A 57,671-nucleotide genomic window follows, 5' to 3' on the forward strand; every position below is an offset into this window, starting at 1 on the left:
TCGCCTGGCCTCCCCGGATCAAGGTCCGGTTGCTCACCTTGAACGTGATGAAGCCGGTAATAAACCGGCCGATCGTGATGCCCGCGTAGTAAATGGACACCCACTGGGCGGCGAGGGAAGCGGACAATCCTTTTTCGTTGACCAAATAGCTGCTCCCCCACAACCCTACCGTCGCTTCAACGCCGCAATAGAACAAGAAGGACACCAGCGCCAGCTTGACACCGCCGATGCGGAGAGGCCTCGCGGCCTTTCCGTCCCCGTCCGCCTCCAGCGGCGCGCTTTCCGCCTCCTCCGGCTGTTCAGCCGAGGGCCCTCCGCCGCTCCGGGCCACGCGGTCCCACAGGGGCAGCGTTAAAAGCAGGATGACGACCAACGCAAACTGAATGAGGGATACCGTCAAATAACCGTCTCTCCAGGTCGAGGTTCCGCCGGAGATGTACCCCGCCATAATGATCGGCCCCAGCGTGGCGCCAACGCCCCAAAAGCAGTGGAGCCAGCTCATATGGTGCGCCTTGTAGTGGGCCGCCACATAATTGTTGAGCCCGGCGTCCACGGAACCCGCGCCGAGACCCAACGGAATCGTGCAGAGAATCACCCAGAACAGCGAAGGGGAGAGCGAGAATCCAAGCAAGGCCCCGGCCGTCATGATGCAGCTGACCAGCGTCACCTGTCCGGTGCCGAACCGTTTCAGCACCGCCCCGCTCGCTAAACTGGACACGATCGTCCCCGCCGCGACAATCATGAACAGCATTCCCGCCGTATCCAACGGGGCGCCGAAGTCCGGCCGCATGACCGGCCAGGCGGCCCCCAGCAAAGAGTCCGGCAGCCCCAGGCTGATAAATGCCAAATAAATAATAATCAAGAAAAACGTAGCCATAGTTATTCTCCTATACTCCTATCCTAAGGATTCATCGATGCCCACCGTCGAAATCATCAAGCTCAGCCCCAAATGCTGCAGTCCGTTCAAATAGTCCCGCTTCCATTCGCTCATTACCAGGCTGGGGAGATGTTCTGCGGGAATATAGCCGGCGCTGCGGGCCGCGATTTTTGTAAGCAGGGCCTCGTCGACCTCGTTATCGCAAAACACAACGGCATGCGGATTCACGATTGCCGCACAGGTGGCGATCAGCCGTCCCACCGCATCCACGCCGGATTCCCCCAGTCTGGAGCGGTCCGGCCCTTTGGCCTGGCGCAGAGCCTGTTCGAAGTTCAGATCCTCGTATTGAGGGATGAAGGAAACTTCACCGGAAAAAAACGTGCTCCCCCGCACCACTTCTCCATTGATAAGAATTCCCGCGCCGGGGCCGTTTTGGCCGAAGTAAATATAAACGAGCGACACCGGACTCTCCCGGCCGTCCCCGCTAAGTTTGCTGTGATAGCCCAGAGCCGCGGCGTTCATGTCGTTCTCCACCACCGCGGGCAGCGCGAAGCGGGACTCCAGATACGCCTTCAGTTCGAACTGCTGGAGCCGGTCATAGTCCGGCATGTAAATAATCCGGCCGTTGTTGACCGAGCCCGGCACGCCGACCGACAGCGAGCGGATTCGCGGGTAAGCGTTCAAAATATCGTCCACCCGCTCCGCAAAGGCGGACATATCTTCCGTCAATGCGCTCGGGAGCCGCCCCTGATCCTTCACTTCGCCTTGGCAGTTATAGACGGTGTAGAACGTATCCTCTTTTTCCAAAATCACCGCCAGCCCCAGCATATACTCGGGATTATAGGCAAACCGTTTGGCCCGCCGCCCGCCGCTGGATTCGTCGATACCGACAAAAAGAAGCTCCCCCTCCTTTTCCATGGCATCCAAAAATTTGCCGATCGTCGGAAAACTGATGCCCAGCTTCCCGCTCAGCTCCTTCTTCGTTGCGCTCCCCATCGTCAAAAGAGAACCGCGGATCGCGCCGAGAATCACCTTTTTCATCTCTTTGGGGGTGGCGGGCATATCCTTCACAACATCCAACCTCCCGTTTTACGACTGTATAAGTTGAGACTTATTAAACTAGTTTAATAAGTCTGGTTCGATCGTATCATAATCCCGTGATCCGGAAAAGACCCTTTCCAAAAAAAGAAACCCGCGTCCTGGTGACGGGGTTTCCCTGTGCAAATAACATAACTCATTCTAAGTTTGTTCAGTATAATATCCATGGTTTATGATATATGGAAGGATAAGTAACCGCCTCTCTTTGAAGCTGGGCGGGTGGATAAGGGCTTTCTGAGGCGTTATTTCGTCCAATTCGTCCCTTCGGTGAGAAATAGCGGTCCTTTGGGGCCTTATTTTAAGGAAAAGCGGGCCGAAAACCGATTTTTGGACCCGCTCCAGAGAAATAAGGCCCTTTTTAGCCGCTATTTTCCCCGAAAAAGCGAATTTGGGCGAAATAGCAGCCCAAAACGCCGCTATTTATAACGGGCGGCAAGTGAGATGGCGGGATCGGCAACACCATGTCAGGTTTAATGCAACGCCAGTGCCTGCAGAGCCGACTTGAGGCGAAATAACGGCCCTAAAGGCCGTTATTCGGCGGGCGGCTAGAGAGACTGCTGGCTCCAAAGGGGGCTCTATTGCACTGTGTAGCCTAGCCATAGCACTTCTCAGCAACAAAAGAAAGTAACTTTGAAATGTTATACTCCCCATACAGTAGGCAGGTGAATTAAAACCCTGTTACTGTATGGGGAGTTTTTCGTAGTAAGAGAAATATCGTATTTAACCCACGAAGATCAAGGGGCCTGGCGCACTTTCCGACCCTCCCAACTCCAAAAAGATGCAAATCTGCAGGTATTTCAGGCCGGTTCCCGCGGGAATTCGAAAAAAGATGCAAATCTGCAGGTACTTCCGGCGATTTTTGAGAAACGAGCCGATTTCGTCGAAAATTCCTGCAGAATCGCAGGAATTTTGAAATTTTTGTTCCAAACAGAGAAAAAACATGCACTTATGCAGGAATTCTAAGTTATCCCGGTTTTCTGATGGGGGACTAGGTGCTGCTGAGTGGTTAGCTTTCCGCCAAAAAGTCCTTCTTTCCTCTATGACCGGTCACTCCGCCGCAGACTCCTCCTTCACCTGCTCCTTCGACTGTTCCACGGTCTGTTCCACGGTCTGTTTCCTTGGTGTGTTCCTTTGCTTACTCCTTCACCTGTTCCTTGGTCTGTCCCTTGGCCTCCTCCTTCACCCGCTCCTTCGTCTGTTCCTTCGTCAGGAACCAGCCGGCCAGGCCGATCGCGATCAATACGATGTAGAAGATCAGCTTCCACAGGGTCGAATGAGCGAATTCGTGGGAGATGATTCCCACGTCCTCATGCCCCAGCGTCAAGACCGCCAGCTTCACGCCGACCCAGCCCACGATGGCGAACGCGGCGATTTCGAGGCCCGGCCGGGAGTGCAGCAGCTTCACGAACAGATTGGCGGCAAACCGCATGATGACGAGCCCGATAAAGCCCCCTAAGAACACGACGATGAATTTGCCCCCGTCCATGCCGCCGATCGAGGGAAGCTGTGTGTTGGGAAGCGTCATGGCCAGCGCCACGGCCGCCAAAATGGAATCGATCGCAAACGCGATATCCGCCAGCTCCACTTTAAGAACGGTGGCCCAGAAGCCGGATTGCTTTTTCTCCCCCTCGACCTTGTCGTCTTTCCTGTTTTTAAACGCCAATTTCCTTACGATATGGTTGATGCTGATAAACAACAAGTACAGCGCGCCGATGGCCTGAATCTGCCACACGTCCACCAGAAACGAGATGACGAACAAAGAAGCCAAACGAAACACGAACGCGCCCAGCAGCCCGTAAAACAGAGCCTTTTTCCGCTCCGCTTCGGGAAGATGCTTGACCATAATCGCCAGCACCAGCGCGTTATCCGCCGCAAGCAATCCCTCCAGCACGACCAGAAGCAGCAGTACCCAGCCGTATTCCAACAACATCGACAAATCCATATATCAGTTCCCTCTCTCCCTATTAAGTATCTAATGAAATAGCTGATTCGTATCTTTCCTTAAATGCTTAAATGCTTAAATGCTTAAATACTCTAACTCCAAACCCTTGATTTGGAATCCCCTCCTCCCGTTCGCACCGTAAAAAAATCATAACCACCCGTCCAACGGGTGGTTTGCTCTTGGGGTATAACCCCCTGTTGCCAAACTGCGCCTAAAGACGCTAGCCTGACAATAAAATTGTTCAGGCTCAGTGTTTTTGTCACTTTCACTTACCAGTTAAACTGGTTTACTTCTTTTTGCTACTGTTTCTGCTGAATGGATCTTCATACTCTTTTACGCTCAGTTTATCAATTGCTTGGTCATGTGCTTCCTGCTCACGTATATATTTAGCGACGGTGGCCTCATTTAAGCCCACAGTGCTGACGTAGTACCCCTCCGCCCAAAATTTCCGATTTCCATACTTATACTTCAAGCTGGCATGCTTCTCAAATATCATTAGCGAACTCTTTCCCTTTAGATATCCCATAAACGATGATACAGAGATTTTTGGAGGTATCGCCACTAACATGTGTACATGATCTGGCATCATGTGACCTTCTATGATCTCCACTCCCTTGTATTTACATAACCGCTTGAATATTTCGATTAAGTCTTTCCTCACTTGATTATAGATCTCTTTCCGTCTATACTTCGGGGTGAACACGATGTGGTATTTGCACATCCATTTCGTGTGGGCTAGACTATAGCTCTTGTTTGCCATCTAAGACCATTCCTTTCATTATTGAGCCTGAACATCTCAATTTTATGGGAATGGTCTTGTTGGTCAAACCCTAGATCCCTCCACCCGCATAGCGGGTGGTTTTTTGTTTCGCGCGTTTCACGCACTCAACTGGCTAAAGCCGTAACAAAAACCTTTGCCTAGAACGGCAAAGGTCCATAAAAACAAGAAAAGACCTTCACCAATAACAGGCAAAGGTCTTGCTAACAACGTTATCCTTCCTCGTTGCCAACATAGCCGGGAGATGAAGACCTCCGAAATGACGGCAATGTTGTAAAAGCTACTCCCCTTTAGGAGAACTATTCGATTTAATTTTAATATAAGTGATTTACTGGGGATTTGTCAAAGGGCTTGCGGATCATATTCGCTTAATTTCCCCTCATAGATCAATTGAAGGGAATCGCTCTGCCGGAAATCATCCGGTGTTACCAGGGCGGGCAGCTTATTCCAGAGCTTGATCCCCGACCGTTCCAAAATTTCCGCGACAAACTGCGAGCAAAAATAAGAATTGCTGAATTCGACGGGCTCTTGAAGCGCAATGCCGATGACTCCGAGAATATTGTATAAATACTTTTGCCGCTTCCGGATGAAAAGTTGCAGCACCCGCTTCATTTTCTCGACTTCCCGGTCCGATACTTTAAGCTCATAGATGACACAGGTCGTGTTCGGATATTTGCTGAAGGTGCCCGTTCTGATATCTTCTTTGACGAACCCGCCGTTCAGCGGATTGTTCGGGTTCTTTCTCCCGAAACTGTAAAGCTCCGACAGTTCCCGGTTAAAGGAAATCGACGCATGATTATAGGGTGCCCGGGTGTAGCCTTTGATCATCTTGGTGAACAGCGTCCCCGTATTCGTGAGCAAAATGTAAACCGACCGATTCCGTTCCTCTGCCATTTACGAAATTTCCCCTTATCAAGTTTGAACTATTCCTTCATAATAACATAGGATCCCTCATAAGGAATCCCGAGCCCCCACAGGGCAAGGAGGAATGGATTTGATGAACAGCTCGCTGATTACGCTAATAGTGATTTTTACGGTATTAACCGCCATACATGTCATTTACTACGTGCAGTCCAAGCGCCGCCCGGGGCAGGCGGATTATGAGGCCATCGGCCTCCGCCTCCGGGACTGGTGGGGCATATTCCTGGTGCTGTGCCTGGCCACCCAGTTCAATGCGGTCGTTTCGCTGCTGTCGCTGATGGTGCTGGCCTTTTTTGCGCTAAAAGAATACTTCTCCATGATCCGGTCCAGAAAAGCCGACCGCCGGATTTTTCTGTGGGCGTATCTGTCGATTCCGGTGCAATTCTACTGGATCTTCATCGGTTGGTACGGAATGTTTATCGTGTTTATACCGGTATACGTCTTCCTCTTCCTTCCGCTCCCGCGCCTGATCAACAAGGGGACCGTCGGTTTCGTGCGCAGCGTCAGCCGCGTGCAATGGGGCCTCATGCTGATGGTGTTCGGCCTCAGCCACCTGGCCTACTTCCGGTACGCCACACCCGAGTATGGAGCGGGTTTGGTACTGTTCCTTGTCGTTTTGACCCAACTCAACGATATTATTCATTACCTGGCCTCCATGTATTTCGGCAAAAGAAAGGTCGTCCCGACCGCGAACCCCAATCTGACCTGGGAGGGCTTCGCCTGCGCGTTTGTCGTCACCACTGCGGTTTCCTTTTTGATCCACCCTTACCTGACGCCGTTGACTTTGAAGACCAGTCTCTTTTTCGGGATGCTGATTAGTCTGAGCGGCTTCTTCGGCAGCCTGACCATCTCCGTGCTCAAACGGGATCTGCTGATCGGCGACGACGATAAATCCCATGCTCTTAGAAAAAGCTACCTCAGCCTGGTAGACAGCCTCACCTACACCTCGCCGGTATTTCTGCATGTGATGCGGTACTTTTTCGAGTTTATGTAAATTGGGGTGTAATTGGGATAACTTGATGTTGAGCGGCCAAAACGGAGTAGAATCGTCGTCCCCTCTTTATGCTAGATAATATAACATTAATTTGCAGTAACATCGACTGAACAAACCCGTTTCGATATAATTCAAAATTTATATGTCATAATTATTGACATTTAATCCGTTTGAACTTATATTGACCTTATCAGACTTCCAGGTCTACCCGCCACAGTGACTGTGCTTGGGTAGACCCCCTTCATCCTTACAATTAAATATGCAAAGTCAGTCACAATGGCGTGGCTGCACATGGCAATGGGGCCGATAAACGATATTCGCATCTTTCTGAAGATGCGGGTTTCGGGTGTCGGTCCCTTTTTGCCTTTGAATACCTGGTCCGAGGAGGAGATGTGAATTAACTTGACAATTTGAGTAAAAACATACCAAGTCACATGTATCGTATCGGTTTCCAAGCTCGATAAAGGAGGATATTCGCCATGGATGCAAAAAGCTTTCGCAAGGCCGGGCATTTCCCGAGTTTACTTTCTTCATTTTTGTACTTTGATGTCAGCTTCATGATTTGGGTGCTGTGCGGCGCGCTGGCGCTTTTCATCACCAAAGATTTTGGCCTATCGGATACGCAAAAGGCGGCGATGGTCGCCATCCCCATCCTGGGCGGCTCGATCTTCCGCATTCCAATGGGCATCCTGGCGGACCGCATCGGCAGCAAAAAGGCCGGCCTGATCGGCATGTCCCTGACCCTGATTCCCCTGGTCTGGGGCTGGCTCGGCGGCGGCAGCCTGCTGGAGATGCAGATGATCGGCTTTCTGCTCGGCTTCGCCGGAGCCAGCTTCGCCGTATCGCTGTCCTTGGCCAGCCGCTGGTATCCGCCGCAATACCAGGGGCTCGCGATGGGCATCGCGGGCGCCGGTAACAGCGGCACGGCGCTCGCGACCTTTTTCGGGCCGCAGATCGCCGAGGCTTACGGCTGGCACAGCGTATTCGGCTTCGCGTTGATCCCGCTGGTGGCCGTGATGATCGCCTACACCCTTATGGCGAAAGACGCGCCGGGCCGCCCGGCCCCCAAGCCGCTCAAGAGTTATCTCGGCGTCTTTAAATATCCCGACACCTGGTGGTTCTCGATCTTCTACGCGATTACCTTCGGCGGGTTCGTCGGCTTCGCCAATTACGCGAGCATTTTCTTTTACGACGTTTATGGCGACAACGTCCATTCCGGCGGCCTGACCAAAATCCAGGTCGGCTACCTCGTTACCATCACCGTGATCGCCGGCAGCTTCTTCCGGCCCTTGGGCGGATGGATCGCCGACAAAATCGGCGGCATGCGGCTTCTGCTCGTACTCTACAGCGTCATTGCCGCCAGCGCCTTTGCCATCGCCACCATGCCGGATTCTTTTGTGGTCATGCTGATCTACACCAGCATTATGATGGCCTGCCTCGGCATGGGGAACGGCTCGGTATTTCAGATTATTCCGCAGCGGTTCTCCGGCGAAATCGGGGTGATCACCGGCATCGTCGGCGCCGCCGGGGGACTGGGCGGCTATCTGCTCCCGACGTACGTCCTCGGTCCGCTGAAGCAGTCGACGGGCTCCCAGGTAGCCGGGTTTTTGGTCGTCGGCTCGATCGTGCTGCTCACGACGCTCGTTTTTTACGCGGTAACCCGGTCCTGGAAAAAGACCTGGGCCAAGACGGAGTCCGGCGTCCAGTTCTAGGCTTGCCAGGCGGGCACAGAAGTCATTCCAAGTCAAGGCCGGCGTCCTGCAATTTCCTTTCCGCCGCCCGCTGAACATAGTCGCCTTTTGGGCCGTTATTTCGGCCCGATTTGGCCCAACGGGGATAATAGCGGTCAAAAAAGGCCCTATTTCCCTGTTGCGGGCACCGAAATTAGGGTTTGGGCCGTTTTTTCCAAAAATAAAGCCTCAAACAGCCGCTATTTCGCCTCACCAAGCCAAATTCGACAAAATAGCGGCGTAAAAGGCCCTTATCCCCCGTCCGAAAAGCTTATCTGCCGGGGCACAAGTCGCTTATCTCAATCCAACCCACGATCCACGGGAGGTGAAATCGGATGAACGTGAAGCAAGTCAAAAGCGTGTGCCCCTACTGCGGGGTCGGATGCGGCATGGTGCTGGAAGTATCCGGCGGCCGTGTCGTCAAAGTCACCGGCGACCGGGAGCATCCCGCCAACTTCGGCCGACTCTGCACCAAAGGCGCCACCTCCGCGGGGGCGCTGACGGAATCCGGCCGGATGGAGCGGGCCTACCTGCGCCCTTCCCGGGACGCCGCCCCCGTAAAGACGGGGATGGATGCGGCCATCCGCGAGACCGCCCGGCGGCTCCGCGGCCTGCTGGAACGGCACGGCCCCGATGCCCTCTCCTTCTACGTGTCGGGGCAAATGTCGCTGGAGGCACAGTATTTGATCAACAAACTGGCCAAAGGCTTCGTCCGGACCCGGCACATCGAATCGAACTCCCGCCTTTGCATGGCGAGCGCGGGGAGCGGCTACAAGCTCTCGCTGGGGGCGGACGGACCGCCGGGATCTTACCAAGATATCGATCAGGCGGATCTGTTCTTCGTCATCGGGGCCAATATGGCCGACTGCCACCCGATCCTGTTCCTGCGCCTGATAGACCGGGTCAAAGCGGGCGCCCGTTTGATCGTCGTCGATCCCCGGCGGACGGCGACCGCGGACAAGGCGCAGCTTTATTTGCCGATTCGCCCCGGGACCGACCTGGCTCTGCTGAACGGGTTGCTGCATCTGCTCGTCAGAAACGGTCACACGGACCCGGACTTTATATCCAGGTATACGACCGGTTTTGAGCAGATCCCGGAATTCCTGGAGGATTATTCGCCCGCCAGGGTGGCGGAAATCACGGGCATTCCCGAAGCGGATATCCGCACCGCGGCGGACTGGATCGGCGAATCGCGCGAGTGGATGACCTGCTGGACCATGGGCCTCAACCAAAGCACGCACGGCACCTGGCATACGAACGCGATCTGCAATCTGCATCTCGCTACCGGCGCCATCTGCCGACCGGGAGGCGGCCCCTTCTCCCTCACCGGCCAGCCCAATGCCATGGGCGGCCGGGAGATGGGCTATATGGGGCCGGGATTGCCCGGCCAACGTTCCTTGCTGGACGAGGCGGACCGCCGGTTTATGGAGGATCTGTGGAAGATCCCTCCCGGAACGCTTCGCACCGAAGCCGGCGGCGGCACGGTGTCCATGTTCGAAAGCATGGCATCGGGCGAGATCAAAGCCTGCTGGATCATTTGCACCAATCCGGTCGCCTCCGTCCCCAACCGCAAAATCGTAATCGCCGGCCTTGAAGCGGCCGAACTGGTCATTGCGCAGGACGCTTTTTGGGAGACCGAAACCAACCGGTACGCGGACATCCTGCTGCCCGGGGCGCTGTGGGCCGAAGGCGAAGGGGTGATGGTCAACTCCGAGCGGAATCTGACCTTGATGCAAAAGGCGGTCGACCCGCCCGGAGAAGCTCTCCCGGACTGGCAAATCATCGCCAGGGTCGCTTGCGAGATGGGTTACGCCGACGCCTTCACCTACGCCTCCTCGGAGGAGGTATACCGGGAAATCCAGCGGGCGTGGAACCCGAAAACGGGCTACGACCTGCGGGGGGCCACCTACGATCGGCTGCGGGAAGCGCCCGTGCAGTGGCCAAGCGCGCCGGGCGAGGACAGCCGCCGGAGCCCGATCCGCTACCTGAACGGGCGGACGGAATTGGGGGCGGCTGGGTCGGCGGGGACAGCCAAGTCGGCTGACGGCCCCGGCCCGCATCAGCGCCAGTCCCCCGGCGAACCGCGGATCCTTTTTCCCACCGCGGATGGAAAGGCCGTGTTTTGGGCGCGGCCCTATCTGCCCCCAGCGGAACTTCCCGATGAGGAATACCCGTATGTGCTGAATTCGGGCCGGGTGCAGCATCAATGGCACACGTTGACCAAGACGGGGAAAATCCCCAAGCTGGTGAAGCTGAACCCCGGGCCGTTCCTTGAGGTTCACCCCGCCGACGCGGCGCGGCTGGACATCCGGGATGGGGACCGGGTGAACCTGAGATCCCGGCGGGGACACGCGGTCCTGCCTGCCGTCGTGACCGACCGGGTGCGTGAGGGAACCTGCTTCGCCCCGTTTCACTGGAACGACCTGTTCGGCCCCGATCTTGCCGTTAACGAGCTCACCATCGATGCGGTGGATCCCCTCTCCCTGCAGCCCGAGCTGAAATACTGCGCCGTCGCGCTGGAGAAGGCTGCCGAATCATGCCAGGCAGTTAAGGCGGCGCCTGCAAATCATCAACCCTATCGGAAGGAGGCCGAGCCGATGACACAGCAATTGCAACCGGAGCAGTTGAATACGCTCACCCAGGTGCTGGGCCTGTCCCAGCCAATGACCTCGCTGACGCTCGACCCGTACGAGCAGGCTTATTTGGCCGGCTTTCTGACCAGCCTGCGGAGCGAGGAGCCCCGGGCGGGGACCGCCGTACCCGTGCTCCCGCCAACCGCGCCGCTTCCGCCGGCCAAGCGTTACTGGGTCGACGGGCTGCTGGCGGGCATGTTCTCCCGCGCGTCTCTGCCTGCACCCGCGCCGGAGGCGGGTGTGCAGGCGGGGACGGCGACGACAGGGGCGACGACGACAGGGGCGGAGACGACGGCGGCAATGGCGACGGTCCAACTCCCGCCCGTCACCATACTCTGGGCGTCCCAGACCGGGAACGCGGAGAGCGCCGCCCTGCGCTGCGCCCAGCGGCTAAAAAAGGCCGGCCATCCCGTCAGGCTCGCCGGCATGGACGAGTATCCGGCGGCCGAATTAACCGGCGAACGGTTTGTCCTGTTCATTGCCAGCACGTTTGGGGATGGGGAGCCGCCGGACAATGGGGAGGGCTTTTTTCGCGCCTTGAAGAGCGAGAGCGCCCCCACCCTGCCTGATCTGCAGTACGCCGTGCTCGCGTTCGGGGATTCCAGCTTTGCGCGGTTCTGCGGCTTTGGGCAGTTCCTGGACGACCGCCTGGCGCAATTGGGGGGCCGACGGCTGCTCGGCTGTACGCGCTGCGACACCGATTACCATGAACAGGTCGAGGCCTGGGCCGATGCGGTCGCGGAACGGTTAAGCCATGAAGGCGGGACTCTTGGCCATGCCGCAGCCTCGGACGCTCATGTCTCAGCAGAGGTATCCGCCCCTGCTGAGGCTCCTGTCGGGGCTCCTGGCGAAGCTTCTGCCGCCGCGCCTACCATCGCCCCTCCCGCTTCCCCTGCCGTCGCCTCCCCCGCCCGATCCGGCCTCGGCCCCGCGGCGGCCACGGCCGTCGCTCCCCGACCGGAGGGGCGGGAGGCGGGCAAATCCGGGCGGGATCGGCCGGTGCCTGCGCGGCTTCTTTTTAACCGGCTCCTGAACCGGCCCGGCTCCGAAAAAGAAACCCGCCACTACGCCTTCGATCTCCGCGGTACCGGGCTGGCGTACGAGGCCGGCGACGCGCTGGGCGTTTGGCCCGCCAATGACCCCGAGCTGGTCGAACGGCTCCTCGGTACATTGAAGCTCGATCCTTTGGCCCCGGTGCACGTCAAGGGTCAAGGCACGCTCCCGCTAGCCGAGGCATTGCGGCGCCACTATGAGATTGCCCGGATCCACAAGGAAATGATCCGGTTTATTCAGGAGCGCACACGGGCTGAAGTCTTGCGGGATCTGCTGCAAGAGAGCCGCCGGGAGGAATTCCAGGCCTGGCAGTGGGGCCGCCGGTTAATCGATGTGCTGGAGGAGTTCCCCGTCTCTCTTACCCCGGCGGAGCTAGCCGGACTGCTCAAGCCTTTGCAGCCCCGGCTTTATTCCATCGCCTCCAGCCCGAAGCCGCATCCGGAAGAGGTGCATATTACGGTCTCCACACTGCGGTATGAGCATCGGGGGCAGGTTCGCAAAGGGGTCTGCTCCACCTTTTTGGCCGACCTCGTTAAGCCCGGCATGGATATCCCGGTTTTTATCCACAAAAACCGCCACTTTCATCTCCCGGAGGACCCCCGTACCCCGATGATCATGGTCGGCTCGGGTACCGGTATCGCGCCTTTCCGCGGCTTCCTGCAGGAAAGGCGGGCGGCCGGAGCACCGGGCCGGAACTGGCTGATCTTCGGAGAACAGCGGGAGGCGTGCGATTTCTACTTCCGGGAGGAGCTTGAAGCTTTTAAGCAAGACGGGTTGCTGCAGCGCCTCGATACGGCGTTTTCCCGCGATCAGGCCGACAAAATCTATGTCCAGCACCGCCTGCTTGAGCAAGGCGCCGAGCTCTGGGGCTGGCTGCAGGAAGGCGCCCGCTTCTATGTCTGCGGAGACGCCGGCAGCATGGCCAAGGAGGTCGATGCCGCCCTCCGGACCGTGATCCGGGTCCATGGCGGACTGGATGACGCCGCCGCGGACGCCTATATAACGGATATGAGACGAAACAAACGCTATGCCAAAGATGTGTACTGAATCTTTCCCGGACCGTTCCCGCGAACGGTCCTTTTTTCCGGCTTATCCTCATCCGGGAGAAATTGACTCCCCTGGAGCGAAATGAGAATAGGAGATACACGAGAATACGTCGGAAAGGCGGATATCCATGATTCAATCGAGGATCCTGAGCGAAGGGATAGTTCTTCAGCGGGGCGCCAAAGTTAACATCTGGGGAAAAATGGACCATCCGCAAACGGTGCCCGGTTCCTGGGCGGAGCTCGGCCACGAATCGATGCGGGGCCGATGGCGTTTATGTCCCGGCGCAGGCGGAGATATCCGCCAGCACCGTTGTAGTGAGGCACGAGGCGATTCCGGTGCCGGTTCATGCCCGGTACGCCTGGTGCAATAATCCGGCGGACGCCAATTTGGTGAACCGGGAAGGGCTCCCGGCCTCCCACTTCACCACGGAGGAATAAGCCAATTCCGACGAAGGCAGAACCACCCGACTTCACAAATAAAGCCGGGGCTCCTCCAATTTCGGGAAGGGGGCTCAAAAGAAAGGCTCCTTTTTCGACGGGCTCGATTCGGGCGGCCCGCAATTCCTTGGCCGTCCGCTGCATTAGCGGCATTTTGGGCCGTTATTCCGGCCCGATTTGCGTTTTAGTGAAAATTAGCGGCTAAAAAAGGCCTTATTTCACTGGTTCGGGTCCAAAAATCAGGTTTCGGCCCACTTCTCCCTAAAATAAGGCCCCAAATGACCGCTATTTCTCACCGAAGGGACGAATTCGACAAAATAGCGCCGTAAAAGGCCCTTATTCACCCGCCCGCTGCTTATTAAAGAGAGGACGGGCACGAGGCCACGAAAGCCGATTGATCCAAATGCAGCCGACAAAAACCACTTCCGAAAGAAGAAGTGGTTTTCCCGGTCCGGCTCATTCATAATTTGGATTCATACGCCGTCCAAATCGACCGTCTTATTCAGCTCCGTCTCGGACTCGGTTCCCGTCAGTTTGGAAAACAGGCGCTTTACCATTTTGATTTTGCTGCCGGTTTCCCAATATTCGGCGGTTTCGGCCCGGATCTTGATCAAAACAAGGTTCGGATCGTCGCTGGTCGTATCCAGCAATTCGCTGTAAGCGGCGTTCCAGAACTCCTTGATCTTCCCTCGATCGTCGACCAATTCGGCCCGTCCCCGGATCGACACGTAAGATTGCCCCACGTAAGCCACATTTACCATGGAATCTTGAAGCAATTCACGATATTTGTTCGTGTCCTTCATGGTCAAAAACCACAGATCCCCGTCAAACTCGACCTCCTGGGTCTTCATCGGGCGGGAGACCAGGCCTTCCTCCGTCCTGGTGGTTAGCATTGCCGTATCGATCCCTTTGATCAGGTCTCTAACCGTTTCAATCGCTTCTTGTTGTGCTGAGGCTGCTTGCGGATTCGACATGTCTTTTCACTCCATCTAATTATTTGGGATGACCGTCTTCTCTGCTTATATTAAACAAAAGTTGGCAATAGTACTCTTCGCCAATTGGGTGAGCCCAACCCGGTAATCGTCGCATTCGTCCACTCGATTCTGGACGCCGAGGCATACAATGACTGTATGTATGTAAGGAGGTCAGCGACATGCCCATTACCGATAAATACATTTTGCAACCCAGCCCCCCGTTCACATTGAATGGCAATGAAGATGAGAGCGTAAACCTGGCGCTTCAGGCCGCTCCCAATGCAACCGTAGGTGTGGTTCAAGGTTCGGTACGACTCGCCAACGGCACTCCCGTCCCCTCGGCTACCGTCCAGTTGTTTACCTCGCAAAGCGTTCCGGTCCAGCATGTGAGCACCAATCCGCAGGGGTTGTTTGTCATTCCGAATGTTCCCGTCGGCGCTTATTTAATTACCGCCGCAGAGACGGGGTTTCTTACGCCTCCGCGGATTCCGCTTAGCGTCACCCAAGGTCAGCCCACCCAGGTCACCATCACGCTGCAGGTTGATCCGGCAGCCACAACCGGAGCCGTGTTTGGTATTGTCAGAAATGCCACGAACAATCAGCCCGTGAATAATGCCGCCATCAACCTGTTCAGGGTCGATGGAGCCACAAATACCCTGATCGGAACGGTCGTTTCCAATTCAACCGGGCAATATTTATTCGCCAACCTGCCAAGCGCCACCTATTTCGTTCAAGCTACCGTCCTGGGATATCTGTCCAATCAGAGTGCCCCGGTTACCATTACAGGCAATCAATTCGCCCCCTTGGACATCAACCTGACCGTCGATCCGAATGCCAACACGGGAACCTTGTCCGGCATCATCACCGATCAAGCGACCGGTTCCCCCGTATCCGGCGCGCTGGTGGCCCTGTACGCGCTGAACGGCGGTGTGGAGACCATTGTCCAAATCACGCAAACGAACGCGGCAGGACTATATCTTTTTGGCGATTTACAGCCAGGGACTTACCGGGTCAAGGCCACGGCTCAGATTGAAGTATGACGAGGAGACATGAAGCGCTCACGGACAGCTCCGTTATTGTGTTAAGGCCCTCGGAGGGTCTTTGGGTTCCCCTCGAACTCCATCGGCGGAAGAAGGGGAACGAAGCCGACGTTCCACATCGAAGCCCCTCCCGATCCGAACCTAAGCGCAGCACTGCCCCCAAACATTTCCGTGCCCTCTGCCGCGCCCCTTTGCAAGTAGGCTTCTGCCTCATCATCAAAAACAAAGGGCGAATTTACAAGCAGCGAATCCGGCTAAGAATCTTCAGCCAAAAAAACTGCCGGAACCTGGTAACTTGGAGCAATACAAGAAGGCTCCGCTCCCTTGGCGGCGATCCTCGGCTTTCTCCTATCGACGCCCTGCTCTCCGTTACCGTAAGCCGGGGAAAGAGGAAGAGCCGGGGGAAGCGTTACTATGTTCGCTTTTAAGGATGTACGCCGAGTTCCCACGGAAATCTGAAAGCCTGCTCCCATTATGGCGGAAGCAGGCTTTCGGTTGTTGCATTATTTCGATTCACCAAGGAAACCCTTCTTGAAAATATCCAGCAGATAATCCAGCGTTATCGGATCGCTGTACGTCGAGGCGTTCATATCGATTTCGATGACTTGCTTGTTTTTCACGGCCGGAATGTTCTTCCACATCTCCGTCTTCATAAACGAATTGTCGTCCGCGGCTCTGCGGCTCAAAACGACAAAATCGCCGGCATATTCCGGAATCACCTCTTGAGACAGCGTGTAGTAGCCGGGCCCCAAGGCATCCTTTTTCACTTTTTCCGGCATGCTCAAGCCCATAGCCTGGTACAAAATTTCGGTCCCGCGCGCCCAATTGTTCCCGAACACATAGAAGTTCTTCGCGTCCGTTTCAAATACCGTCACCGTAACATTTTCCCCATGCTTGGCTTTGATTTCCCGTCCGGCTTCTTCGGCCCGCTTCTTGAAGTCGTCGACCCAGGCCTGCGCTTCCTTCTCCTTGTTCAAGAGCTTCCCGATCTCCACCTGCTGTGCCAAATAGTCCAGCTTGCCCCAAGTATAAGCTACCGTCGGCGCGATCTTCTCCAACTGGTCCAGATTCTTCATATGCGTACCGGTGATGATCAAGTCCGGATTCAGGGCCATGATCTGTTCCAGGTCATCGTCCGACACCACGTCGACCCCCGCCAGTTTCTCCGTAAATAGCGGGTTCTTCATCGTCCATTCATCGACGCCGACCAAGGTTCCCCCAAGCGAAAGAACGTTCGGCGCATTCGTCAACGCCACGATTCGGGTCGGGTTCGCGGGAACTTCCACAGGTCCTTTTTCCGAGGCGTAAGTGACCGTTCCGGTTCCGGACGGCTCCGCCGCCTCAGCCTTTGGCGCCGAAGTGCTTCCGTTCTCCGGGGACGCGCCCTGTCCCGAATTGGCCGAGTTGCCGCCGCAAGCGCTGAGGGCCAGCAGCAGGATGAGTGAGATTAAGGGTAGTAGCTTGTTTTTCATATTCGTCTCCTTCGGTGTCGATTGATTTTCTAATGTCTGTGACCGCCTAAATGATAATGATTATCGATCTCATATGTACCTAATATATTTTCTATGCCGCCTAGTTGTCAATCCTATTTTTTTGGAAATACCCGCCTTACCGCGAAAAAAGCGAAGCCTTGGCATTCGCTAAGGCTTCGCTTCCGTTTCATACTTGCTTATACTCTTGGGAATCCGCTCAAATACTGCTTCGGCACCTGGGTTTCTTTGCCGAGCCGCACCGCCGCTTCCAGTGTCCAATAAGGGTTGCGCAGCATGCCTCTTCCGACAGCCACCAGATCCGCATCGCCTTGGCCAATGACGGCATTGGCCAAGGCTGGCTCATCCAGCCGGCCCACCGCGATCACCGGGATGTCCAGCGTATGCTTGATTTCTCTGGCCAAAGGAACCTGATAGGCCGCGTGGGTCCCCGGTCTGCCCCAAGCCGCAATCGGCCCCTCTCCCCCGGCGCTGATATGGAACATATCAACACCGGCTTCACGATAGACTTTGGAGAACTCAAGGCTTTCTTTAATGCCGTATCCGCCCTCCACATACTCCTGAGCCGAAATCCGCATAATCAGCGGCATGTCCGCAGGCATCTCGCTCTTGGCGGCTTCAATGACCTCGCGGCCGAATCGGGTCAAGTCCTTGCCATATTCATCCGTTCTTTGATTCGTGAGCGGGGAATGAAATTGATGAATCAGGTAACCGTGTGCGCCGTGCAGCTCGATCGTATCGAAGCCAGCCTGAACGGCCCGGCGTACGGCCAGGCGGAATTTTTCCACCATGTCCTTCACTTCTTCGGTAGTCAAGGCTCTTGGCGTCTTGGACTTCTCGTCAAAAGGAATCGCCGAAGGCGCCACAGGAACCTGAGCATCTTCCGCCTTCCGCCCCGCGTGGGCGATTTGAATGCCCACCTTCGCGCCGTGCTGATGGCAAGCTTCCACGATGCGCGCCAAGGCCGGGATCTGATCGTCCGACCACAAACCCAAATCATAGTCGGAAATGCGGCCGTCCGGCTCCACGTCCGTCATCTCAATGATCACTAATCCGGTTCCGCCGACGGCTCTGTTGACATAATGCGTGTAATGCCAGTCGTTCGCGACACCGTCTTTTTTCTCGACGGAATATTGACACATCGGCGGCATGACGACGCGGTTTTTTAACTCCAGGGATTTAAGCTTGTAGGGACTGAACAGATGGTCCATCGTAAGTACCACTCCTTTTTGATCTATATCCAGAATATCCATGAAACGAACGAATGATGCAAATCAATAAATTGCATGCGCATGCATATAAATTACCACGTTGAAAAGTATTCCGTCAAGCTCGCACCTAGGCAAATCCTTCCGCACAGCCCGGAGTTGGCGCTAGTGCCTCATCAGACACCGCAGGAGGAGAAAACGAGAATTCGCTGTTTTAGAGCGGAGTACCCGATAAGATAGCTAGTGCCCCTTCAGACAACCTTGATCTTATTTTGCTCTCGTAAAATAATGGCCTTACGTTTGTTCTTGTTTCGCCAGCGTAAATACGCCTGAATCGCTAATCCGAGATCTTGGTGTTTGGCAAAATCACTTCCTTCGAGGACAAACTTCCGAAGCGGTCCAAAGTGGCACTCGATTCGGTTCAGCCAGGAAGCATAAGTCGGGGTGAACACGAGTTCTACGTTGTTCTCGGAGGCCCACTTTTTCACTTTTTTATGCTGATGCGGGGAAAAGTTATCCAGGATAAGGTAGAGGCGCTCGCTATGGTGAAACCGTCGGCGCAGCACCTGAAAGAAACGAAGAAGGTCCTGGTGCCTCTTCGTCTTGGAGACATGTCCGTAAAGCTTGTCGGTCTTCAGGTCCAACGCGGCCAGCAGATGCTTCACGCCGTGAGGGCGATTATAGGTTGCCCGAAGCCGGGTTGGTCTCCGCTGCGGAAACCAGCCTTTGCCCTTGTAAGGCTGAAGAGACAACGGGCCAAATTCATCCACGCAAATTACACGCCCGTCTTTTGGAGGATTCTTGTAGAGCTCTTCGATTCGTTTTTTTTAGATTCAAATTCCGGATCGTTTGAGGCCTTCCAGGTTTTCGTGTTCTGGTAGGTAATTTTGGCCTCATTTAAGATCACTCGAAGAGTTTCCAATGATATTGAAGAAACGATGTGTCGGTCTTCCACGGCCTGCTTCAGTTTGGACAGAGACCAGTTTGTGAAAGGGTATCCCGCACTTTGGGGAGGGATCTGGGCCAGTTCCGTGATCTTTGCCCGTTGTTCGGCCGTAAACGTCTGTGGACGCCCTCCACAGTACCGCGGCTTTAAAGAGTCCATGCCTTCCACGTTGAAGCGGTGGATGGTATGACGGATATTTTCACCCGAGATATGGTACAGCCGGCTGATTTCCGGCACTTTCATTTTTTGTGCCGAAGCCAGGATAAGCAGGGCACGGCGCACCTGCACCGGATCGGCACCTTTACGGGCAATCCGTACAAGTCGATTCCCTTCTTCTTTCGATAAGTCGCGAACAAATACAGTCATGTCCCTCACCTCAAATCAATGGGTTATATGTTATTACCCATTTTCCCAAGTATGATCTCAGAAGGGGCACTAGTTAAGCACGCAGTCCCACGTCCACAGACATCCAATCGGATTTAGCCCACGGCCACGGCATTCCAGGCGCCTAACGCATTTTCCACCCCTTCCAACTCCAAAAAGATGCAAATCTGCAGGTATTTCAAGCGATTTTTGGGCTAGGAGCCGGTTTCGTTAAAAATTCCTGCAGATTTGCAGGAATCCTATGTTATCAAGATTGCCTTTGAAGGGGGGCTAGTTTTCCGGGAGAAAGCAAAGGATCATCCTTTGAAATTCCTCACCCGCGAAAGCTTCCGCCAGGGCAGCCTTAAAAGTGGGCATGGCCTTCTCCAGCTTCTCGGCGCCGATCGGCGTTAAACAGGTGTACACCGCTCTGCGATCGTCTTCACAGATGTTTCTTCTCAGCGCTCCGCAGCCCTTGGCTTCAAACCGGCTGACCAGCCTGGAGATGGCGCTCTGACTCAAACCAACGAGCTCTTCCAGTTGCTGCAGCTTTAATTTTTGCTCCTTGGCTTCGGACAAGAACATCAGCAAGTAAAATTCCTTAAGGGACAGCTGATGCTTCTCCTGCAAGGCCAACTCCAAGCGGTATGCGATACCCGCCTGCATCTGCGTTAACCTCAGCCAATTATCGATCAAACGATCCCGGTTGACGGGGTCTTTTTCCATAGTGCGTTCACCTGTCTTCATGTTAGCTTTCTTCTCCAAGGTTAGATGTTCTTATTGTATCATCTTTTGCAAGGCGGTGACCAAGACGGATTATTAATTCTTCCCGGTCTAATTCTGCTCGTTCCGGTTGAATTTATGTAATTTCTCCAAGCTGGCCTCATAAAAACAAAAGCCCTCAGAGTTAGAGGACTTTTGGAGAATACCAGCTATTCATTTGAGATTTTACATCCAACAAGACTGATGCCTGAACACTCCCGAATTTTTTAACAACAATGGACTGTGACAAGGTATATATTTTATCCGCACGAATAGCCGAGGTGGCCTTAAGCTCGCCTTCTGCCATTTCGTCATTTGTGATGACTATCTGATATTCACGCTTTGTTACATTAGAAGTAACTGCAGCAACAATGACATCTTGATAGCGCCGATTGTAGTCATCATTGGACAAAACCAAGACAGGTCTTCTTTTGTTTGAGGTCAGATCACTGAAAGGGATTGGAATTAGCACAATATCGCCTTGGCTAAGCATCATTCCATACCTCGTCGTCAATTTTATTATGCCAAAAATCAAGACTGCTTTCAGCAGCTTTACTAAGCTCCTTTAGTATCCCGTTTTCCCGTTTCATCTTCAAGTATCCTATGAAGTCGGCAACTTCCTCTAATTCCTGCTGGGGAATGTCCGCAATTAGTTGATATATCGTTTCTTTCGATACACTCATCCGAGTCTCACTCCCGTCCTCATAAGTTTTAGCCCTATCGAACAGCAGTCTCAGGCTCATTATATCATATACGATAACTGAATCTAAATGGACCCGTCATCCCGGGCACTCTTTGGCATTTAAAAAAGGTTAAAAACCTTCCAAATTGAACGCTCTTGTTTCCGTCCTGCAGTGCGCCGATTCCTCCGCCCACCGGTTGCCCACATCCCACCCGTATCATTTTCAATGCGTAAACCGTCACTTTTATCGCGCCGAGCGTAAAAAGTTATTAGCACAACTGACCACCCTTTGTCCTCGCAAAAAGATACGTTCAGCAGGAAGTCTGCCGGACATAGATAGTCGGAGGCAGCCCCGAGCCCGAGCGCTCTTTCGTTCAAAACAACGTCCCCACTGTCGTTCAGTTTAAGCCGTTCCGTCTAACCCCAACCTCGGACCATCCTCTTTGGATCGAAAAACAAGAAAAGGATCGGCATGATCCGATCCTTCCTTGTTTTCCTTTTGTCCCCGTTTACGTGCCGCAATAGGTCCGATATGGCCTACCGGAAGGGTCCGGCAGGCTGCAGTACTCCTCCTGCTCGGACTCGTAGTCGTAAGGCTTCGCGAGAACAGCCAGAAGCCGCTGCATCACGCTCGTATCTCCGTGTTCCACGGCCGCCTCCAGCGCTTCCTCCACCCGGTGATTGCGGGGAATTACCGCCGGATTGCTGCGGCGCATGAGTTCTTGGGAGGCCTCGATGCTCTCCTCCTGCCGGCCTCGTCTCGCTTGCCAGTCCTCCCGCCAAGCCGCAAATTCATCGGCGTTCTCAAGGTCGGCCTCCACCGGCCGGTCCAGGCTCAGCGCGCGGAAGGTGTTGGTATAATCGGCACGTGCCTTGTACATCAGACTCAGCAGCCGCTTTATTAAAGGCACATCCTCCGGCTTTTCGTTAAACAGCCCCAGCTTGGCTCTCATGCCGCCGACCCAATGGTGATGGAACCGCTCGGCAAACGCACCCAATGCGGTTTCCGCCAGTTTGAGCGCCTGCTCTTCGTCCTCGTGCAGCAGCGGCAACAGGGCCTCGGCAAGCCGCGTTAGGTTCCAGGCACCGATTTCCGGCTGATTCCCGTAGGCGTAGCGGCCGTGCCTATCAATGGAACTGAACACGGTGGCGGGGTCATAAATGTCCATGAACGCGCAGGGCCCGTAGTCGATCGTCTCGCCGCTAAGCGCCATATTGTCCGTGTTCATGACGCCGTGGATAAAGCCGACGAGCTGCCACTTGGCAATGAGAGACGCCTGCCGCTCGATTACCTCCCGGAGCAGGGAGAGATAGCGGTTATCGCCCGGATCCGCTTCCGAAAAATGCCGGTCCCAAGTATAATCGGCCAGCGCCCGAAGCTCTTCCGTCTCGCCCCAGTGGGCCGTGTATTGAAAGGTACCCACCCGAAGATGGCTTGCGGCCACGCGGGTCAAGACCGCCCCGGGCAGTCCGGTTTCGCGGTGCACGGTTTGGCCCGTTGTCACGACCGCCAGGCTGCGGGTCGTCGGGATGCCCAGCGCGTGCATGGCTTCGCTGATGATGTACTCGCGCAGCATCGGTCCGAGCGCCGCCCGCCCGTCTCCTTGCCGGGAATAGGGAGTTCTTCCCGGCCCCTTCAACTGGATATCGAACCGCTTGCCCTGCGGCGTGATCTGTTCGCCCAGCAGAATCGCCCGCCCGTCCCCCAGCTTGGTGAAATACCCGAACTGGTGCCCCGCATAGGCTTGAGCCAGCGGTTCCGAACCCTCGGGCAACCGGTTGCCCGCCATGGCCGCGACCTCCCGCTCGCTTTGCAGAGCTTCGCTGTCCAGGCCCAGGGAGGATGCCAGCGATTCATTCAGAATGACCAGCTTCGGCGAGGGAACCGGCGTGGGGTCCACCTTGGAATAAAAAACCTCGGGCAGCCGAGCGTAACTATTTTCGAAATTCCAACCGGTTTCTTGATTCGATTTATGTTCGTTCATCGTGTCTCCTTTGCGTGGTTATCGCATTACATGACTGCGAAGCGTTTTTACTATTGTTCGCTTGTGACCGTTATTTATCCGATGCCGGGCATCGGGTTCTTATGGTCTTATACCCTTTGACGAATCACGATGAACCGTTCTGATCATCTCTAAAAGCTTCGATCAATCTTTTGTTATTCTCGTCGATCCGAAGCGGAATCCCTTGGCAGTTAATCACAATGCCGCTCATGGTTTCCGACAGCGCCAGCAGATCCTCATAGCCCGCGACATTGCTGCTCCAAACCTCTTTATCGTACACTTTTTCGAACTCGGCCCAATCCGTAAAGGCCGGCAGCCAGGTCGTATCGCCTTCGCCCCCAAGTACCCCAAACTGAAGGGTCGCGCCGGCGCCAATTGTCTTTTGGCCGTATTCATCCAGCGGTGACGGGTTTGGCTCGATCAACTGCATGGGCAGTAAATACCTGGCTTGAATCAGCTGCTCCAGCATTTCGGCCTCCAGGGCCTGAAGGTGCGATCTTTTTCTATCGTGGTCAGGGTCCGGGGTGGACATCGCTTGAAAAAATCGGATCATCGCCCGCTGCAGCCCGGGATTACTCACGGGGATATTGATCTCCGGCACCCCGCTCCAATCCGGCGGCGGCAGCAAAGCGTCGCGTTCCAACTCGACATGGTACTGTCCGTTGTCCATTAGAATTTTGGGAAGACCGAGCGTGTGCAATTCCGCTAACTTGGGCAAAATATCCCCATGGTTCAGTTTCCGCATATCCAGCATCAGCAGTTGCTGCATAAAATAATCCTGCGCATTCGCCGCATACGCTTCCTGGGAGAACATCCAAACCCGGTCATCGGCGTCGAGATAGGGGGTGTTGGTGTTTTTTTCGTAAGCTATGTATAACGTTTCGGCTCCCTTGATCTTCTTCAGCAGCGCGTTGTGAAACTCCTTAATCCGCTCATCCAGATAAACGTTGGGAAAAACCTCCTCCACCTTAAAATACTTGGCGGAATGAATCAAAAAAATCAGCTCCTGAATCTCCAGGGCTTCATATTCCTCCTCGGCTACCTGCGGACTGAAAATAAATTTGCGGCCGATTTCGTCTTTGCGCTGCTCGTTCAAACTACCCCGCTCCTCTCGTAGGCTTTGCCTTACTATAGCGATGCCTGAAAATTGACCACCATTCAAAAAATGGATATTATTGAAATATTAGAGATTCCGAGAAGGTTGGTGGTTATTTTGACTCCTACAACCACGATTCCTACAATATTGAATGAGTATATGAACCGGGAAGGACTAAACTTAAGTCAATTTGCGAAACAAACCGGTGTTAACGTCGGATCCCTTAGTTACATTTTAAACGGAAACCGAACCTTGAGTATAGAGCAGCTAGACCTTATTACGGAAGCTATGGGGTTAGCCAAAGGGTATTTTTATGACCAGTATTTTAAAGAAGTCTTGGTAGAGTCCGTTCCAAACTGGCGTAAAATCAAACCCTTTCTCTACGGGTGCGCGGAGCCATCCGGTTCGAATTATTATTTGTAGATCAGTTCGATGATTATGATCGGTCGGATTCGCTAAATGAGCTGGTCAATATCTATCGTTCGTTGCATCGATGGGATAGGTGAGGGAGAAAAGCCGGGAAGCTGAGGGAAAGTGTACTTTCAGGCTACATAGCCCTTTGAAAAAAATTGTGTGGAGGGGGCTGCCAACTCCCTCCTGCTTTATTAAGGATCTCTATCAAGCGCTACAAACGGCAAAATGGGGATATTATGCTTGCCTCATTATTTTTACCTATTAATGCTTAGAAGCGTTACTGAACGGTTTGTCTGCATCTAGTGCCGTATATTCATCTCCTGTGATCCTCTTATACTCTTCTGGCGTGATCTCCCCAAATGGATTTAGTTCAGTCTTAACCGCACCTTTTAGCGCCTCTGTCGTAATCCAATTATTTTCAAAAGCGAGTGTCCAAAATTTCAAGCTTGTTCAACTCCCCTCAATTTAATAACGTCGAGTTTCACCGCAGCCAATTCCGCGCCCAAAGCGCTGATTGTTTGTTGCTGCTGGATATTTTGCAGCTTCATTGACGTTAACTCTGCCCCCAGCAAATCAATCGAGCTCGGGTTCTGTGGATTTGATCTGGTCAACTCCTCGATCTTCTCCGGCGTCAATCCTTCGCCCCATAACTGCGGCTGTTCTGGCGCCACATATACCGGAGGCTCTCCGCGTTCGTCCTCCGGCTGCGCGGACCATTCGTTATAGGCTACCTTATATGCTTCCTCCGCTGCGGACAATTCGTCCTGGTACGCCTCCCACGCTTCCAAGTTGAAACGGGGATTGTACAGGCCCGGAGTTACCGGGATCCCAACCGTGTATCCGGCGAGGATAGGTTCCGGCGCTTCCTCCGTTTCTTCCGCGTCAGGATCCACTACCGACGTGATATAAAAAGGGACAACGCCCGAAAAGGCATCGTCCGCGATTAGGTCCTCGATAAAGAGGCCATCAGTGTTTACTTTGGGTACGGCTTTCAAATTGATCACTCCTTTTCTACTTCGCTAGAAACGAAACTCCGTCGAAAGACACGGCGGACAATCCTCCAGAAAGGATTGTAACTTCCCCAGTTTCCGTAACTATAATTTCCCCAGGCACTACTTGGGTACTGAACGAATATCCTATAAAACGTGGCCTTCGATCCGGTCGGTACCCTTCCGGCAATCTAAATACGGGAACACCTAAAGCTGTGAGGACAGCTTCACCCCGTAGATACACCCTACCGTCTTTTTTCATATATTGTGGGGTGTACGGCCCATAAGGGGTCGCGCCATTAAGCAGCGTCGGCGTAATCCATGCTGACGATGGTGTGTCCTCGTCCGCCTTCTTCTGCTCGACCACGCTGACTCGATGTAACGCTTCGGCCACGCCTGCGGTCAGGTCGCTGATCTGCGCTTTTTCATTCGCGCCCAGCGTGCCGGTAATCGGCTGGATCGGCGATTTGTCGAGTTTGATGTATGTGACGGAGTAGGCTGCGGTTGGGTCAAAATTAGCCGCTGATGTGTACAACCCTTCCAACCCATAAGGGGCGTCCCATGTAAATACGCTCCATCGATCATCCATTAGGTTATTTTTATAAAGGGATAGAATTTTCCCTGTTTTATGTTTCAATATGGAGGAGGGTAGTTCCGTATTATTAACGTTATAGTCGGGGCCATTCGACACAGGATTCGCCCGCTCTCGCAGCACAATCCCCGTACCGACTTCGACCTTGTTTTCGCCTTCGGTCAGTGTTAGGGACCCTTCGGAAACGACAGACTCGACGGTATCCTTTACGAGACGGTAAAGGAGTTGGTAAGGAACATAGTTAACGTCACTTACCTGTGTGGGTAATGTCGTTGTAGCTCCAAGCATAAAAAACTTGGTTCCATCCCAAGAGAGAATGTTGACCCATACCTTATTTCCTGAATTGTTATAAGGTTCAATTCCTGTACTACTTCCCTGTATAGTCATCTTCCATCCCATAAAATACGCCTTAATCTCGTCCGCTGTAGGCGTGTAGCTCGATCCCCAGCCGCTGTCCGTATTGGCGATGCACAATGTTGCCCCAGATGAAGAAACAGCGAATGAGTCCGGGTTGCCGTAAGTCTCTACGTTAGTAACAAGCCGCTTTCCGTCATACTTAGTTAAAAATCCGTAGTTCATTGCCGCTATGTCTAGGGCGTTCACGAAACTAACTCGTTTGGAAAGACCATCTACGGCACCGTCCAGAAACGCCCAATTCAACGACCCGTCAAGGTTCATTTTCTTCCACTTCGCCAGCTTGAAATATTGCCCGTCTCGTTCGAATAGCACATCCGGGTCGCTGCCGTCCGTTGGGTTCGCGTGTAACTCCGTTTGGAACGCGAGCATGGACTTGCGTTGCGGCAGGAATGGTTTAGGCACGGTGCCGAGGGTCAGCATCGGATTTTTGAAGGTGTACGTACCCACACTCAGAGAGCCGTTGCTCAGCAATACGTTAATAAATTTATCGTTGGTCGTTGTAGTGATACTAAGCTGTTGCACCTGCTGGTAGCTACCGTTTAAATTTAAAGGATTGCCGTCGGCGTCTGAGGTTTGAAGCGCCATAACACCGTTATGAGCAGCCGATATAGTATAAGTCCTATTAGGCAGGCAAGGAAGCCTATAACCAAAAGCAAAATTCTCTGAAGATGCCGCGATCATTCCTTGGTACGGGCTAATTACCTTATTACCTGTACCGTAATCGGTCCACTCATAAAACGGCGGCAGCAGATTATCCGACGTACCGATCACATATGGATTCTCTACACCGACGATTCCGGACGGAACGAACGGATATTTTGCCGCGACCTGCTCAGCTGTCATTTTGTTTAAACTGTCATACTCACTCGCCGAAATTTCGTATATTCTTAGCGCATCGACGTTCCCTGTCGAACCCTGTGATCCTACAAAAACAGCCCCAAAATACACGGTTCCAGACTCGGAAAAGGCGTTTTGTGGAACCTTGAAGAACAGGGTTTTAAACTTGTCTCCTGTCGAGGATAAAATCACTTCTGATGCCCGCTCAGTCTCAGGCCTCTCCGACTCGACCATACGGAGTCTGGCTTGTACTCCGCTAGGTACTTTCACCTCACCGACAGCAACATAAAATTTACTAGGTTGATAACGAATTATTTGATTGAGATCTACGTAAGGGTCCCCCGTCAGCAAAGTCCCTTTAATACTCGCGGATCCCTCGACCTTATTTGTTGTGTCTATTGTAAACCGCCCAGTGTCGGACCATCCTTGAAGCGAGTCGCAACTCCCGGAGTCTCCCAATACATTAATCAACGTCCGCCCCTTCATCTCCCCCAGCCGGAACCGCGCGTCCTTGGCCGCGTGGACCATCTGAACGCCCGGCTGGAGCGTAACCGGATCGGTATCGGCGGTGTCCAGGCGATCCTTCCATTCGGTGTGCAGTAGATTGATTTCCCGCCCGATCTGGTTCATATCCTCGGCTTTGACTACATCACTATTCTTCCAATCCATTTTAGCCATCGTCTAGTTCCCCTCCTTTACCTCAATGGTTTGGAGCATCAAATGGTCGGCCGCAATCGGTATGTTGACGGCATTGCTGCTCAAAACGGTATCGGCTGCGTCCTTGAGTTCAATCAAAGTGACCAGGGGGATTTCGGCAACCGGAATAATGTAATTCAATACCAGTACTTTATCCGTCACCGATTTAACCTCAAAGTCCGTAATCGTGTAGGTCCCGTTGAGGACCACTTTGGCCACTCGGCCATTGACATACTCGGCAACGTCATGCAGGATGCCTTCGGCTATCATTTTACTGGCACCTCCGTCCCATAATGGAGAAACGGCTTTTCTCCCAGCTTCCAGGAGCCGTCCAATGTATAATTCCATTTCATTTCTCGCGTACTGATGTGCTCTTCGAGTTCGATTGCACCCGTTAGGGCTGTGTTTTGCTGGTACACCAGGTTAGCGGGCTTGACCGTTTCGATCGTCCGGTGTACCTCTTTAAAGACATTGGCATTGTCGATGCCGGCCGTCACAGTCAGCACGCGGTCGGCATAATTTACCGACACGATCGTCATCCCCTGACCAACCAGCATGTCGAGCTGCCGCTGCAAATACCTGATCGTAAATGGAGGCTTGGTCTGGTAACGGTTCAGCAGGCGGCGGCGCCTGAATTCCATCGTCTCCGCCGCCGGGTCCGCCTGGATCCCGAGCATCTGCTCCCGTCGTTTGACGGCCTGCAGGCCGGACGTCTCAATAAATTGGTCATCGAAGAGCTGATCGATGGCCCCTTGCATCAGGTGGAGCTCAACGGTCTCGGTGTCGGCCAACTCGGTAAAATCCTCGATCCCCAAGTAAAAAGCCGGCAGATGGATCAAAATCCGATCCTCAGGCATGGATCTTCACCGTCCCCGGCAGCGGCACTTCGTCGGAACCCAACGAAAGGTTGGTCGGGAATCCGTCAATCGTCGTTCCTGTAACATCCTCGATCCCCGACACAGTCAAGATGCGGGCATCGATCTGCGCCGTCCGAATGATTAATTGGTTCTGACCGGCCCAGTCCTTTCGGAGTTCCAAAAGATAGGTTGCCACCACAGACTCCACATCGGCCTGCACCTGCCCAGGCGTCACCCCGGGGGCAAGCGTCAACGTCGTCTCGATGTTAACCGTATGGCCACTCACACCTGTAATGGTGACTTTATGGTCGATCGGCGCCTGACCATACCCTTGGCCGGTGTTGCCCGCCGGATCTATGATCGTTTGTACCTCACCGACCAGGGTTGGCGAGGGCGGCGTCCAGTCCGCGGCGATGATCGTACACTTGACCGTTCCCCCTCCCTGCCACACCGGATACACCTTGGTGGCACCCACGCCGGGGATGGCATTGATCCGCTGCTTGTAGTCGGCGACGTTACCGCCAAAAGCGGGCTCGTTGACGGCAACGTAAAAACGCCGCCGCAGCTCTTCGTCCGGTTCTTCATCCTCGCCCGGAACAAGCACCTCGCTCAGCTCGGCACGGGAAAGATTCGCCACGTAATCGATCGGCAGCAGTGCGCCAAACTGTCCGTTGCCGACGGTCCCCGGCGTTTCGCAAACCATTTTATACACACCGGTGCCGATTCTTTCCTTAACGACAAAGGTTAACTCTCCGATCGCATACCGACCGCCCAGCGGCACATCCACCGGCGCGTTGCTCTCGCCGTAGAACAACCCCTTGCGTTCGGCCGGCGTCGCCCCCGCCCGATTGACGCCGAATTCGGCGGTCCTCCGGGTCAAATACTCGCCGGAGGCGGTGTCCACGAAGGACAGATTATAGTTAACGTCCAGCTCAATATACATTTGCGCCAGCTCGGCCGCCGCCGGTGCGCAGGCGTCATAAATGATGCTGCCCTCCCTTTTGTCGATCGTATCCGGCACCCGGGAGAGCATTCGCTGTAATATGAAATCAAATGTCATATGCTCATACATTTCGGTTCACCTCCTGCTCAAAACTCCCGTAAACCGTCACCACCGTAAACCGGATGGTAATTTGGTCTTCTTTCATTTCGGCCCGCACATTCTCAACCGAGTCAATCCGGTCATCCGTTAAAAGCGTCTCCGTAATCATTCGGGTCGCTTCGGATTGAACAAATTCCGGACTGCTGCCGAGCAGCAGCGTGAGCTCGTGGCCGTAGTCGGAAGAGTAAATGTCATACGCAAACCGGTCTGTCTGAAAAACCTTATAAATCGCCTGTTTGATGGCATCCAGGCCGTCCGTTTTACCAACGACGCGTCCTTTAGCCAGGTCAAATTTCCAGGTCAGGGAGGGCAGCGGCCCCTCGTCCAGCCTTTCGTCCAACAGACTCTGGTCCGTTTCCGGAATCACGACGCGCTCACCACCCTATCCAAAATCACATACTGCTGTCCGCCCTGCACCCGAAGCAGGAGCAGCTTGTCCCCCGCCTCAAGACCCCGGCGGATAACGATCGGCTTTGCCGGCAGCGCCGGCTTGGTCTGTTTCGCAGCGCTGCCCGAGCCGCTGTCGTCGGTATACTCGTGGCTGTGGTTCAAATGGATTTCAAAATGAACCAGCGACTCCGGGAGAAGCAAAAAATCCGCCGGAAGCGTGAATCGTTGATCCACGAGCACTTCCAGCGGATTTGTTTTGGTAACTTCCCCGAACATCACCGCGGCGGGATTGCCGGCATTTACGGCGTCCGTCGCGGCTTTTTTCAATGTTCCCAGTAAATTCGCCATTCACACCACCCTCAAATCCAGTGTCATTGTGTGCGCCGCGCCGTCAAAATCGTGTGTACACTCGTCCACTATCAGAGCCTGATCGACCCCGTATTCGGAGATGACGATCCGGACGCGAATGCCGGCCCGGACCCGGATATCCCCCAAGGCGCTTACCTTAAGCGACTTGGTCTCACGGTTCTTCATCAGGGACAAGTTGTTTAGAAGCTCCTGGATTTGCGCCGCGTTCTTTTTTTCATCCACCGACTGGTAAAGCTGCAGTAGCCCCCACCGCTTGATATTGACGCTGTCCTTGGCCAGGTATATCTCGCGTTTGCCGGTCTCTTTATTATCCTTGTACAGCTTAATCTGGTTGTACGTGTCGCTGTCGATGGAGCGCTTGACCTCATAGTCATACATCAGTTGGCCGTCACCGACAGTCAGATCCAGACCGGTATCGGTCACCTCACGCAAACACAACGCACCGAAATCGTCGTACAGGCAGTAATCGCGGCCGGTGTTTTCGTAAGTGAGCGTAATCGCCTTGCAGATGATATCCAGCAGCTTTTGTCCGTCTTCGCTCAACTGAATCTTATGTCGGGTATCGGCTACATCGCCAAGCTTGAGGTTAAAATCTTTCGCAATCCGCCGGAGCACCTCGGTAGCGGTTACCCCCGTAAACACGTAGGTGTCGGTATTCATCAGATACCGGATCTGGTCATACGCCGTAATCTGAACGGCTTCATCCCGGCCCTCGTCAATGCTGAAAATGTATCCATGAAATACATTCGTGTCATCGACCCGGACCCGCACGATATCCCCGTTATTGTACGTAAAATGGGACGCTTGAAAAGGAGAGCCCTTGATCAAGTTAAACGAGACACTGCCCGCCTTGCCGATCCGGGATGTCTTCCAGGACAGCCCCTCCACGATTTCACTAATGTCCCATTCGGCGTCCGCACCGCCCCCCTGGCGATTGATGATTTTCACAGCCAAGCTCATGGCAGCTTCAACACCTTTCCGACCGGCAGCCGCTTGAGGTCCGCATCCTTGATGCCGTTAAGCTTCTGGATCTCTTTCCACCGCGCTCCGTTCCCCAGCTTCATTTGCGCCACCTTCCAAAGGCTGTCGCCCGGAGCCATCTTATAGGTTTTCGGCTGCTGCTTCTCGTTTGGCCGGGCCGCGGTTGTCTTTTTCTGGACTTTAGCGCCGCCGTTTTTGGTCTCGCGCTCGATTTTCCGTGCGGCATAAAACACATATTTTTTTAGCTTGATGTCGTATTCAATGTCGCCAGCGCTGCCCGCCACCTCTTTCCAAGTGAAGGACTCGATGCTGGCGGCGGTATTAATGTCATAAGTGTCACTGGTGAAAATAAACCGGATCGGCAGCTTGGTGACCATCCACTTTTCGATCATCTTAATATACTCAACCGGGTGCAATAGTTTCTCCGTCTTCACAAACCGGTACCGTCGGGCCGGAAATAAGCCGCTGAAGCTGTATTCCGTCAACTCCCGGTCCTTGATCACATTGATCTGGCCCAGCCCTACCACATCAAACGTTTTGCCTTGACCCGACTCACTGACGTTGATTTCGGAAGGGTTGACGGGCAGCATTAGTACCTCTGCCCTGTTGTTGAAACTTAACTCAACGCCATATACTGGCACCATTCATCCCTCCTATCAACCATACACAGCGTCCACCGACGAGGCGATATCCCGCTCCAGCTTTTCGGAGATATGCGCGATGATCGTATTGATATCACTTTGCTGGCGAACATGGGTATCGCCGAAACTGATCGACGGCTGCAGGGTAACGAAATTTTGGATATTCTTCATTTCCGCGAGCTCCCGCATCATCTTTAAATCCTCCGAGGAAATATCCACGGTTTCATTAATGCGGTCCACACTGCCGACGTTTCCGACATTGCCGATATTGGCGGCGCTCCCGCCTCCTAGTCCAGAACCAGGAACCATCCCGCCGGTGCCCAGGGGGTTCTTGTCCTTGGACGGATCTTTGCCGAAACCGGGTTTGCCGAAGTTGTTCAGTTTATTGGCGAACTTATCATAAGACTCCGCCCCCAGCTTACGGCCTTCAGCAACAGCCCCGGAGGTGTCCTTAAGCTGCATACGGTCGAAGCTGACGACATTATCCGGCATTTCCGGAGCTTTATAACTGTCCAATGCGGTTTTTAGTCCGTCGCTAAGGATATGAAGGTTAAGGTCATCTTCAGTAATGAGTTCTTTCCTCTTGAAATCAGTCCCGAACAAGTTATTAATGCCGTCGATCAGCCAATTGATATGTTCTAATGCGCCATTGACCACTTTAAGAATCATGCCTGCAAAACCGCTGGCAAAGTCCTCCGCGGACCGAAGCATATCGTACATATACCCGCCGAACGTCATCACCAGGTCATAAAACAGCTTTTTGATCGCATACACCGGATTGATGAACAAGTTGATCATAAACTCCGCAAAACTGATGAACAAATTGTAAGCCGTGGCGACCAAGTTATACAAAGTCGTGAACAACCCGTAAAGCAGCCCGACGACAAACCCCACGATCTCTTGGCCGGAAACGCCAAAGCTCATCAGTAAACCGATGAGCAGCCCGATCCCCGCGGCAATAAGCAGCAGCGGCCAGTAAACCCCGATCCAGGCTATGGCCTGGGCCACAACAGGAGCGATCATGCCCCAGAGCAGCGCGGTCGCTAGCACCAGGGCCGCTCCGATGCCGAACAGCATCGAGCTTGCTTGGCCCCCTCCGGAATTCAGCAGATCAAGGAAAGACCAAACCGCCCCGACAACTCCGCTTAAAAAGGTTCCAACCATATTCAAACCGGATCCAAAGCCGCTGATAAAATTCTTGAACGCCTCGCTGTTTAAAGCTTCAAGGAGTGTGTCAAACAGCGGACCGAGCGCGTTGATTCCCTCCCTGCCCAACGATCCGAGCTGGAAGTTAAAGGTGTCCACCACCCGCTTCCACTTCACGGCCGGCGTATCCATCATCGTTTCAAAAGCCGACTTCGTCATGTTCTGCTTATTCAGCAATTGGTCCATGCTGGCGATGATTGTGTTGAAGTCGCCCTGCTTGGCCGCCGATTTAATGGCGTCTTGATTCACCGCGGTTTCGGGAATCTTGTAATCCGAGCTCAGGGCTTTTGTGTCGCCGGACATCATTTGAGAAATCGCGCCTGCCGCCCCTTCGAGCCCCTTTCCTGGATTGAGCTGTGAGAGACGCATGGCCAGCATATTCAGCTTCTCCAGTTGCGCCGGATCGGTCGTTTTGGCCATAAACTGCTGCGTGCCCGCCAAGGCGGCGTTGACATCCTGCCCATAATTCAACGCTTGCGCGGCCGTCTGATCGAAAATTTGCTTCCCCGCCGCCGAGCCCCCCGCACGAGTCGAAATTTGGTCCAGGGCAGTTTGCTGCTGTGCGCCGATATTTAAGAAACGCGCCAGATGCGGCTTGCCGGCATCCGCGATTTGTTTTACGTCAATCTTCTTGAGGGCCGTGACAAAGGTACTCGCCTTCTTGGCCGATTTGTCAGTCGATTGGTTGAGCTTATCCTGGGCTTTCGTCAACTCCCCGACTTCTTTCCGGACCTGGGTTACGACAGTCATCGTTCTTTGGACGGTCTCAGTATAGAACAGCATGGCCATTGCATTGTTTTGTGCTGCTCTTTCCGAGGCATTCAGAACGGTCACCGACTGGTCAAGCGGCTGTATGACCTGAGGAAGCATCCGGCCCGCGTTATCATAAGCTTTCAGCATTAAGGTCGCATCTGCCAAGTCTTCACCTTCTTTCCGGACAGGAGGTTCATTTCTTCTTCACCGCTTTCTTCTCCGACTTGATGATCTCCTGAATCATCGCGATGAGCGCGGCTTTTTGTCTGACGTTCAGCGCGGCGAATTCCCAAGGCATCAAGTGGAACCGGTTTAGAGCGAAGAGGGCGCAGACCGATTCGCCGTCGCCCTCATCGATTAGTTTTTTACCTCATCCGCCAATTCGTTGATACTTTTATCAAAGCCGTTGATCTCCTGCACCTTTTGCACGAGCGTGGCGTATTCGCCCGGGAGCAGCATCTTCCGCAGGCATTGATCCGCACCCATCACTTGATAGGACTGCTGGAGCTCGGCGTTTTTCAAATCCGGGAACACGACGCTGGCGACCGCCAGCTTGGCCAAATACTCGTCGGTATTGGTCTCGAAGCTGACCATCCCCTTGTCTTTCACCTTGCGCTGGCAGGATTTGCGAATCGCCTCGTTCTCATCCTCGGTCATGCTGCGCAACTGCCACGGCACCGGCTTCCCGTGCTCGTCCTTAAACCGGTCGGATACGACGACTTCTTCCACCAGTCCGGCGGCGGCATTTTGGGCAAAAAAAGCAGATAAAGAGCTCATTCGTGAATTCCTCCTGAATCGTTTTTATTTTTTCGTTGAAAAGATCGTTAGTTGGTCGGTTGAATCGCGTTAAAGGACTCCGTCACATCGTAATCCTCGAAGGTAAACGGAATTTCTTCCTCGAGCATATCCTCGCTGGACGCGTCGAATTTGGCGGCGATGATGCTGTCGAGGTTGCAGCCCCGCAGGAATACGGTCTGTTTGCCCGCACCGCTCCCCGGCTGCTCGTTCGTAATCATCAGGTCAAACCAGAAGTCGGTCCCGTTCTTCACGTAATCCTCCATCAGCTTGCGGAATAAAGAGGAGACATAATAAATCGTCAGCGTGCCCGTGCCTTTCCAGCCCGCCGAGCGCTGAGGCGTCCCCGTTCTGCCCAGGGTGGGAACATCCACTTTTGTTTTTTCAATCGTCGATTCCAACGTTTTGGCGTAGAACAGTTCCTCCGTCCGATCGCCGATTTTAACGAACGCCTTGGCCTGCTTACCGCTAACCGCATCTCTCACATTAAAAAAAGAACCTGCCATCGTTTCGTCCTCCTTAGTTGACCGTGACGGTCATGTAGATTTTTTCGATACTGTCCACCGGCTGTACGCTCAGATTGACGATAACGGCGTCCCCGTCGATGCCCGGCAGCACTTCCAGATCGGTCTCCGCGTTGAAATTCTGAATCGCTCCAATCCCCTGCAGGCTTCCCAGATAGCTGAGCACCTCGCCCTTCAGCAGGTTGCGGCCGTCCGCGTTGTTGCCGATTTTTCCGATATAGCTTGCGGTGAACGTCCGCTGGATGTCCCGGGCGATCGTGTCCAGCACGCGCACCACGCGGTTTTTGCTAAAATGCTTGGCCTTGTCGGCCGTAAACGTCGTCAGCGTATTGATGTCCTGCTGGATTTGCACTTTCCCGTTCGACGCCGACAAGACCAGCTCGCCGTTTTGCAGCGCCTGGATCATCTCGCTGTACGTGTACTTCGGCGTTACGTCGACCGCATTCGGAATTTCCGTATAGGTGAGCGATTCATTGACCCCTGCCGCCGCTTCCATCGCGGTGATTTCCCACAGCAGGTAGATCGGCTCCACGGTTAAACCGTCCGCGGTCACGACGCTGTTCTTCAAGCTGATAACCCCTTCGTAGTCCGCTTGCGGGTAGTTGTAGAGGACGGTGACGATTTTTTTGCCCTCCTGCTCCCGCAGACGCTTCGTATAGGCCACGGCGAGCTGCTTCAACGCCGAATCGTCGGTCGGCAGGCCGAGCACGTCAAACTCCTCAGCTTCCAGGGCCGCCAGCGCGTCGGTCCAGTCCCCGTTGCCTCCGGTGCCTGCTTTGCCGCCGGTCAGCGGCGTCCCTGCCGTTTCGGTCAACTCGCCGCTGCCCGCAAACGTAACGAAATCGTTGTCCTTAAGCGCCTCCGCCGTCGCGACGATTTGCGCTTCCACTTCTTCGCCCTCCACCAGCGTGCGTACCTCGTAGACATCCGGCTGATCCACGCTGGCTTGAACGACGATTTGCAGATCGTTGCCGCGGGTGCCGCCGTATTTGGCCGTGGCCTTCAAATTCCCGATCACGGCGGCCGCCTGAACCGCGTTCTTCGCGCCGAGCCGGTAGATCAGCACTTTGCTGGCATGCGTCATCGCCGACGCAATATGGCGGATTCTCGCATCAGCCGCATGGAAGCCCAGCAGCTTCAAGGCGTTCTGCAGAAAAGACTCCGCCTCCAGCTTGATCACGCCGCTTGGTCCCCAAGGCAGCGGTGCCGGAAATGCCGCCACCCCGCGCTCGCCTACCGTTCCGACCGGCCGCGCCGCCGATTTGAAATTGATGTACGTCCCCGGAGAAACTTTGTTTTGCGTTGTCCATGTGCCATTAGCCATGTTCCTTCACTCCTCTTTGGATAAATGATTGTACCGCCTGTCGGGCCACGGCTTCCGTATAGGCAGCCCCGTCCGCCAGCACCACTTGCAGAATGTCCTTTTCCACGCCGCTAAAGCGTTTGGATGCCAAAAACTGCGCTTTGGAAAAGGTGCGCTCCGCAGGCGTTTCCTGATGGTCCGCTTTCTTTTTAATCCCCATGTTTGACCTTCCCCTCCTGCCGGAGTGTTCTCATCTTCACCGCTTCGCCGGCCGGCGCCCAAACGAAGTGCGTGAACGTCAGGTACAGATGCAGCGTCCCGTCGTCCTTCCACTCGGTGCGCATTTCCGCGCCCGGCGACGGTCCGTCGTCCGTCGAAGCGGCCGCAAACAGCTCGTAGAGCTGCTCCGCCACCTCATTAGCGGATTGCCGGCCGCGTTCCGCGGGAGGGTAGAACTGAACGTCGAGCGAATACGTTCGCTTGAACCGGCGGTTCAACTCCCGGGCCTGTTCCGACTTCAGCAGCTGCACAAAAAAGCACGGCGCCGGTAAACCTTCCGGCCCGCGCTCCGTATGAACGGTCAGCTCAGGGAACCTCGCCGTGAGCCTATCGGCCACGCTTTGCACCACTTCATTTAAAGTAGACTGCGACAACTCCTCACCTGCCTTCGTGTAACGCTTGATTTTTCCCGTCATGGTCCTGGGCGACTCGCGCCTTGCCCTCATCTTGACCCCTCAACCCGCACCATCGTTCGAACGCCCTTCCTCTTATAGCGCCTACCCGGTCTCATCACCCGCCGCAATGAGGCTCGTCCCAAATGAGGGCCCGCCCACACCCTAACACGGCCAGACGGGAAAAAACAGGGCCGTGAAAGTCTCATTCACGGCCCCGCGTTTTAGGATGGAATATGCAATTTCTATTTCTTCGACAATATCATTTTATCCCGGATTTACGGTCATCATTGGCCCTAAAAAGGACAAGGAGAGGACAGGAAGCGGAAGGAATTTTCTTATTGACGGATTCTGGGATTGATGCTAATATCATTTCAAAGTTAAAACCTTTAAACTTTTTTAAGCTCTATTTTCTTGCCTTCTCGCAAAAGGACTTATACATGACCATTCATACCGAGGAAGGATGGCCGTATCCGTTATAGGAGCTCTTTTATTTACCTCAAAAGTTAAAACCTTTAAACTTTTATTGCAATGGAGGCAATCCCTAGATGAACATCCATGATGTAGCCAAGAAATCAGGGCTCTCCGTAGTGACGGTTTCCAGAGTCCTGAACAATTCGCCGTCGGTCCGGGAAGTAAATAGACAGAAAGTTCTCAAAGCCATCGAGGAGTTGAATTATCAGCCCAATTCGGCGGCACGCAGTCTGGTGCGCGGTAAAACGGGAGTCATCGGGATGTCGATTACGAACTTCAACGACTCTTTCTATGATCGCGTGATTCGGGTGGTGAATCGCAAGCTGGCGGAGCAAGGATACTTTCTGGCCTTATCCATCGCTGAAAACGAGGTGGAGGATAACTTTTTGTTTCAGAGGGACCGGGTAGACGGCATTATTTTGTTGTCCCCACTTCGAGAAAACGAATACGTGGTTGAACTGAAGCGAAAAAACATTCCGTTCGTTCTGCTCGACAATCAATTCCAGCATGAGGATGTCCCCAGTGTGGTTGTCGATAACTATCAAGGCGGGTATGAGGCTACGCGGCATCTGATCGATCTGGGACACACCCAAATCGCGCATATCGGCGGCCCCTCGGTGTTCCTGAGCGTAGAGGAGCGCAAGAGAGGATATGTTCAAGCGCTGAATGAAGCCGGTTTAACGCCGTTCGGTATGGAATTTTGCGGTTTTACGGTAAGCAGCGGATATGAAGTGGCCAAAAGATGGATTCGAGAAGATAAGCTGCCGACCGCGATTTTTTCCGGAGACGACTTTATCGCCCTGGGGGTTGTTCAGGCCCTCCGCGAAGAAGGGATTCTGGTACCGCACGACATCTCGGTTGTCGGCTTTGACGATCAGCAGTTTGTAGGTGAATTCTTCCCCCGGTTGACCACCGTCCGACAACCGGAGGCGCAAATGGGAAGCATCGGCGTCGATTTGCTGCTCCAGCTGATCAATGGGGAGGTGATGCCGGCTGCTGTAACGAAGCTCGCCCCTCAGTTTCTTGTACGCGAGTCCACGGCACCTGTAAGGCAAACCTAAATATATAGGAGTGAAACGAGTTGTGAGGTACTTTTTGGGCGTTGATGCAGGCGGAAGTAAAACCTACGCGGTTATTGCGGATGAACAAGGCGGCGTCATCGGTGTAGGTCAAGGGGGAAACGGAAATCATCAAAAAAATCGGGAGCAGGCGGAGGCCAATCTTCATCGGGCCGTCACGGAAGCACTCAAAGCTTCGGGACTTACGCAGGAACAGATTGAGTTCGCCTGGTTCGGCCTTGCGGGAGCGGACAGGGAGTCCGACTTCCGGATTTTGCGGCCGATGATCCGGCGGCTCGGGCTGCCGCGAACCGATATTTCCTGCGATACGTGGATCGCACTGCGGGCAGGCACGGAAAAGAGCTATGGCGTGGTCCTGATTTGCGGATCGGGCGTAAACTGTGCCGGTAAAAATCCGCAAGGAGAGACTTACCAATGCGGCGGGTTTGGCTACCGGTTTGGCGACTTCGGCGGAGGGTACGATTTGAGCGCCGAGGTGTTCCGCAGTGTGATGCGAGCGGATGATGGAAGAGAGAAGCCCACGGTTTTATCGGAACGCTTAACGAGTTTGCTGGGCTATTCCCATGTTTCCGAGCTTAGGGAGGATTACTTGGACGATTTCAGAGACTTGCCTCCCCATATTGCGGAACTGCTGTTTCAAGCCGCGGAGGAAGGCGATGAGGTGGCTGCCGGTCTGTTGATCAAGCAGGGAGACGAACTTGGCCTTGCCGCCTCGGCGACGATCCGTCAACTGGGCATGGAAACCGGTACGTTTGACATCGTTCTTGCCGGCAGCCTGCTGACAAAAGGGGATCGCTCCGGAATCATCCGGGAAGCCATTGAACGAATCGTGAAACGGATGGCTCCAAATTGCACTTTACGGGTTTTAACCCGGGAGCCGGTCATCGGTTCGGTCGTTCTGGCCATGGAAAACAGCGGGATGCAAGTAAACCGCGAGATGCTTGATCGCCTATCGCTGGCGGCAATGCCGCAAACCATAAAATGCTAGTCTTCATGAACCACAAATCGAATGAGTGAAGGAAGGGGCTATTTTGAAGGAAACACTGAAACTGGTTGTCGTCGGAGCGGGGTCTTCTTATACTCCGGAGCTTATTGAAGGCGTTATCATGCATCACAAAGAGCTGCCGGTCGGCGAAATATGGCTGGTGGATATCGAAGAGGGAGTGGAAAAGCTGCACACGATTGCGGAGCTGAGCAAGCGTATGATTGCCCAATCCGGACTTCCGATTACCGTATGCGAGACCCTTGATCGCAGAAAGGCCATCGCCGGAGCGGACTTTGTCTGCACGCAAATCCGGGTAGGTATGCTGGAAGCGCGAAAATGGGACGAATTGATTCCGCTGAAGTACAATGTCATCGGTCAGGAGACGACCGGACCCGGAGGCATGATGAAGGGCCTGAGAACAATTCCGGTGATCCTGGACATCTGCAGAGATATCGAGGAGCTTGCTCCGGACGCCTGGTTGTTGAACTTTACCAATCCGGCCGGCATGGTTACCGAGGCCGTCCACAAATATGCCTCGGTAAAGAGCGTAGGCCTGTGCAACTCACCGATCGGTTTTCAAAAGTGGCTCTCCGAGTTTTTTGAGCTTCCGATCGAAAAGATCTATGCGGAATTTGTAGGGATTAATCATCTGCACTGGGTATCCGATGTGGTGATCGATGGGGTAAGCAGGCTGCAAGAGCTTATTGATTATCCAAAAAGCTACAAGGCGAGCAATGTGCCGTTCGATGCCTGGGATCATCGCTTTTTGAATTCTTTGAAAGCGATACCATCCTATTATTTGAGCTATTACTACATGACGGATGCAATGCTTGACGAACAGAAGGAAGCTGCGGCAACGACCGGATCGCGTGCTGAAGTGGTGAAGCAGGTGGAAGAAGAGCTGTTCGAGCTGTACCGGAACGTTGAGCTAAAGGAGAAACCGAAGCAGTTGGAGCAGCGCGGCGGCGCCTATTACTCTGAAGCGGCGGTGCTGCTGATGCGCTCCATCTATAATGACTCGCGCGATATTCAGACGCTGAACGTAAGGAACGGCCGAACCATCGACTTTTTGCCCGAGGATGCCTCCATTGAAGTCAACTGTATCGTAACCAAACAAGGCCCGCTGCCGATCCCTCCGCAGAAAATTCCGGAATCCGTCAAAGGGCTGCTGGCGGCGGTGAAGCAATATGAGAGCTTGACGATCGAGGCGGCGGTGCATGGGGACCGGGACACTGCGCTGCAGGCGATGGTCCACCATCCGCTGGTGCCTTCCGTGACCGTAGCCGAACAACTCTTGGATGAAATGCTGGAGAAAAATAAACCGTATTTGCCCAAGTTTCATTAGACTGTCCCAGAGGAGGGGAAACCGATGAAGGCGGCTGCGAAGTCAAGTAAATGGAAGCAGTTAGGCAAACAATGGGATTTACAGTCCATGGTTTGGCCGGGCATCATCTTTGTCTTTATTTTCAGCTATATTCCGATGTATGGCGTGGTTATGGCGTTCCAGCAGTACGATATTTTCGCCGGAATCCTGAAGAGCCCTTGGGTTCAATTCATGAACTTCAAAATGTTCTTCCAAGCGCCGGAGTTTTGGAATGTGATGAGAAATACGCTGGTGATTAGCCTGTTAAAGTTGATCATCTCCTTCCCGGCGCCGATTCTGCTTGCGCTGATGCTGAATGAAGTCGGGAACATGGCCTTTAAGCGTTTTATCCAGACCGTCAGCTACTTGCCTTATTTCCTGTCCTGGGTGATTGTATCCGGTTTTGTATTCTCGCTTCTGTCCGTGGATAACGGAACGGTGAATTACTTGCTGGAGCGCTTCAACCTGATTCAGGAGCCGGTAAACTTTCTGGCGGTTCCGGAATACTTCTGGTCGATCCTGGTCAGCGTGAACGTGTGGAAGGAAGTCGGCTTTGCGAGCATCGTTTATCTTGCCGCCATCGCCGGCGTTGACCCGACCATGTATGAAGCCGCCTCCATAGACGGCGCAAGCCGATTCAAACAAATCTACTTAATCACGCTCCCCAGTATAGCGCCCATCATTATTATTTTCATGATTCTCGCCATCGGCAATCTCCTCAGCGCGGGCTTTGAAGACATTCTACTGCTGGGCACCAATCCGATCCTGCGGGAATACTCCGATGTCATCGATACCTATGTTTATCGCGTCGGGATTTTGAATGCCCGATTCTCCTACGCGACAGCGGTGGGCCTATTTAAAGCCGTGATAAGTGTGATCTTGCTGGTGACAGCCAATAAGATCGCCCGCCGGGCCGATGTTAGTCTCTGGTAAGGGCTTCAACTTAAAGGGGGGAATGAAAAATGAGACTAAGTCCGGGCGACAAAATCCTGCAGCGGACCATCTACATCCTGTTGACGTTGCTCGCGGTTATTATGCTTTATCCGTTCTGGAACTCGCTTGTGATTTCCTTCAACCAAGGGAGCGACACGGCGCTTGGCGGCGTAACCCTATGGCCAAGGGTCTTTACGTTCGAGAACTATTACATCGTGTTCCAGGATAAGCGATTATTGAATTCCTTTTGGGTCACCATCCTTAGAACCTTGTGCGGCACGGTGTTGTCGGTCTTTTTCACGGCTCTCCTGGCCTATGGGATGTCCAAAAAAGCGTTGCTGTTCCGGAAGCACTACATGGTGTTCTTTATCGTAACCATGTTCTTTAGCGGCGGGTTGATTCCAACCTATATGCTTATCCGTTCTCTCGGCATGCTCGACACGTTCTGGGTTCTGGTGATCCCCGGCATCATCAGCGTTTATAACATGATCGTCATTCGCACCTTTTTCGCGGCTCTGCCTGAAGGCCTGGAGGAATCGGCTAAAATCGACGGTTGCAGCAACTACGGCATTTTCTTTAAAATCGTCATTCCCGTCTCCGGCCCGGTACTGGCTACGATCGCTTTGTTCACGGCTGTGGGGCATTGGAACGACTGGTTTACGGGCGCGATCTACATCACCACGGATCACTTGCTTCCCATTCAGACGCTTCTGCGCCAAATTATGAACTCCAACATCATGACCGACATCGCCTCATCCAATGCCATCGCGCTGGATCATATGAACCGGAATCGGACGATTACGACAAAGTCGCTGACCATGGCCACGATGATGATCGCCACGATCCCGATTATTTTAACGTATCCCTTTCTTCAGAAGTATTTCGTCAAGGGGGTATTGATCGGCTCGTTGAAAGAATAGCAAGCTCCATATTCTATAGAAAGAAGGGGAACAAATGCGCAAACGCATGAGATGGATATCGCTTCTGATGGTCTCTTTATTTGTTGTGCTGACAGCTTGCGGCGGGGGAGGCAAGCCGGACGCATCGCAGGAAAATAACGGGGGAACACCCGATGCCCAGGCCGTCGATGACGGCAGCGGAATCAAGCCGGTGACCTTCAGCTTCTATGGGCATTACGACTGGCTTACGACAGCGCCTTGGGCCGAGAACGAAGCGACGAAGTGGATCCAGGAAAACCGCAAGGTGACCGTTGAGCCGATACAATCCGGAGGGGCCGCCGCGGAAAAGTTTAACACGATGATCGTCAGCAACGATCTGCCGGATGTCATTTTTACCGATCGGGGGGCAACGGTGGAACGACTTGCGAAAGCGGGAAAGCTCGTGGCGCTGGATGATTACTATGAGAAGTATCCGAATTTCAAGAAGTATGTCAAAGAGTCCACCCTGAATCTGCTTCGTTCCGAGGACGGAAAAATATATCAAATTCCAAACTGGTATACCTCGGGACAATTCGGCAACGGCGGCTGGATGGTCAATAAAGATATATATAACGCGCTTGGCAGACCGGTGTTGGAAACCTTCGATGACTTATATCAATATTTATTGCAGGTCCGGGACAAATATCCGGATGTCGTGCCTCTCGAAGTCGGGGAGAAGGGGGCCGGACTTGAAATGATGTATGGCGGCTTCCGGGAGAATGCCACCAGCAAGTTCATTTCCCTCAAGGGATATCCGGAAGGCGACAAGCTGGTCTCCATCTATGATGATCCCGCTTTTAGCGAGATGATGCTATATATCAACAAACTGTTCCGCGAACGCCTGATTACGCAGGATGCGCTGCAGCAAACCCAGGACGCCGTCAAAGAAAAGGTGAACACCGGCCGGGTCGCGGTCATGATTGAATCCAACATCACCACCTATGGTGCGGAGGGGCACCGCGCGCTGACGGCGAGTAATCCGGATAGCGGTTATGAAATCATATGGCCGATTCATAAAGCCGGATTGGATAAAAACAAGGTGTTTGTAAGCGGTTTCGAAACGTTGGGTTGGAACGTAAGTGTGATTACGACCAGCGCCAAAGACCCGGAAGCCATCTTCGCTTACTATGACTGGATCACCGGCCCGGAGGGGCAAAAGGTTCTGTTCTTCGGACCGAAAGGCTTATACTGGGATGAAGAAGATGCGGACGGAGCGCCGATTCCGAACGAGAAGTACAAGTCGACGCCGGCCAACGAGCGTACGGAAACCATGAGAAAATTCGAGGACTTTAACTGGGCGGGAAATACGACATTTATCGATACGGCCAAAATGAGTCTGGAGGCTTCGCTTTCCGCGAATCAAAAATCCTGGGAGACGATAGCGCAGTCCACCGTAACCTGGAAAACCGCAATGGATATTACGGAATTTGTGAATACCGACCCGGTGCCGGATACGGAAATCGGCATCATTGCCCAAAATATTCATGATATCCATACCGTTGCTTTTGCCCAGATGGTCCATGCGAAATCGGATGCCGAAATGCTGTCGGCCCTGGAGACGGCCAAGAAGAACACCGCCAAAGCCGGGCTGGATAAGCTGCTCCAATTCAAGACCGAAAGATGGCAGGAGAACGTCAACAAAATCAAGGCGACTAAGTAAATTCTTGTTGGATGAAAAAAACACTATTTTTTAGGGAGGCAAGAATATGAGGGTTGCGCTAAGGGCGAGGTTCATGGCGGTGCTAAGTTTGGTATTGTCTTTTTCGGTAACAGGTACTTCGGGTTCGGTGTTGGCGGCGGCGGAGAGCCATCCGCCCTTTGAAACGGAAGTCATTGTAAGAACGGTGAACCAGTTTAAGAACAAGGCGGATGTGCTGAACTTCGTCGCGATGTCCAAACGCTACGGCGTCGATGTCATCAGTATGAACGTCAAGCAGGATGAAGATGACGAGGTGCCGTCCGGACGGGTATTCTATCGAAGCGACATCGCGCCCATAGCGCAGGGATACGAGAATTTCGACGCACTCCGGGAGGTCTTGACGGCGGCTCATGACGCCGGAATCCAGGTTCATGCCTGGATTCCGCAATTCCACGACCAGGAGGCCTTCCGGAAGCATGCGGAATGGCAGATGCAATCATTGGTGAACGGAGTCCAAACCCCATTTAAGGGCGCTAACGGCAACGAATACTTCGTGAACCCGCTTCATCATGAAGTACAGCAGTATGAGCGGTCCATTATCCGGGAAGTGATTGAGAATTATCCCGTTGACGGCGTAGTATTGGACTGGATCCGTTTCGACAATTACAACATGGACGTCAGCGATTACACGGTGGCGAAATATCAGGCGCAATTCGGCTATTCCCCGCTTGACATCGACTTCGAGACGGATTCGCCTCAGCGAGAGCAGTGGAACGCATGGCGAACCGAACAAATCGGACAGTATGTAGGCGATATCCGTCAGGATATTTCCCAATCCTCGAATCCGGATTTGCGGCTCGGCGTGTATATTTTGCCGCCGGAATTCAGGGAGGTCGGGCAAGACGTATCCAAGTTCAAGCAACATATCGATTTTGTCGCCCCTATGGCGTATTTTGACGACTGGGGTTTCAACAGCGATTGGGTCTACAGCACGGAATACGGCATACTCAAGGACACGAGTGACCGGATCAGCGGCCATCCCGTGGACATTGTGGCCACGCTGGATAATGACTGGACCGATGATGAATATCAGGAGGTCTATAAAGGCATCCGCGATAATTATCCGGGCGTGAAGCGCCTTTCCTTCTTTGCCTACGGGACTTGGCCCGAAGCCGAGCTGGCGAAAATCAACGAACGTACAACGTGGCCGACGCCCGACTGGACGCCTCCGGTCGAGCAGGATTATCCGGCTCAACTGCCGGCAGGCTGGAAGGCGAGAAATATCGGCTCGATGCCGGGGAATGCGGCATACCACTCCTCCAAAAAGCAATTTACAATGAGCAGCCGCTCCACGGATATTTGGGGGAGAGCCGATCAACTGAACTTTGTGTATCAACCCGTTAAGGGCGACGCCGAGATGACCCTTCAGGTCCGGTCGATGGACCTTATGAGCGGTTGGGCCAAAGCCGGCATTATGATCCGGGAGTCGCTGGACGCCGATTCGAAGCACGCGGACATGATGCTTACCTCCGAGAACGGCGCAGCCTTCCAGTATCGCGTAGACACCAAGGGAATTACAGCCGACCGGACTGCGGATGCATCCACTCCAAGCTGGCTGAAGTTGAGCCGAAAAGGCAACACCTTTACCGGTTCGATTTCAACCGACGGGAAGAAGTGGCAAACGGTCGGAACCGTTAATATCTCTATGAGCCGCCAGGTTTATATCGGCATGGCGCTAAGCAACCCTGGAGATGATCCGGGAAGCAAAGCCGTGTTCGGAAATGTGAAGATCACTGCCCGATAGAATTAGGATAGATGCGTTAAAAAGCCGCCCTCCGGTGGGTCATATAGACCCCTGGAGGGTGGCTTTAGTCAATCGGGGTAAATATGAAGCTCTTCGCTTACCGGCTTACGGTGTAGTTTTGTCCGTAGTTGTTATCCCAGTAAGTTTGTCCATTGACGGTGTAGGAAATCGCGTACTTGATTTGCGATACACTGGGAGCAATATGATCGACCGTAAAATGCCAAGCCTCGACACTGTCGTCGGAGTTTGCCGGCATTGAAAAGGAGGCGTCGGCTTCTTTCGTGGTTGCCCAGTTATCGGTGGTATATTTGATTTTGACCTGTTTGCTGAAGCCTAAATTTTTGACATAAACGCCACCCAGAAAGGTGTCCTGGCTTATTTCATCGTAGGAGCGAAGGACGTTCGGTTTCCCGAGAATGGTGGAACTTTCCGTGTAGCGGCTGACGGAGTAATTATGACCGTTGTTATTGTCCCAGTACGTTTGCCCGTTGACCTCATACTTGATGGCGAACTGGATCGTTTCGGCATTGGCGAGCTCGGGATGCGTATTGTTCATGCTGTTCGTGGATATGGAAAAACCCCACTTTTCATGCCCTGCCTCGGCTGGCCCTTCATAGGAGGCGTCCGTATCGTACCATGTTCCGTCTCCGGGAGTATAGTGAATCGTTACGTTTTTTTGAGGACTCAGATTGCTGACGTCCACTTTGCCGCTGAATCCTACATAGCCAAACTTGTAAATATAGAGATTGGCCGAAATCAGTTGAACCGGCTGGTCACTTGCAAAAGCCGCTTGCGCAAACGTTAGCATAAACATCGCAACTAAACACAACCCCGACACCAACTTCTTCACCTTACCGTACATTTTCTACCATCTCCTATTTTTTGGATATGTTACACTAATAAAATAGCACAGAAAATTCCAAAAATAAATACGTTTTTCAGAAATTTTCTGATTTTTTCAGAAAGAGTAAAATTTTAAATATACTTCACCGTGCAAACGTTTGTTTTTATTTAATTCTGTACGCTCTGCATGAGTATAAACAGATAAACAGGTTTTTGGTAGAGCAAGAACGAACTAAGTGGTAGGCGGGATAGAATCATTTTTTTCTAGGAAAAGGAGTGCTCGAAATGCTGAAACATAACAAGGTCATCGTAACGGGGGCGGCATCGGGAATCGGCAAAGAAATCGTCAAGCAGTGCTTGCAGGAAGGGGCGGCGGTCCTCGCTTGCGACATCAACGAGTCATCCCTGCAGCATTTAAAAGAGGCGGTCGATGAGCATGCACGAAATCGTCTGTATACCCATCAGCTGGATGTAAGCAAGTATGAAGAAGTCGCTAGATTCTTCGCCTATGTGGAAGAGGAGCACAGCGACGTAGATAGCCTGGTCAACAATGCGGGGATCTATTTGGCGAAAAGTATACTGGACTATCAGGAACATGAAATTGACAAAGTCCTCGATATCAATGTGAAGGGGTACATTTATTTTTCCCAATTGTTCGGCAAAAAAATGATCCAAAGCCAGCGCAAAGGCGCCATCGTTAATATGTCTTCCGTATCCGGTATGGAAGGCAGTTCGGATGCCATCTACGGATTATCCAAAGCCGCCATTCTCGGCTTAACGAAAAGCTGCGCCATGAACTTCGCCCCCTACCTTCGAGTGAACGCGGTCGCTCCTACAATGGTTAGCACCCCCATGATGGAGACGATCCCCGATTGGAGAAAAAAAGAGTACCTAAGCCACCAGCTTATCGACACGCCCGTATTGCCGGAGGATGTGGCCGATACCGTAGTTTTCTTGTTGTCCGATAAATCCAAGCACTATACGGGGGCGACCTTCGACATCAACAATGGAGGATATTTAAGATAGGGGTAAAAAACAGGGCACGAAGTAGTAAGCTGCTTGAAACAGCTTTGCAATGATGTTGGTCCATCGCATCATCCTCCTCATATTCTTGTTTTTCTTCAACATAGTTGATTGGATGACAAGAACTTGAGCCGATAATTAAAAAAGCCCGCGGTTTACGCGGACTTCATTCGGACAATGTTCATGACAACCGACAGTTTTTGTCGGATGTCATGAACTTGATCCCTTAAATGACAGAACATTGTCTCATTCCCCGACAACCTATAATAGCAAGGATCCCGTTTTATTTCATAGTGGTATATCTTCCGAACTAAATTTGTGCAGCTCCGCCATCCACGAACAATTCGGTCCCTGTGATATAACTACTTTCATTGGAAGCTAGGAACATAACTGCTTTTGCAATTTCTTCAGATGTCCCCACTCTACCTAACGGCGTTGTAGACTTGGCATACTCCATAGCATTATCGAGCTCAGCTCCGAATAATTCATCATAAGCCGGTGTAATAATCGTTCCAGGGCTAACCACATTAACACGAATTTGAGTTCCCTTTAAATCAAGAATCCAGTTGCGAATTAGTTGTCTGATTGCCGCTTTTGTAGCGCTGTAGATACTGAATGCCGGCATTCCCATTGAACCTGCCATAGACCCAGTCAGGATAATCGAACCTACATTGTTCGGAAACAAGGGTAATGCCTTTTGAACTGTGAATATCGTTCCTTTTACATTAACATCGAAGGTTTTGTAATAATGCTCCTCCGTAATTTCATCCAACGGAAGAAATGACCCCACTCCAGCATTAGCAAAAAGAATGTCCAAATGACCTTTCTCTTGCTTCACTGCTTTATACAGCCGGTCCAAATCCGCCAGATTGGAAACGTCGCCTTGAATACCAGTTACATTATCTCCAATCAGCTTCACAGCCGCGTCAAGCTCACTTTGTCTGCGCCCCGTGATATAAACATGCGCCCCTTCTTTAGCAAACTGTTGTGCCGTTACAAGCCCAATACCGCTAGTGCCTCCTGTTACAACTGCCACTTTCCCATTAAACTTTCCCATGTTATGACTCTCCTTTTAAAGGTGCTTTAAGTATGTCTGTCCGTCGTTTTGTCATCAAACAACTGTTCAGTACATCTCATAACTGATATTATGTAATAAAAGTAACCATAATATAAGTACCCACTTTTTTGTTACATAGTAACTAAAAAGTAATAATTGTAATTGAAGGGAGATATACAACATGAAAGTTTATTATTGTAACCTTGAAGTTACCCTGGAGGTAATTGGGGGGAAATGGAAAGGGCTAGTTTTATACTATTTGATGAAAGGTCCGAAACGAACGAGCGAGTTAAAGCAACTTGTGCATGGTATCACTCAAAAAATGCTTATCCAAACCCTCAGAGAATTGGAAGCTGATGGACTTGTCAGCAGGAAAATGTTCAATCAGGTCCCTCCGAAGGTCGAATATTCGACCACAGAGCTTGGGCAATCGCTTGAGCCGATTCTAAGAGCGCTTTGTCAATGGGGTGACGGTTATGCGGATAAAACATTCGCTGAAGGAGAGTTTCAAATTCTTAATAATGAATTTTGATTATCCAACTAAGTCTGGAATGGATGAAATAAGTCAACAAAGCCGCTTTTGGATTGGTGTCGTGTCCGCATCCCACGTGAAGTGTGGAGAGTTGGGAGGATTCGCCCAGCTCATTTTTACGGGGAGACTATCTCCATAGACGGCTATTTACTTTATGGGCTTTGTCATGAGAATAATTTTTTCAAAACCAGTGAAGCCATGCGGCAATTAGTAAACCAAACAAACGAGGAGATACACTTTAACTTGTTTTTGGAGCAAATTAATTTTTCTACTTACGGAGCCATCCATGGCTTTCTGACATCTGGCAAAAGAAAAAAAGAAAACCACCCTCCTTCTCTAAAAAGGCTGATGGTTTGGGTATTCGATAGAAAAACTCAAGATTGCCGCGCCTTCGGGTACTATGAGGTTTAGAAATTACTTAGCACTCTACTCAACTCCGGGTTCCGGCAGTACAAATAACATCCCGGGAGATGGAACGGCCAGGTTCAGGGCATTTCAAAAGTGCCCTGGGATGGTCACGTCTGCTACTTCACCGCTACTGTTAAGCGAATGATTCAAATGGGTTTGTAATGCTATTTGCTGGCTACCGCTTGTGTAAACATCTCAAAATGTTGATCTTCCGTATACTTATTGGTTATACGACCCTCGTAGCTGTAGGAAAGTCCATTGTGACGTGTATACATCAGTAAATTATCTTGAACTTGTGTATAAGATAGCTCAAGGTTATTTATGTTTTTACTTTGCATGTCATTTGCGTGTTCAACTTCAACTTTGCTTATGGATAATGTTAATACTTTTTCCCCATCATAAGGACCATAAAGTACTGAAACACTAGAATCAGTTTCTACATTCTCAATAAGTTTTCCTTTCTCATCCGTGTACGTAATAATAATTGTATTTCTAAGCCCTTCTTTCGTTTCTTTATCAAGGTTGAGCAATACTTCCTTTACTTCCAATCCCTTAATCACAGGTACTTCTACAGAATCCATATATTTTTTTATAGTGTCATTAGTTTTTGAAAGACTGCCTTCTGAAGAGCAGCCTAAAATCGTAAATAATAATAAAACAACAACCATAATTTTTACTTTCATGGATCCTCCTTATTAAGCAATATCAGGACCCTAAAAAGGCCCTGATAATCTGCTACTATTTTATTGAATTTATAAAGCTCAAAATTTGTGATTCATCAATTCCGTCCTTTGCAATAACAAAATGGCTCGCTCCATTTGAAAACCAATTATATACTTTTATTCCCTTCTCCTTGCTTTCTAAGAACTGGCCTTGAACTCCATTAATTTCAATTTGTTGAACATTCTCGTCAATAAGTTCGATTTCCATTTCTTTAGTAGTATAATCTATCCATTTGGTAGCGTCAGACTGATCTCTATACCTTATAGTTACTTCTTTTACAGAGTCTTCATTAAGATTGCGAAGTGAATTATTAATTATTGCGGGTGGTTCATTATAGATAACGCTCTCTTGTTGAAAGTTATCAGGTAAAACTGTTGGCAGATGAAGATCAATATTATCCATTAGTATTTCTGCATTCTCTAGATCAACTATTTCCGCTGCTGTGGTAATAGCTTGGCCTTCTGTAATAGTATCTTGATTAGTATTAATATCAGGAGATGCTAAAGCTGTCCCAAATACTGCTGTAAGCAAAAGAACAGAAATGAGAGTAATTGAATAACGTTTAATATTCATTAACATTCACAACTCCTCTTGTTTAAAATTTTCATTATCTGGTCGTATATGCATATCTATCATATCTAACATTCATTTGAGCTCCATCAATACCTTTAGGGTCGGCGTAGACAGTCATTTCTGTATAAAGACTTCCCATATCAGCTGTATAGTCCATATTTACTGAAAGTTGAGTATCAATACTTTTAGTATACCAATCCAAGAATCTCTTTTCCTTTAGGTCTACTATTTTATAAACCCCAAATTGAGCGCCAGATGGTTTACTACTGCCATTGCTTGTTTTGACATTGAAAAATCTTAGTGTAGAAGGTGTATCACTGTTTCCTTGTGCAGTTTCTGATCTCCAATAAGAATAAGCCAAATCATCAGTATAACCTGTACCATTATTTGCAGTACCATAAGTACTCTTTTTAGAGTCAGGATAAAATATACCCTGTAAATCAGCATAAGCATTATTAACATATAATAAAGATGAAATAAGTGCTGCAGAAAGTACCGCCAATACATAGGCAAGTATGTTCTTAAACTTCAGCTCATTCTTAATTTTAATCAACATGTTTAAACCTCCTTAAAAAATTTGGCTTTATTTCCTTGGTACCAACAGCCCTCCTTGAATAATATTCTAAATAACACAAATATATTATAACATAGTAAATTAATGGTATTTGTCGAAAATGAGTGCTTTTTTTTAGTAGAAAAGAATCAATTATTCGACAAATTTTGTTTTTTTGAAAAACAACTTATATAGCCGCTCACCTGTTTTTTTAAACAAGCGAAGCCCTGCAATAAATAGCAATAACAAACAATTTAACCATCCACGGCTTTTGACATCTGGCAAAAGAAAACCACCCTCCTTCTCTAAAAGGCTGATGGTTTGGGTATTCGGCAGAAAACAGCAAGATTGCCGCGCCTTCGGATACACAAGGTTTAGAAGTTCTTTATCACTCTATTCAACTGTCCTTCCAAATACTCCCTCAACTCCGGGTTCCGGCAGTACAAGTAACATCCCTTCATCCCTCGGGAGATCAGCACCTTGTAGATGTTTTTGATCAGCTTGGTGAGCTCGGCGCTGTTGTTTTTCAGGCCTCTTTTGCCCATGGTGTCCTTGTACTCGTTGTAATCAGCGTAGAGTTCCATCTTCTCGGGATCGTATTTCAGATCGTTGCCGATGATGACGCCGACGTAGTCGAATTCCAGGCCTTGCGAGGTGTGGACGCAGCCGATTTGCTCGACGCCGGCCTCGTGGATGGCCCAGGTGCTGGAGATGGAGCGGCCGTTCCAAGGCATTTGGAACCCGTGTTCCGGGATGGTGACATCCGCGACTTCACCGTTGCGGTTGCCTTCGGTGTCTTTGGTCCAATCCCAGGCGAACCCGGCGAGCATCCGCGCTTTGTGTCCGGCTGCTACTTTCGCCTTGATCTCCTCATAAACGGCATTCGGTGTGTCGAACAACTTGAATTCAAAAGTGTCCCGGTCCCAACCGTTGAAGTTGGCCGTCGGGCGGATTTGCAGCACGTGATCGATCCAGTTGATGAAGCCTTCGGCTCCCGAGCAGCGGAACTGGGCCGACAGCGTATATTCGTGAATCTCCGAGCCGCAAACTCCCGCAATCCGCTTGATTTCGGCTACGGAGCCGATGTCGTCCGGCCGAATCCGCTGAAAATCATCGATGAAAAAAACGTTGACCTTCGAAGCCTTGATAATATCTTCAATTTGATTGACGCCACGGTACTGGTAGGCCCCTTTTCCTTTCAAGCGATGGGCTTCATCGACAACCAGGACGTCATAGAAATTTTCCGGGGTATCGACAAATTGGCCGGAACCCGCGAACAATCCGCGCACTCTAGCTTTGTCCTTCGGCTGCTGCTTCGCCAACGTCTCCACCATGACGGTTCGGAAGGAGGCGTTCGGGGCGATAAACTTGGCGTTCAGCTTCTGCTTCAGCAACCCGCCCAGCGCGTTCATGGAGATGACGGATTTTCCGGTGCCCGGCCCGCCTTTGATAATGATCGTTTTCTTACGATCCGTATCCTTCGTCAAACTGATAATCGTCTCGTAAGCCACCTTCTGCTCATCCAACAGAATAAACTCGGCGTTTCCTTTGAACAGACCGTCCACGTGGTCGATCAGTTTTTTGGACGGACGGATTTTTCCGTTTTCGATGAGATAAAGCAGATTGATGCCGTTTCCTTTACCTACGTGTCTGTGCAAAAACTCCTGCAGCTTCGCCGTATCGTCCGCCATAAAAAGCGGCGCTTCCCGGATGATGTCTTGATAGCGTTCGCTCTTTAACGGGTCCGGCTCCGGTACGCGGTAGTTGTGCAAATAAGCGCAGGAGTAACTCTTAAGATCGCTGTTATGAACCGCCTCGTTCATCTCGTCCAGGAATTGGCGATAGGACCACGCTTGGTAAGACGGATGCGGGATTTCCCGCTGCCTGCCGTTGATATAAGCGACGACGATGTCCTCCCGATCGGTTGCCCGGGCCGCGTCCCACTGCTTCAACTCCACGATCACAAAATTATCCCGGCCCTCCATGTCCTGCCCCGCCACGATGAAATCGATCCGCTTGCTGGTCGCCGGGATGTTGTATTCGATCATAATGCCGCAATCGTCGGCAATGTTGGAGTTTCGGATCACACGTTCCATAAATTGCATGGAATTGTTCCACGCTCTTTTTTCGCCGGGACTGGGTTTCATCCCCATCTTATTGATAAATGCCTTCTCGATTTCCACGGTAATCTGGTTGTTGTCCACCGTTTCCCGAAACTTCAAAGCATTACTGCTATAAATAATCATGCTGCCAGCACTCCTATAGCTCGGTGTATTTAGTCATTTTTCCGAAGGCCTTGTCCACTGGATACTTGGCGCCATTCCGCCGCATTTTGTTCCGAATGATCTCCTCGATATTGAGGTCCAGCGCGTCGGCCAAATAAACCGCGTAGATCAGCACGTCGGCCAGTTCGTCGGCAATTTCCTGCTTTTTCTGCGTCACACCCTCTTCGGATGATTTCCACTGAAAATTCTCCAGCAGCTCGGAGGCCTCCAGACTTAGCGAGATCGCCAAATCCTTCGGATTATGAAATTGCCCCCAGTTCCGCTCTTCCCGAAAAGCGAGCAGCATCTTGATCAGCTCTTCATTCATGTTCGTGCTCCTATCATTCCGTAATAGAGTTTGAGCCGTGCTCGTCCCACGCTAAAAAGAGACGGTCCTCCCCCTTGATTCGGGGCCCGCCTCTTGTCGTTTCTTGATGTGGCCATGCTTTGGCCCCTGGTTAAATATGCCTACTCCCAACTTATTACGGAACGCGGGATTCGTCAAATCGACCAATGCCACCGACCACAGATTCTTTTAAAAGGATCCCCCCACTCCTCAAATCTCCATAGACTCGCACATAAAAACCATAGAATTACCCCTTTATTTGGCATTAATTCCTGTTTATGATCTCCTTGCGATCCATATCAACCGTATGAAAAGGAGGAATGCGGACAAATATGACACCGCTTACATTTTTTTGCCGACAACACCTTAATCGTCAGGAGTAACGGGCTCCACGGACCTGCCGCCAGATGTAAAGAACTCGAGGAAACCTTAATATGAAGGGAGATTGAAACTCGTGAAAAGCCAAAGACGCGTCGCCGCCTGGATTTGCCTGCTGTCCCTGATCGCAGGAACGTTCTTCGCCCCCCTCGGATTTCCCTATCCTGCCCATGCCGCGGGAGGGCCGAATCTGGCCGCGGGGAAAACGGCGACGGCCTCCGGCCATGCCGATGTTTATGTTGTTTCCAACGTGACGGACGGTAACCCCGAGACGTATTGGGAGAGCACCAATCATGCCTTCCCGCAGTGGGTTCAGGTCGACCTCGGCAGCGCGGCTCAGATCGACCAAGTCGTACTGAAGCTGCCTTCCGGCTGGGAGAGCCGGTCGCAGACCTTGTCCGTGCAAGGGAGCGCGGACGGCTCGAGCTTCTCGGACCTCAAAGCCCCGGCCAGCTATACGTTCGATCCGAACGCCGGGAATAAAGTGTCGATCGGCTTTGCCGCAGCCAGCGCTCGTTATGTGAGAATCCACGTGACGGCCAATACCGCCTGGCCGGCCGCGCAAGTTTCCGAGCTGGAAGTCTACGGGAACGGCAGCGGCGCCGATAACGAGCCGCCGACCGCTCCGGCAAACCTGGCCTATACGCAGCCCACCCCGGATACGATCCGCCTCACCTGGGACGCGGCGACCGATAATGTCGGCGTCGCCGGATACGACATTTACGCGAATAACCAGCTTCGCGGGAACGTAGATGGATCGACGCTTCAGTATACCGACCCGCAACCGGCCGAAGCAACGGTAACGTATTACGTTGTCGCCAAGGACGCCGCGGGTAACGCCTCCCAGCCAAGCCAGACCGTCACCCGGACCGGCTCGGGCGGCGACAACGGGACCAACCTGGCCCTCGGCAAGCCGATGACGGCCTCCTCTTCGACGTTCACCTATGTGGCGGCCAATGCCAACGATAACGATACGAGCACTTATTGGGAAGGAAACGGCCATCCGAGCACCCTCACCGTGGATCTCGGAGCCAATGCCGACATCACGGCGGTCGTCCTTAAGCTGAATCCGGCCAGCGAATGGGCCACGCGGACGCAGACGATCCAGGTGCTCGGGCACGACCAAAATTCCACGACATTTGCGAATCTGGTCTCCCCTGCTTCCTATACATTCAACCCGGCTTTGCAAAATACGGTGACGATTCCCGTGAACGCTACGGTGAGCCGCGTACAGCTCCGGTTTACGGCCAACTCCGGGGCGCCCGGCGGCCAAGTGGCCGAGTTCCAGGTCATCGGTACAACGGCCCCCAATCCCGACTTGACGGTCACGAATATTTCCTGGTCGCCGGCTTCCCCGGACGAATCCCACGCCGTTACGCTTAACGCCACCGTCCGGAATAGCGGCTCCGTGGCCTCTACCGCGACGAGCGTGAATTTCTACCTGGGAGACGCTCGCATCGGGACCGCTTCCGTAGGCGCGCTAGCCGCCAATACCGCGGCGGAGGTCTCCGCGACCCTAGATCCGAAAGAGGCCGGCTCCTATGCCGTAACCGCCAAAGTGGATGAAGACAATAAAGTCATTGAGAGCAACGAGGCAAACAACAGCTACACTCATCCTTCCCCATTGGTCATCGGCCAGGTTCAAAGCTCCGACTTGATCGGAACGGCCTCGTGGACGCCAAGCAATCCCAGCGCGGGCGATACCGTAACCTTCACCGTGAACCTCAAAAACCAGGGAACGATCGCTTCCGCCGACGGAGACCACGACATAACGGTTGTGCTGAAAAACGCGGCGGGCTCCACCATTAAATCGTTTACCGGATCCCACAACGGCGTTTTGGCGGCGGGAGCGTCGGCCAACGTCACCGTCGGGACGTGGACGGCCGCCAACGGCAGCTACACGGTAACGACGACAGTCGCAGCCGATGCGAACGAAGTGGTCGCCAAGCGGGCCAACAACGTCAGCACGTCCAGCTTGTATTCCGGGCGGGGCGCCAACATGCCGTTCACCATCCTCGAAGCCGAAGCCCCGGGGAACGGCACCAACGGGACGAAGCTGGCTCCGAACTTTACGCCGGGCGATTTTGCCGGTGAGGCTTCCGGACGCTCCGCCGTCTATCTGGACGCCGCCGGAGAATACGTGGA

The 57,671-nt window shown here is 52.6% G+C and carries 54 protein-coding genes (2 of these 54 cut by a window edge); 16 read left to right on the top strand and 38 right to left on the bottom strand.

Annotated features, from left to right (window positions below; all coding sequences use genetic code 11):
* The 5 genes from FRY98_RS15780 to FRY98_RS15800 form a co-directional block, all read right to left on the bottom strand.
* Positions 1-877, bottom strand: partial view of an MFS transporter gene (locus tag FRY98_RS15780; protein ID WP_148453636.1) — the 5' portion only. 380 nt of this gene lie to the left of the window's left edge; only the first 877 of its 1,257 coding nucleotides appear in the window; the start codon lies at positions 875-877; its stop codon lies off the left edge, out of view.
* 18 nt (positions 878-895) lie between these two features.
* Positions 896-1,948: an ROK family transcriptional regulator gene (locus FRY98_RS15785; RefSeq protein WP_373317774.1), complete on the bottom strand. Its 1,053-nt coding sequence runs from the start codon at positions 1,946-1,948 to the stop codon at positions 896-898.
* 1,162 nt (positions 1,949-3,110) lie between these two features.
* Positions 3,111-3,917, bottom strand: a complete 807-nt coding sequence (locus tag FRY98_RS15790; protein WP_148453638.1) for a TerC family protein — start codon at positions 3,915-3,917, stop codon at positions 3,111-3,113.
* Positions 3,918-4,203: 286 nt separating this feature from the next.
* Positions 4,204-4,677, bottom strand: coding sequence for an IS200/IS605 family transposase (tnpA, locus tag FRY98_RS15795; protein ID WP_148450401.1), 474 nt, complete (start codon positions 4,675-4,677; stop codon positions 4,204-4,206).
* Positions 4,678-5,037: 360 nt separating this feature from the next.
* Positions 5,038-5,589: a hypothetical protein gene (locus FRY98_RS15800; RefSeq protein WP_148453640.1), complete on the bottom strand. Its 552-nt coding sequence runs from the start codon at positions 5,587-5,589 to the stop codon at positions 5,038-5,040.
* A 103-nt stretch (positions 5,590-5,692) separates the two neighbouring features.
* Here FRY98_RS15800 and FRY98_RS15805 point away from each other — a divergent pair, with 103 nt between their 5' ends.
* From FRY98_RS15805 to FRY98_RS28450, 4 genes are all read left to right on the top strand, one after another.
* A complete protein-coding gene (locus FRY98_RS15805; protein ID WP_148453642.1) occupies positions 5,693-6,610 on the top strand; it encodes a phosphatidate cytidylyltransferase in 918 nt (305 codons plus the stop codon).
* Between the two features lie 479 nt (positions 6,611-7,089).
* Positions 7,090-8,322: an MFS transporter gene (locus FRY98_RS15810; protein WP_148453644.1), complete on the top strand. Its 1,233-nt coding sequence runs from the start codon at positions 7,090-7,092 to the stop codon at positions 8,320-8,322.
* 353 nt (positions 8,323-8,675) lie between these two features.
* Positions 8,676-13,073 (top strand): bifunctional nitrate reductase/sulfite reductase flavoprotein subunit alpha, encoded by a 4,398-nt coding sequence (locus FRY98_RS15815; RefSeq protein WP_148453646.1) that lies wholly within the window; start codon positions 8,676-8,678, stop codon positions 13,071-13,073.
* Positions 13,074-13,200: 127 nt separating this feature from the next.
* Positions 13,201-13,443, top strand: a complete 243-nt coding sequence (locus tag FRY98_RS28450) for a hypothetical protein (protein ID WP_170287104.1) — start codon at positions 13,201-13,203, stop codon at positions 13,441-13,443.
* 540 nt (positions 13,444-13,983) lie between these two features.
* Here the strand turns inward: FRY98_RS28450 and FRY98_RS15825 are convergent.
* Positions 13,984-14,484: a pyridoxamine 5'-phosphate oxidase family protein gene (locus FRY98_RS15825; RefSeq protein ID WP_148453648.1), complete on the bottom strand. Its 501-nt coding sequence runs from the start codon at positions 14,482-14,484 to the stop codon at positions 13,984-13,986.
* A gap of 179 nt (positions 14,485-14,663) precedes the next feature.
* Between FRY98_RS15825 and FRY98_RS15830 the strand changes: the two genes are divergently transcribed.
* A complete protein-coding gene (locus FRY98_RS15830; RefSeq protein WP_148453650.1) occupies positions 14,664-15,524 on the top strand; it encodes an MSCRAMM family protein in 861 nt (286 codons plus the stop codon).
* 503 nt (positions 15,525-16,027) lie between these two features.
* On the opposite strand, the gene FRY98_RS15835 is transcribed toward FRY98_RS15830, so the two are convergent.
* The 9 genes from FRY98_RS15835 to FRY98_RS15875 all read right to left on the bottom strand — a co-directional run bounded on the left by FRY98_RS15835 (position 16,028) and on the right by FRY98_RS15875 (position 24,074).
* The gene (locus FRY98_RS15835) at positions 16,028-16,996 is read right to left on the bottom strand and encodes an iron-hydroxamate ABC transporter substrate-binding protein (protein ID WP_148453653.1); all 969 of its coding nucleotides are present in this window, start codon (positions 16,994-16,996) and stop codon (positions 16,028-16,030) included.
* A gap of 197 nt (positions 16,997-17,193) precedes the next feature.
* Complete coding sequence (locus FRY98_RS15840; RefSeq protein ID WP_148453655.1) at positions 17,194-18,225, bottom strand: NADH:flavin oxidoreductase/NADH oxidase; 1,032 nt, start codon at positions 18,223-18,225, stop codon at positions 17,194-17,196.
* Between the two features lie 248 nt (positions 18,226-18,473).
* Positions 18,474-18,992 (bottom strand): transposase, encoded by a 519-nt coding sequence (locus FRY98_RS15845; protein ID WP_249043429.1) that lies wholly within the window; start codon positions 18,990-18,992, stop codon positions 18,474-18,476.
* Positions 18,993-18,997: 5 nt separating this feature from the next.
* On the bottom strand, positions 18,998-19,534 hold the full coding sequence (locus FRY98_RS15850; RefSeq protein WP_148453659.1) for a helix-turn-helix domain-containing protein: 537 nt from the start codon (positions 19,532-19,534) through the stop codon (positions 18,998-19,000).
* Between the two features lie 288 nt (positions 19,535-19,822).
* The gene (locus FRY98_RS15855) at positions 19,823-20,278 is read right to left on the bottom strand and encodes a MarR family winged helix-turn-helix transcriptional regulator (RefSeq protein WP_249043430.1); all 456 of its coding nucleotides are present in this window, start codon (positions 20,276-20,278) and stop codon (positions 19,823-19,825) included.
* Positions 20,279-20,438: 160 nt separating this feature from the next.
* Positions 20,439-20,789: a type II toxin-antitoxin system PemK/MazF family toxin gene (locus FRY98_RS15860; protein ID WP_249043431.1), complete on the bottom strand. Its 351-nt coding sequence runs from the start codon at positions 20,787-20,789 to the stop codon at positions 20,439-20,441.
* Positions 20,779-20,976 carry a DUF2281 domain-containing protein gene (locus FRY98_RS15865; protein WP_148453661.1) on the bottom strand — a complete coding sequence of 66 codons (198 nt, stop codon included), beginning with the start codon at positions 20,974-20,976 and terminating at the stop codon, positions 20,779-20,781. The genes FRY98_RS15860 and FRY98_RS15865 overlap by 11 nt, the downstream gene beginning before the upstream one ends.
* 508 nt (positions 20,977-21,484) lie before the next feature.
* Entirely contained in the window at positions 21,485-22,960 is a 1,476-nt protein-coding gene (locus tag FRY98_RS15870; protein WP_148453663.1) for a protein adenylyltransferase SelO, read from the bottom strand.
* 124 nt (positions 22,961-23,084) lie between these two features.
* A complete protein-coding gene (locus tag FRY98_RS15875) occupies positions 23,085-24,074 on the bottom strand; it encodes an SseB family protein (RefSeq protein WP_148453665.1) in 990 nt (329 codons plus the stop codon).
* A 159-nt stretch (positions 24,075-24,233) separates the two neighbouring features.
* Here FRY98_RS15875 and FRY98_RS29445 point away from each other — a divergent pair, with 159 nt between their 5' ends.
* Positions 24,234-24,497: a helix-turn-helix domain-containing protein gene (locus FRY98_RS29445; RefSeq protein ID WP_420819706.1), complete on the top strand. Its 264-nt coding sequence runs from the start codon at positions 24,234-24,236 to the stop codon at positions 24,495-24,497.
* A 252-nt stretch (positions 24,498-24,749) separates the two neighbouring features.
* Here the strand turns inward: FRY98_RS29445 and FRY98_RS15885 are convergent, their stop codons facing one another.
* The 16 genes from FRY98_RS15885 to FRY98_RS15960 form a co-directional block, all read right to left on the bottom strand.
* Positions 24,750-24,932 (bottom strand): XkdX family protein, encoded by a 183-nt coding sequence (locus FRY98_RS15885; protein WP_148453669.1) that lies wholly within the window; start codon positions 24,930-24,932, stop codon positions 24,750-24,752.
* The gene (locus tag FRY98_RS15890; protein WP_148453671.1) at positions 24,929-25,483 is read right to left on the bottom strand and encodes a hypothetical protein; all 555 of its coding nucleotides are present in this window, start codon (positions 25,481-25,483) and stop codon (positions 24,929-24,931) included. The genes FRY98_RS15885 and FRY98_RS15890 overlap by 4 nt, the downstream gene beginning before the upstream one ends.
* Positions 25,484-25,499: 16 nt before the next feature.
* Positions 25,500-28,001 (bottom strand): hypothetical protein, encoded by a 2,502-nt coding sequence (locus tag FRY98_RS15895; RefSeq protein WP_148453673.1) that lies wholly within the window; start codon positions 27,999-28,001, stop codon positions 25,500-25,502.
* 3 nt (positions 28,002-28,004) lie between these two features.
* Positions 28,005-28,289 carry a ketopantoate hydroxymethyltransferase gene (locus FRY98_RS15900; RefSeq protein ID WP_148453675.1) on the bottom strand — a complete coding sequence of 95 codons (285 nt, stop codon included), beginning with the start codon at positions 28,287-28,289 and terminating at the stop codon, positions 28,005-28,007.
* Positions 28,286-28,876 carry a putative phage tail protein gene (locus FRY98_RS15905; protein WP_148453677.1) on the bottom strand — a complete coding sequence of 197 codons (591 nt, stop codon included), beginning with the start codon at positions 28,874-28,876 and terminating at the stop codon, positions 28,286-28,288. The genes FRY98_RS15900 and FRY98_RS15905 overlap by 4 nt, the downstream gene beginning before the upstream one ends.
* Positions 28,869-29,948: a baseplate J/gp47 family protein gene (locus tag FRY98_RS15910; protein WP_148453679.1), complete on the bottom strand. Its 1,080-nt coding sequence runs from the start codon at positions 29,946-29,948 to the stop codon at positions 28,869-28,871. The genes FRY98_RS15905 and FRY98_RS15910 overlap by 8 nt, the downstream gene beginning before the upstream one ends.
* The gene (locus tag FRY98_RS15915) at positions 29,941-30,345 is read right to left on the bottom strand and encodes a DUF2634 domain-containing protein (protein WP_148453681.1); all 405 of its coding nucleotides are present in this window, start codon (positions 30,343-30,345) and stop codon (positions 29,941-29,943) included. The genes FRY98_RS15910 and FRY98_RS15915 overlap by 8 nt, the downstream gene beginning before the upstream one ends.
* Positions 30,342-30,716, bottom strand: a complete 375-nt coding sequence (locus FRY98_RS15920) for a DUF2577 domain-containing protein (RefSeq protein WP_148453683.1) — start codon at positions 30,714-30,716, stop codon at positions 30,342-30,344. Before FRY98_RS15920 ends, FRY98_RS15915 begins: the two co-directional genes overlap by 4 nt.
* Entirely contained in the window at positions 30,717-31,697 is a 981-nt protein-coding gene (locus tag FRY98_RS15925; RefSeq protein ID WP_148453685.1) for an XkdQ/YqbQ family protein, read from the bottom strand.
* Positions 31,694-32,362 (bottom strand): LysM peptidoglycan-binding domain-containing protein, encoded by a 669-nt coding sequence (locus FRY98_RS15930; RefSeq protein WP_148453687.1) that lies wholly within the window; start codon positions 32,360-32,362, stop codon positions 31,694-31,696. The genes FRY98_RS15925 and FRY98_RS15930 overlap by 4 nt, the downstream gene beginning before the upstream one ends.
* Before the next feature lie 12 nt (positions 32,363-32,374).
* Positions 32,375-34,483 (bottom strand): phage tail family protein, encoded by a 2,109-nt coding sequence (locus tag FRY98_RS15935; protein WP_148453689.1) that lies wholly within the window; start codon positions 34,481-34,483, stop codon positions 32,375-32,377.
* A 192-nt stretch (positions 34,484-34,675) separates the two neighbouring features.
* Positions 34,676-35,095, bottom strand: coding sequence for a phage tail assembly chaperone (locus tag FRY98_RS15940; protein ID WP_148453691.1), 420 nt, complete (start codon positions 35,093-35,095; stop codon positions 34,676-34,678).
* 47 nt (positions 35,096-35,142) lie between these two features.
* A complete protein-coding gene (locus FRY98_RS15945; protein ID WP_148453693.1) occupies positions 35,143-35,619 on the bottom strand; it encodes a phage tail tube protein in 477 nt (158 codons plus the stop codon).
* 13 nt (positions 35,620-35,632) lie between these two features.
* Complete coding sequence (locus FRY98_RS15950; protein WP_148453695.1) at positions 35,633-36,961, bottom strand: phage tail sheath family protein; 1,329 nt, start codon at positions 36,959-36,961, stop codon at positions 35,633-35,635.
* Complete coding sequence (locus FRY98_RS15955) at positions 36,954-37,160, bottom strand: hypothetical protein (protein WP_148453697.1); 207 nt, start codon at positions 37,158-37,160, stop codon at positions 36,954-36,956. Before FRY98_RS15955 ends, FRY98_RS15950 begins: the two co-directional genes overlap by 8 nt.
* Entirely contained in the window at positions 37,150-37,665 is a 516-nt protein-coding gene (locus tag FRY98_RS15960) for a phage tail terminator family protein (protein WP_170287105.1), read from the bottom strand. Before FRY98_RS15960 ends, FRY98_RS15955 begins: the two co-directional genes overlap by 11 nt.
* Before the next feature lie 494 nt (positions 37,666-38,159).
* Between FRY98_RS15960 and FRY98_RS15965 the strand changes: the two genes are divergently transcribed.
* From FRY98_RS15965 to FRY98_RS15995, 7 genes are read left to right on the top strand one after another with little or no spacing between them, the layout of a single operon-like run.
* Entirely contained in the window at positions 38,160-39,146 is a 987-nt protein-coding gene (locus tag FRY98_RS15965) for a LacI family DNA-binding transcriptional regulator (protein WP_148453701.1), read from the top strand.
* 22 nt (positions 39,147-39,168) lie between these two features.
* Positions 39,169-40,152 (top strand): N-acetylglucosamine kinase, encoded by a 984-nt coding sequence (locus FRY98_RS15970; protein WP_148453704.1) that lies wholly within the window; start codon positions 39,169-39,171, stop codon positions 40,150-40,152.
* Positions 40,153-40,195: 43 nt separating this feature from the next.
* Positions 40,196-41,494 (top strand): 6-phospho-beta-glucosidase, encoded by a 1,299-nt coding sequence (locus FRY98_RS15975; RefSeq protein ID WP_148453706.1) that lies wholly within the window; start codon positions 40,196-40,198, stop codon positions 41,492-41,494.
* A gap of 24 nt (positions 41,495-41,518) precedes the next feature.
* A complete protein-coding gene (locus FRY98_RS15980; RefSeq protein ID WP_148453708.1) occupies positions 41,519-42,445 on the top strand; it encodes an ABC transporter permease in 927 nt (308 codons plus the stop codon).
* A gap of 29 nt (positions 42,446-42,474) precedes the next feature.
* Positions 42,475-43,365 (top strand): carbohydrate ABC transporter permease, encoded by an 891-nt coding sequence (locus FRY98_RS15985; RefSeq protein WP_148453710.1) that lies wholly within the window; start codon positions 42,475-42,477, stop codon positions 43,363-43,365.
* A 34-nt stretch (positions 43,366-43,399) separates the two neighbouring features.
* Positions 43,400-45,043, top strand: a complete 1,644-nt coding sequence (locus FRY98_RS15990; protein ID WP_148453712.1) for an extracellular solute-binding protein — start codon at positions 43,400-43,402, stop codon at positions 45,041-45,043.
* A gap of 46 nt (positions 45,044-45,089) precedes the next feature.
* Positions 45,090-46,826, top strand: coding sequence for a family 10 glycosylhydrolase (locus tag FRY98_RS15995; RefSeq protein WP_148453714.1), 1,737 nt, complete (start codon positions 45,090-45,092; stop codon positions 46,824-46,826).
* Positions 46,827-46,923: 97 nt separating this feature from the next.
* Here FRY98_RS15995 and FRY98_RS16000 read toward each other — a convergent pair whose 3' ends face one another.
* Complete coding sequence (locus FRY98_RS16000) at positions 46,924-47,688, bottom strand: carbohydrate-binding protein (protein ID WP_148453717.1); 765 nt, start codon at positions 47,686-47,688, stop codon at positions 46,924-46,926.
* A 266-nt stretch (positions 47,689-47,954) separates the two neighbouring features.
* Here FRY98_RS16000 and FRY98_RS16005 point away from each other — a divergent pair, with 266 nt between their 5' ends.
* The gene (locus FRY98_RS16005; RefSeq protein WP_148453719.1) at positions 47,955-48,695 is read left to right on the top strand and encodes an SDR family NAD(P)-dependent oxidoreductase; all 741 of its coding nucleotides are present in this window, start codon (positions 47,955-47,957) and stop codon (positions 48,693-48,695) included.
* 307 nt (positions 48,696-49,002) lie between these two features.
* On the opposite strand, the gene FRY98_RS16010 is transcribed toward FRY98_RS16005, so the two are convergent.
* Positions 49,003-49,749, bottom strand: coding sequence for an SDR family NAD(P)-dependent oxidoreductase (locus tag FRY98_RS16010; RefSeq protein ID WP_148453721.1), 747 nt, complete (start codon positions 49,747-49,749; stop codon positions 49,003-49,005).
* Positions 49,750-49,930: 181 nt separating this feature from the next.
* On the opposite strand from FRY98_RS16010, the gene FRY98_RS16015 reads away from it, so the two are divergent.
* On the top strand, positions 49,931-50,281 hold the full coding sequence (locus FRY98_RS16015; RefSeq protein WP_148453723.1) for a winged helix-turn-helix transcriptional regulator: 351 nt from the start codon (positions 49,931-49,933) through the stop codon (positions 50,279-50,281).
* A 572-nt stretch (positions 50,282-50,853) separates the two neighbouring features.
* On the opposite strand, the gene FRY98_RS16025 is transcribed toward FRY98_RS16015, so the two are convergent.
* From FRY98_RS16025 to FRY98_RS16045, 5 genes are all read right to left on the bottom strand, one after another.
* The gene (locus FRY98_RS16025) at positions 50,854-51,372 is read right to left on the bottom strand and encodes a hypothetical protein (protein ID WP_148453725.1); all 519 of its coding nucleotides are present in this window, start codon (positions 51,370-51,372) and stop codon (positions 50,854-50,856) included.
* A gap of 55 nt (positions 51,373-51,427) precedes the next feature.
* Positions 51,428-51,985, bottom strand: coding sequence for a hypothetical protein (locus FRY98_RS16030; RefSeq protein WP_148453728.1), 558 nt, complete (start codon positions 51,983-51,985; stop codon positions 51,428-51,430).
* Positions 51,986-52,019: 34 nt separating this feature from the next.
* Entirely contained in the window at positions 52,020-52,541 is a 522-nt protein-coding gene (locus FRY98_RS16035; protein ID WP_148453730.1) for a hypothetical protein, read from the bottom strand.
* Positions 52,542-52,912: 371 nt separating this feature from the next.
* Positions 52,913-54,784 carry a DUF2075 domain-containing protein gene (locus tag FRY98_RS16040; RefSeq protein WP_148453732.1) on the bottom strand — a complete coding sequence of 624 codons (1,872 nt, stop codon included), beginning with the start codon at positions 54,782-54,784 and terminating at the stop codon, positions 52,913-52,915.
* A 13-nt stretch (positions 54,785-54,797) separates the two neighbouring features.
* Complete coding sequence (locus tag FRY98_RS16045; RefSeq protein WP_148453734.1) at positions 54,798-55,130, bottom strand: nucleotide pyrophosphohydrolase; 333 nt, start codon at positions 55,128-55,130, stop codon at positions 54,798-54,800.
* Between the two features lie 472 nt (positions 55,131-55,602).
* On the opposite strand from FRY98_RS16045, the gene FRY98_RS16050 reads away from it, so the two are divergent.
* Positions 55,603-57,671, top strand: the 5' portion of a protein-coding gene (locus FRY98_RS16050; protein WP_148453736.1) for a discoidin domain-containing protein. Its footprint extends 1,519 nt past the window's final position; only the first 2,069 of its 3,588 coding nucleotides appear in the window; it begins with the start codon at positions 55,603-55,605; the stop codon falls past the right edge of the window.

This window comes from Paenibacillus faecis (assembly GCF_008084145.1).
Taxonomy (GTDB): domain Bacteria; phylum Bacillota; class Bacilli; order Paenibacillales; family Paenibacillaceae; genus Fontibacillus; species Fontibacillus faecis.

Excerpts from the sequence above, each read along its gene's own strand:
- FRY98_RS15790 (WP_148453638.1), bottom strand. The coding sequence starts at position 3,917 with ATGGATTTGTCGATGTTGTTGGAATACGGCTGGGTACTGCTGCTTCTG.
- tnpA (WP_148450401.1), bottom strand. The coding sequence starts at position 4,677 with ATGGCAAACAAGAGCTATAGTCTAGCCCACACGAAATGGATGTGCAAA.
- FRY98_RS15800 (WP_148453640.1), bottom strand. The coding sequence starts at position 5,589 with ATGGCAGAGGAACGGAATCGGTCGGTTTACATTTTGCTCACGAATACG.
- FRY98_RS15805 (WP_148453642.1), top strand. The coding sequence starts at position 5,693 with ATGAACAGCTCGCTGATTACGCTAATAGTGATTTTTACGGTATTAACC.
- FRY98_RS15810 (WP_148453644.1), top strand. The coding sequence starts at position 7,090 with ATGGATGCAAAAAGCTTTCGCAAGGCCGGGCATTTCCCGAGTTTACTT.
- FRY98_RS15815 (WP_148453646.1), top strand. The coding sequence starts at position 8,676 with ATGAACGTGAAGCAAGTCAAAAGCGTGTGCCCCTACTGCGGGGTCGGA.
- FRY98_RS28450 (WP_170287104.1), top strand. The coding sequence starts at position 13,201 with ATGATTCAATCGAGGATCCTGAGCGAAGGGATAGTTCTTCAGCGGGGC.
- FRY98_RS15825 (WP_148453648.1), bottom strand. The coding sequence starts at position 14,484 with ATGTCGAATCCGCAAGCAGCCTCAGCACAACAAGAAGCGATTGAAACG.
- FRY98_RS15830 (WP_148453650.1), top strand. The coding sequence starts at position 14,664 with ATGCCCATTACCGATAAATACATTTTGCAACCCAGCCCCCCGTTCACA.
- FRY98_RS15835 (WP_148453653.1), bottom strand. The coding sequence starts at position 16,996 with ATGAAAAACAAGCTACTACCCTTAATCTCACTCATCCTGCTGCTGGCC.
- FRY98_RS15840 (WP_148453655.1), bottom strand. The coding sequence starts at position 18,225 with ATGGACCATCTGTTCAGTCCCTACAAGCTTAAATCCCTGGAGTTAAAA.
- FRY98_RS15850 (WP_148453659.1), bottom strand. The coding sequence starts at position 19,534 with ATGACTGTATTTGTTCGCGACTTATCGAAAGAAGAAGGGAATCGACTT.
- FRY98_RS15855 (WP_249043430.1), bottom strand. The coding sequence starts at position 20,278 with ATGAAGACAGGTGAACGCACTATGGAAAAAGACCCCGTCAACCGGGAT.
- FRY98_RS15860 (WP_249043431.1), bottom strand. The coding sequence starts at position 20,789 with ATGATGCTTAGCCAAGGCGATATTGTGCTAATTCCAATCCCTTTCAGT.
- FRY98_RS15865 (WP_148453661.1), bottom strand. The coding sequence starts at position 20,976 with ATGAGTGTATCGAAAGAAACGATATATCAACTAATTGCGGACATTCCC.
- FRY98_RS15870 (WP_148453663.1), bottom strand. The coding sequence starts at position 22,960 with ATGAACGAACATAAATCGAATCAAGAAACCGGTTGGAATTTCGAAAAT.
- FRY98_RS29445 (WP_420819706.1), top strand. The coding sequence starts at position 24,234 with ATGAACCGGGAAGGACTAAACTTAAGTCAATTTGCGAAACAAACCGGT.
- FRY98_RS15895 (WP_148453673.1), bottom strand. The coding sequence starts at position 28,001 with ATGGCTAAAATGGATTGGAAGAATAGTGATGTAGTCAAAGCCGAGGAT.
- FRY98_RS15900 (WP_148453675.1), bottom strand. The coding sequence starts at position 28,289 with ATGATAGCCGAAGGCATCCTGCATGACGTTGCCGAGTATGTCAATGGC.
- FRY98_RS15905 (WP_148453677.1), bottom strand. The coding sequence starts at position 28,876 with ATGCCTGAGGATCGGATTTTGATCCATCTGCCGGCTTTTTACTTGGGG.
- FRY98_RS15910 (WP_148453679.1), bottom strand. The coding sequence starts at position 29,948 with ATGTATGAGCATATGACATTTGATTTCATATTACAGCGAATGCTCTCC.
- FRY98_RS15920 (WP_148453683.1), bottom strand. The coding sequence starts at position 30,716 with ATGGCGAATTTACTGGGAACATTGAAAAAAGCCGCGACGGACGCCGTA.
- FRY98_RS15925 (WP_148453685.1), bottom strand. The coding sequence starts at position 31,697 with ATGAGCTTGGCTGTGAAAATCATCAATCGCCAGGGGGGCGGTGCGGAC.
- FRY98_RS15930 (WP_148453687.1), bottom strand. The coding sequence starts at position 32,362 with ATGGTGCCAGTATATGGCGTTGAGTTAAGTTTCAACAACAGGGCAGAG.
- FRY98_RS15940 (WP_148453691.1), bottom strand. The coding sequence starts at position 35,095 with ATGAGCTCTTTATCTGCTTTTTTTGCCCAAAATGCCGCCGCCGGACTG.
- FRY98_RS15945 (WP_148453693.1), bottom strand. The coding sequence starts at position 35,619 with ATGGCAGGTTCTTTTTTTAATGTGAGAGATGCGGTTAGCGGTAAGCAG.
- FRY98_RS15950 (WP_148453695.1), bottom strand. The coding sequence starts at position 36,961 with ATGGCTAATGGCACATGGACAACGCAAAACAAAGTTTCTCCGGGGACG.
- FRY98_RS15955 (WP_148453697.1), bottom strand. The coding sequence starts at position 37,160 with ATGGGGATTAAAAAGAAAGCGGACCATCAGGAAACGCCTGCGGAGCGC.
- FRY98_RS15960 (WP_170287105.1), bottom strand. The coding sequence starts at position 37,665 with ATGAGGGCAAGGCGCGAGTCGCCCAGGACCATGACGGGAAAAATCAAG.
- FRY98_RS15965 (WP_148453701.1), top strand. The coding sequence starts at position 38,160 with ATGAACATCCATGATGTAGCCAAGAAATCAGGGCTCTCCGTAGTGACG.
- FRY98_RS15980 (WP_148453708.1), top strand. The coding sequence starts at position 41,519 with ATGAAGGCGGCTGCGAAGTCAAGTAAATGGAAGCAGTTAGGCAAACAA.
- FRY98_RS15985 (WP_148453710.1), top strand. The coding sequence starts at position 42,475 with ATGAGACTAAGTCCGGGCGACAAAATCCTGCAGCGGACCATCTACATC.
- FRY98_RS15990 (WP_148453712.1), top strand. The coding sequence starts at position 43,400 with ATGCGCAAACGCATGAGATGGATATCGCTTCTGATGGTCTCTTTATTT.
- FRY98_RS15995 (WP_148453714.1), top strand. The coding sequence starts at position 45,090 with ATGAGGGTTGCGCTAAGGGCGAGGTTCATGGCGGTGCTAAGTTTGGTA.
- FRY98_RS16000 (WP_148453717.1), bottom strand. The coding sequence starts at position 47,688 with ATGTACGGTAAGGTGAAGAAGTTGGTGTCGGGGTTGTGTTTAGTTGCG.
- FRY98_RS16005 (WP_148453719.1), top strand. The coding sequence starts at position 47,955 with ATGCTGAAACATAACAAGGTCATCGTAACGGGGGCGGCATCGGGAATC.
- FRY98_RS16010 (WP_148453721.1), bottom strand. The coding sequence starts at position 49,749 with ATGGGAAAGTTTAATGGGAAAGTGGCAGTTGTAACAGGAGGCACTAGC.
- FRY98_RS16015 (WP_148453723.1), top strand. The coding sequence starts at position 49,931 with ATGAAAGTTTATTATTGTAACCTTGAAGTTACCCTGGAGGTAATTGGG.
- FRY98_RS16025 (WP_148453725.1), bottom strand. The coding sequence starts at position 51,372 with ATGAAAGTAAAAATTATGGTTGTTGTTTTATTATTATTTACGATTTTA.
- FRY98_RS16030 (WP_148453728.1), bottom strand. The coding sequence starts at position 51,985 with ATGAATATTAAACGTTATTCAATTACTCTCATTTCTGTTCTTTTGCTT.
- FRY98_RS16035 (WP_148453730.1), bottom strand. The coding sequence starts at position 52,541 with ATGTTGATTAAAATTAAGAATGAGCTGAAGTTTAAGAACATACTTGCC.
- FRY98_RS16040 (WP_148453732.1), bottom strand. The coding sequence starts at position 54,784 with ATGATTATTTATAGCAGTAATGCTTTGAAGTTTCGGGAAACGGTGGAC.
- FRY98_RS16045 (WP_148453734.1), bottom strand. The coding sequence starts at position 55,130 with ATGAATGAAGAGCTGATCAAGATGCTGCTCGCTTTTCGGGAAGAGCGG.